The following is a 55236-nucleotide window of genomic DNA, read 5'->3' as shown; positions in this document are numbered from 1 at the left end:
TGCTGGACGGGCAGCAGAATCTGGTCCTGCAGATGCCGGTGTAGCGCGCGTCACGTAGCACCCCTTTGCGTCTTGTAAGATAGACGAGCCGCTCGAAGCTTCGGCGCCACGAGAGATTCCGATCACATTCGGTTGCCCAACAGGCATTTCCCCGAATTTTGTGAGCGGAATCATTCGTGTCCCGGATGCGGCCAACCCCCAACCCACAAGGAACCGTTGTGCCTCAAAGTACCCCCACAGACCTCCAGAACCCCACGGCACCATCCACCGCCGTCGACCCCACCCTCAGCGCCGAGGGCTACAGCAAAACGCTGGGCAGGCGCCATGTGACCATGATCGCCATGGGCGGCGCCATCGGCGTCGGCCTGTTCATGGGTGCCGGCGGGCGCCTCGCCTCCACCGGGCCGGCCCTGATTTTCTCCTACGCCATCGCCGGCGTCATCGCGTACCTGCTGATGCGGGCGCTGGGCGAGCTCATCATGTACCGCCAGACCTCCGGCTCGTTCGTCAGCTACGCAGGCGAAATGTTCGGCAAAAAGGGCGCCTACCTCTCCGGCTGGATGTACTTCATCAACTGGGGCATGACCGGCATCGCCGAACTGATTGCGATAGGCCTGTACTTCCAGTTCTTCTTCCCCAATGTCCCGGTGGAAGCCTCCGCCATCGCCGCTCTGGCGCTCCTGGTGGCAGTGAACCTGCTCAGCGTCAAGGCGTTCGGCGAGTTCGAATTCTGGGCCTCCTGCCTCAAGGTGGGCGCCATCCTGATCTTCCTGGCCGTGGGCACCTATATGGTGGTCACCAACGCCCAGGTGGGCGACGGCCATGCCTCGGTGGCGAACCTCTTCGCCGCTGAAGGCGGCATGTTCCCCAAGGGCGCGCTGGTGATGGTCCTGGTCCTCAACGCCGTGATCTTCGCCTACAACGGCATCGAACTGGTGGGCATCACCGCCGGCGAGATGCAGAACCCGGAACGCGAAGTGCCCAAGGCGATCCGCGCCGTCGTACTCCGCATTGTGGTGTTCTACGTCGGTTCCGTCACCCTGCTCGCCATGCTGCTGCCTTCGGACCAGTACGTGGCCGGCACCTCGCCGTTCGTCACCGTGTTCGGCCAGATGGGCCTGGGCTGGGTGGGCGACGTGATGAACATGATCGTCATCACCGCCGCTCTCTCTTCCTGCAACTCCGGCCTGTACTCTATCGGCCGCGTGTTCCGCACCATGGCCAACAACGGCCACGCCCCGCAGTGGCTCACCAAGATGTCCAGGCGCCACGTCCCGTACGCGGCCATCCTTGCCATTGCAGCCTTCTACCTGGTGGGCATCCTGCTGAACATCTGGCTCGGCGGCTCCTACGCGTTCGACCTGGCCCTCAACTCGGCCTCCATCGGCGTGATCTTCTGCTGGGGCTCCATCTTCGCCAGCCAGATTGTGCTGCGCCACCGCAAGGGTGTTACGTCCAGCCTGCCGATGCCCGGTTCGCCGTGGACCAGCTGGGCCGGCCTGGTGGGACTGCTCGCCATCACGGTGCTGATCGGCTTCGACACCATGACCAGCAAGAGCGGCGAGGTGTTCTACCTGGGCCTCTGGACCCTGGCCACCATCCCGTTCTTCGCGGTGGTCCTGTGGCTGGGCTGGCAGAAGGTCAAGAACAACCAGCCCAAGAGCGAGCTGTACAGCTAACTCTTCGTGCAGGCCGTTTAGCCTGTAGAAACCGCGACGACGGCGGGCCACCCTTTCGGGGCGGCCCGCCGTTGCCGTTTCTCCAGCCCACTCCAGCCCAGTTTTTACCGGCGGGCAGCGTAACGGCTGCCGTCCCGCCCGGTTTTGCCGCTAAAAACCGGGCTGGACTGTTCGCTGCGCCTCAGTTCTTCAGGTAGCGGGAGAAGTGCTCCTCGATCCGCTGCCAGGCTTCGGGGGCGGACTCGGGGTCCGGGCCGATTCCCATGACCCGCATCAGTGGCCGGAGTACGGCAGGGCCAAGGTCGGCGTCGTTGAGGAAGGAGTGGCCGGCAGTGGGAAATTCCTTGACGTTGTGCTCGATCCCGAGGCTGGTGAGGGCTTCCTCGAGCTTGCGGGCGGCACCTTTGAGCGTAGTGTCCCTGCCGCCGTAGTTGGCCACGATGGGGCAGGCGCCGCGGAGTGCGTCCTCCAGGTCTCCGGGCAGCCGGCCATAGTTGACCGAGGCGGCGTCAAAGCCGTCGCGGGCTACGAGCAGTGCGAAGCCGCCACCCATGCAGAAGCCGATGACGCCGGTCTTTCCGTTGGACTGCGGCGCTTTGGCCAGCCATGTCCGGGCTGTGGCGAGGTCCGTAAAGGGGCGCCCGTTGCCCTTGAGCATGCTCCGCATAGTGCTGACCAGGCAGCAACGCGCGCCGCCCTCGCTGAACAGGTCCAGCGCGAGGGTCAGGTAACCCGCACTGGCCAGCCGGTCCGCATGCCGCCGGGTCATGTCGTTCAGCCCGAACGCTTCGTGGATCATTACGACGCCGGGAAACGGGCCGGGGCCGGGCGGTGTGGCAAGGTAGCCGCCCAGGGAGGGGGAGCCGCCGGCCGCGGTGCTCTCGGCGCTCAGGTCTGCGTAGGTCATGGCTAAGGCTAACCGCGTCTGGGAGGGGAGTCCCGCCGTCGGCGTTTCCACCTGGCGGGCGGCGTGGCAGTGGTGCCGCGTGCGCGGCCGGGGCAGACTGGGGCTTGTGAGTGAACCATGGGTGCTGCATGTGGACCTTGACCAGTTCATCGCGGCCGTCGAGGTGCTGCGCCGGCCCGAGCTCGCGGGCAAACCGTTGATTGTTGGCGGCCGCGGCGATCCCACCGAACGAGCGGTAGTATCCACGGCCTCGTACGAGGCCAGGGCGTATGGGGTGGGCTCGGGGATGCCGCTGCGCATCGCCGCCCGGAAAGTGCCCGACGCCATGATCCTGCCCGTGGACCATGAGGCCTACCTGGAAGCATCGGACAAGGTTATGGCGGTGCTTCGCGCGCAACCCGGCGCCACAGTCCAGGTGCTGGGCTGGGATGAAGCGTTTGTGGGGGTGCAGGCCGAGGATCCCGAGGCCTATGCCCGGCAGATGCAGCGTGCCGTCCTAGAAGAGACCCGGCTGCACTGCAGCGTGGGCATCGGTGACACGCTGGTCCGGGCCAAGGTGGCGACGACGTTCGGCAAGCCTGCAGGCGTGTTCCGGCTTACCGGCGAGAACTGGCTCGAGGTTATGGGGAGCCGGCCCACCATCGACCTGTGGGGCGTGGGAACGAAGGTGTCGCGCCGCCTTGCCACGCTCGGCATCAAGACCGTCGCCCAGCTTGCGGCGTCCAACCCCGATGACCTGGTCCCCGAGTTCGGACCGAGGATGGGACCCTGGTACGCCCAGCTTGGGCGGGGCGACGGTTCGCGGACGGTGGATGACACGCCCTGGGTGGCGCGCGGGCACAGCCGGGAAACCACGTTCCAGCGGGACCTCACGGAACCCGGGCAGATCGAGGAGGCAGTCAGGGAACTGGCGGCGCATGTGCTGGAGGACGTCGCAGCCGAGGGGCGCCCGGTAGTCGGATTGACGCTCAAGGTCCGCTACGCCCCGTTCATCACCAAGACGTACGCCCGCAAGATTCCCGAGACCTCAGTTCCGGAGGAAGTGCTCGCCCGGGCCCTCGACCTTATGGCGAAAATCGAGCCGGACCGCCCCATCCGGCTCCTGGGGTTGCGGGCCGAAATGACGATGCCTGAGGACTCCCGGCAAGGGCATACCCCTACCCGCAGCGGATGGTGATGGTTCCGCCGGTTGGCTTCCCCCGTACCTGGACATGGACAAACAGAACGGCGGCGGATCCCTGGGGATCCGCCGCCGTTTCGCTCTGTTACAGCCGGCCCGGTAGAGCCGGACTGCCGCAGGAAGAGGCTAGTCGCGCTTGAACTCGTCCTTGACGCTTTCGCCGACCTTCTTGGCGTCAGCCTTGACCTGGTCGGTCTGGCCTTCAGCCTTCAGACGGTCATTGTCGGTGGCATTGCCCGTTGCTTCCTTGGCCTTGCCGCCGAGGTCTTCTGCTGCGTTACTGATCTTGTCTCCGAGGCCCATGGTGGTGGCCTCCTTTCGTTTCCGTTGATCAAACAGTGCCTTTTCACACTAACACGAAGCTTGCTTACTATTTCAAGCCTTCCGTTTTCCGGGCGGTGGGGGCGCCTGTTGATTGTCTGGGCCCGCGGCTAGGCTCGAAGCATGGACCACAGCATGAGCCTCACCCAGCACATCCAGGCGCCACCGGAAAAAGTCTGGTCCGTTATTACGGACATCCCGGGCTCGGCGGCCACCCTTTCCGGGGTTGATTCCGTCCAGCTCCTCACCGATGGCCCATATAGCGAGGGGACGCGCTGGAAGGAGACCCGGAAGATGTTCGGCAAGGCTGAAACGGTGGAGATGTGGGTGGCCGAAGCCGAGCCGGGCCGAAGCACCACCGTCAAAGCCGAGCAGGGCGGTGCGGACTACACCACCCGGTTCAGCCTGTCCCCGCGTGACGGCGGCACCGACCTCACCCTCACGTTCGGCGCCGAGGTCATCAAGCCCACCGCCGCCAGCAAAATCATGATGCTGCTGTTCGGCAGGATGGGCATGGCCGCCACCAGGAAGGCCCTCACCAAGGACCTGACGGAGATCGCGGCTAAAGCGGAATCGCTTTCCTAGTGGCGGCCCCAGCCGGTCGAGGCGGCGCTGCTAAAGCGGGGTTAAAAGTTACTGCGCCCAGGCTTTCGCCTGTTGTGTTGGCGGACCTCACCGAGGATCCCGGGGAGGGGTTCCGGCGCGGTGCAAGGCACGACGGCGGCCGGTACAGCCGTGTGGAGGCCGACGGCCTGGAACTGGGCGGCACGGATTTTGCGGAGTGCGAGTTCCAGGGCGTCTCCTTTAACGACACCCAGCTGCGCGGTTCCTCCTTTCGCGACTGCATCCTGGGTGAGTTGTACGCGCCCGTCTTTAGGGCAGCCCGGACCACCTGGCGGGACGTTGAGCTGCGGAACCCACGCCTGGGATCCGCGGAACTGTACGAGAGCGGCTGGCAGTCGGTCCGGATCGACGGCGGCAAGCTGGACTTCCTCAACCTGCGGGGCGCCAAGCTGACGGACGTGCTGATCACCGACTGCATCATCAACGAGTTGGACCTCGGTTCTGCGGCAGGCACCCGGGTGGCGTTGAAGAACTGCACCATCGGTTCCCTGGACCTCAGCGGGGCAAGGCTCAAGGACTTCGATCTCCGCGGCACCGAATTCCGGAGCATCAGCGGGCTCGGCAGCCTGGCCGGCGTGGTGGTCGATGAATACCAGCTGGGCCTGTTGGCGCCCCTGCTCGCGGCGCATCTGGGCGTCACGGTCATCTAGGACCGCTGGTATCCACTTCAGACACCTGCCGTGTACTATTTACAGAACGAACGGTCGGTAAGTGAACCCAACTGGGTAGCGCCAACTGTCGTTTTGGACCCTCAAAACGACACTTCGCGCTACTTGGTTGGGGGCTGCCGGCCGCAGATGACAGTGCTGTTTATCGCGTGAAGGGTGTTTCCATGGCTGCAACCGCAGGTCCACAGGCTTTCCTTGTTGGCGGGGTCCGAACGCCGGTGGGCAAATACGGCGGCGCGCTGTCGTCCATCCGCCCCGATGACCTGGCGGCCCTGGTGATCCGGGAAGCGGTGAACCGGGCGGGCCTGGATCCGGACAGCATCGACGAAGTGATCCTGGGCAACGCCAACGGGGCCGGCGAGGAAAACCGGAACGTGGCGCGGATGGCCACCCTGCTCGCAGGGCTGCCCCTCCATATCCCGGGCATCACCGTCAACCGGCTCTGCGCGTCCGGCCTCAGCGCCATCATCCAGGCAAGCCACATGATCAAGGCCGGCGCCGCGGACATTGTGATCGCCGGAGGTGTTGAGTCCATGAGCCGGGCACCGTGGGTCCAGGAGAAGCCCACCGCAGCTTTCGCCAAGCCGGGCCAGATCTTCGACACCTCCATCGGCTGGCGCTTCACCAACCCCCGGTTCCACAAGGGTGAGCTGTCCCGTGACGGCAAAATGACCTACGCCATGCCGGAAACCGCTGAGGAAGTAGCGCGGGTGGACAACATCTCGCGTGAGGACGCCGACGCCTTCGCCGTCCGCTCGCACCAGCGCGCCCTCGACGCCATCGCTGCCGGCCGGTTCAAGGACGAGATTGTCCCGGTCACGGTGAAGACCCGGAAGTCCGAGCATGTTGTGGACACGGATGAGGGCCCCCGCGAGGGCACCACCCTGGACGTGCTTGCCGGACTGAAGCCGGTCATTCACGGCGGTAGCGTGGTCACGGCCGGCAACTCCTCATCGCTCAACGACGGCGCCTCCGCGATCATCGTCGCCTCCGAGGCTGCCATCGAACGGCTGGGCCTGACACCGCGCGCCCGGATCATCGACGGCGCCTCGGCCGGCTGCGAGCCGGAGATCATGGGCATTGGCCCCGTGCCCGCCACGCAGAAGATCCTGAAGCGGAGCGGCCTCAGCGTAGGTGACCTTGACGCCGTCGAACTTAACGAAGCCTTTGCCACGCAGTCCCTGGCGTGCATCCGCCGGCTCGGCCTGGACCCGGACATCGTGAACCTCGACGGCGGCGCCATCGCGTTGGGGCATCCGCTGGGTTCCAGCGGGGCCAGGATTGCCATCACGCTGCTGGGGCGGATGGAGCGGGAGGATGCCAAGGTGGGACTGGCCACGATGTGCATTGGTGTGGGCCAGGGTACGGCGATGCTGCTGGAGAAGGTCTGATGGCGGCCGCTGTGGACCTGGCGGCGGAGAAGTTCCATGCGCTGCTGGTGGAGGAGCGCACCGACCGTGTGGTGGTGCTCCTCAACCGGCCCGAGGTGCGCAATGCGATCGACCAGCAAATGGTGGATGAACTCCACGTGGTGTGCACGGCCCTGGAGCAGAATCCGAAGGTGCTGATCATCGCGGGGGTGGACGGAGTGTTTGCCTCAGGGGCGGACATCGCCCAGCTGCGCGAGCGGCGCCGGGACGATGCGCTGCAGGGGATCAACTCGACCACATTCGTCCGGATCGCCAAGCTGCCCATGCCTGTTATTGCGGCCCTCGACGGGTACTGCCTGGGCGGGGGGGCCGAGCTCGCCTACGCTGCCGACTTCCGGATCGGCACTCCCGCCGTCCGGATCGGCAACCCCGAAACCGGGCTGGGCATCCTCGCCGCTGCGGGTGCTAGCTGGCGGCTCAAGGAACTGGTGGGGGAGCCCGTTGCCAAGCAGATCCTCCTCGCGGGGCGGGTCCTTGGCGCGGACGAAGCCCTCGCGGTGAACCTCATTACCGGGATCCACGAGCCCGAAGTACTGCTGGACGCGGCCCATGACCTGGCGGACCGGATCGGCCGTCAGGACCCGCTGGCGGTGCGGATCACCAAGTCTGTGTTCCATGCACCCGCCGAGGCGCATCCGCTCATAGACCAGCTGGCCCAGGGCATCCTCTTTGAGTCCGAGGCCAAGTTTGACCGGATGCAGAAGTTCCTCGATAGAAACGCTGAGAAGAAGGCCGCCAAGAGTGCCGATACCGAGACCCGGGAGAAGAATTCATGAGCACACCACAGCTTTCCCCTGGCCTGCCGTCGCAGGTTGGTGTCCTGGGCGGGGGCCGCATGGGTGCCGGCATCGCCCACGCCTTCCTCGTCAAGGGCGCCGACGTGCTGGTCGTTGAGCGCGACGAGCCATCTGCAGAGGCCGCCCGGGAACGGGTTGAGTCTGCCGCGGCCAAGAGCATTGAGCGCGGCGCTGTTGATGTGAACCTGGACGAACTAGTGTCCCGGCTGGCCGTGGGCGTGGACTACGACGCCTTCAAGGACCGGCAGCTGGTGGTCGAAGCGGTGCCGGAAGACTGGGACCTGAAAGTCACGGCGCTGCGCGGGATCGAGGAGCGGCTCGCCGCCGACGCGTACCTGGCGTCAAACACCTCGTCCCTCTCGGTGGACGGCCTGGCCGGCGAACTGAAGCGGCCCGAAAATTTCCTGGGCCTGCATTTCTTCAACCCGGTTCCGGCGTCCACGCTTATCGAGGTGGTGCTCGGCAAGCGCACGTCTCCCGGACTCGCTGCCGCGGCGAAAGGGTGGGTGGAGGCACTCGGCAAGACCGCCGTCGTCGTCAATGACGCTCCCGGCTTCGCCTCTTCACGGCTGGGCGTGGCCATAGCCTTGGAGGCAATGCGCATGGTGGAGGAGGGTGTTGCGTCGGCGGAGGATATCGACGCCGCCATGGTCCTGGGCTACAAGCACCCCACAGGGCCCTTGAAAACAACGGACATTGTGGGGCTGGACGTCCGGCTGGGCATCGCGGAATACCTCCACTCCACATTGGGGGAGCGCTTCGCCCCGCCGCAGATCCTCAAGGACAAAGTCGCGCGGGGCGAGTTGGGGCGCAAAACCGGGAAAGGCTTTTTTGACTGGCCCAGCTAGTGCCGCGGGCTAGTCAAAAAACCCGACGATATAGCCCACGAAGTAGAGCAGCGCCAGCAGGACCACCACCGCGATAGCAGCGATCACGGCGACCTGTGTGCCCTTCTTCGTGCCGTGCTCGTCATGGCCCTGAGTGGTGCTGGTGGAGGCTTCCCCGGGCGGCGTCTCGCCCGGCGGTACGCCGCCTCCCGGCTCCAGGCCAGTCAGCTTGTCCTCTTCCGGATCCGGATTGTGTCCTGACACGTCTTCTCCCTCGTTCGGTTGCCGGGGTCCGTTCCCCGCGTAATGCGCTGCGGAGGTTGGACCTTAGGCTGGTGCAGTGACTTTCCTAGAACCCCTTACCCTGACCGGGCGGTATGTAACCCTCGAGCCGCTGGCCGCGGAACATCACGACGGACTGGTGGAGGCTGCTGCGGACGGTGAGCTGTGGCGGCTCTGGTATACCTCGGTGCCGGCTCCTGACGAGATGGCGGCGGAAATTGACCGGCGGCTCGCCCTCCAGGAGCAGGGCTCCATGGTGCCGTTCACCACCAGGCTGATCGATCCGGCAACGGGCGGTCCGGGCAGGATCGTCGGCATGACCACGTACATGAATATCGACGCCGGGACTCCCCGCGTGGAGATCGGCTCCACGTGGAATGCCGCTTCCGTGCAGGGGACCGGGACGAATCCGGACTCGAAGCTGCTGCTCCTGCGCCACGCGTTTGAGGTGCTGGGCTGCCCCGCCGTGGAGTTCCGGACGCACTGGCTTAACCATCAGTCGCGGGAGGCCATCGCGCGGCTCGGCGCGAAGCAGGACGGCGTACTCCGCAACCACTCAAGGACCCGGGACGGCATCCTCCGCGACACCGTGGTGTTCTCCATCCTGGAACACGAATGGCCCATGGTCCGCGCCGGGCTCGAATACCGGCTGGCCCGGCGCGGGTAGGGATCACACTCTCGAATGTCAGGCTTCCTCGCTACGCAAGGAGCGGTTGAGGATGGTGCGGGTTACCTGCGGGCCAGAGCGGTTAGGTTGACTGCCTCGGTCAGAGCCGATGCGTAAGCAAGATGTCCGGCAGCATTCGGGTGGAAGTTTCGCGGATCAGGGATCGGGTCCCCACCCGGAACGGGGTTGGGAACGGTTGGAATGCATGGAGCCAGCGGCTCGAAACAAAGCCAGGACTGATTGACGTTATTGACGGCGTGACCGCTGAAGCGGGATGTCACGTCAATGTACTGTGCATCGGCATGATACAGAGCTCTGGCTGTTGCCACGGAGGCAGCAAGGGTGGCGTTGAGCAGTGCTGTTCCTTGGTTGACCAGCGTCTGGTTCGTCGGCGAGATCACCGGGTACCCTCCAACGGGATCGAAAAGTCGCGGGTAGCCAAGTACGGCGATCTTGGCCTTCGGAGCGGCCTGACGGATTGCCCCAAACGACCGAACGAGATCCGCGGCGACCAACGGCAGCGACTGAACGGACGCAGTGACTGCCTCCTTGCAGGCCTCTGAGGTCGACGTGCCGCAGATGAAAAGCGTGGAATTAACCCCCGTGTCGTTGGCGCCGGCCGTCAGGCTGACCAACTCCGTGCTGTATGAGAGGGACCCCGCCGCCTTAAGAGCCACAATCTGGTCCTTCACGCTTGGCACATGGCCAGGCTCGGCAAAGGCTTTGAGCAGCGCCCCATGACATGCCGCGTTTTTTTCCAGCTTAACCAGTGGTTGGCTGTCCACAATATCGACATACCCACCCGTCGTTTGGATGCAGGGGAACGTCCACGTGAAAGGTCCCGCCCCCGTTCCGGCCGTATATGAATCACCCAGCGCCACATAGTCCACCTGCTCTTGCGGCGCCGCGTCAGCGGGGACCGCTGTGAAGCCAAGTGCCATGACGAGGGTGGCGAGGAAGGCGGCGAAAGCCGAGTGCCGCCGTCGTACTGCTCTATTTTCCATGGTGTTCTCCTTTGGACGGCGGGAGGCGGGCAGATATGTGCCACCGTACGCTTGCCCGTGCCGCCCGTCACCGGCCACGAGTACCCATATTTGCCCAACACTCCCCGCAACGTGACGTGCACCCTACCTAACCCCTGTGATTAGCTGTCCGGATGAAGAGAGCGGACGGGTCCATGGGCTGGGATGGTGCTGTCAATGCGTGGCATGTCGCGGGCGGTGTTTACCGCATGGGGCGGCGCGAATGGCTGACGGCGGCGGGCTGGCGGCAGGCGTACGACGGCGGCATCCGCACCGTGATCGACCTCCGTAACGCTGCGGAGGCGCGGCGCCGCGAAACTGATCCCCCGGTGCCCGAGTCCGCCTGGTCCGGTATCACAGTGGTTTCGGCACCCACCGAAGAACCCGGCGATCCCCGCTTTACGCAACTCGCCGGCCCATACCTCAACGACCCCGCCTACTATGCGGACAACGCCCGGATCTTCCCCGAAAAGCTGGCGGGCGTCTTCAAAGCCCTCGCTGCTGCATCCGCCCGTGGCGACGTGGTGCTGCACTGCGCCGCCGGCCGGGACCGCAGCGGAATGGTGCAGGATCTGGCGGGGGACTCCGACCAGGACATCGCCGAAGGCTACCGGCGGGCAGCCCGTGGCATCAACGAGCGCTACCGCACGCACGGTCCGCCGCACGACCGCGAGCGCTATGTTGAGGAACACGAGCTGGTCCCCTTGCTGGAGCAGCGAGGCGACGCCGTTGTTGAGTTTGTGCGGGGCCTCGACACCCGCAACTTCCTGCTGCGCAACGGACTCACCTCCGCCGATCTTGACGCCGTTCTATCCCTCTGCGGAGCGGGGGTGTCGCGGTGAACCGGGACGACCTGAACGTGAACAAACTGCGCCGTGCCCTCTCCCTAAGCGCCGTTATTGGCCTGCTCGCTGCCTCCGCTTACGTGGCTGCTCCGGCATGGGCGGCGGGTGATGACAAGGCAAGTGGGGCCACCAGCCCCGTTGCAAGCTCAGCAGCAAGCCCGGCCACGGAGTCCCCGACGCCCGCCGCTTCCGGCGGCATTTCCGCAGCCGGTCTCGCGGATGCAGTCCAGCGCGACCTCGGCGTCACCCCGGAGCAGTTCGACGCGGCGGGGGAGCTGAACGTCCGGGCAGAGGCAGCCGCTGCGAAGCTCCGCGCCGTCCCTGGCTACACGGGGATCCGGGTGAAAGACTCCAGGATCATCGTGACGGGCTTCGGAGTCGAACTGCAGGCAGCCTTACACGGGCTCATGGCCGCCGCTCCTGACCTTCCGTTGGAACTGGAGGCGGCAGCTGCGCCTGAATCAGTAGCACCCGCATCCTTGGCGCCCGGGTCCGAACTTGCCGCCAGCACTGAGCAGCTTTTCCAGGCCTATGTGCGCGACGTCGGTATCATGGGCCTGCAGGCGGTAGCCAGCACTGGCTCCAAGTTTGTGATCAGGACCGGGGGCGTGAACACGCCGGAATCGGCAGGCACCGCGGCGCCGGCCGCTACGGCTTCTGCGGCGACGGAAACGGGCACCGGGAAGATGTCGCCGTCGGAATTCGTGTCCAGGTACGCAAACGTGGAACTGGCGCCGGGAGCCCCCTTGAAGCCGGAAGCCGAAGTCTTGGGTGGGGTGGGCTATGCAGCGGACAGCGGATGGATTTGTTCAACAGGTTTCTCCGCATTCACTCCGGCTGGCCGGCCTGCCGTCCTGACCGCTGGGCACTGTGGCGAGGACGGCGCGTCCAAAACCGCTGACTTGTTGTTCCAGGGAACGCGGGCAGGGTTGCTGGGCAACTTCGAGTTCAGCCAATTCGGCGGACCGGGCAACACCCCCGTATTGCAGCCCAATAACGCCACAGACCCAGGGAACGTGGGAACGGACGTCTCGGTCATAGGTGCCCTACGCGCAGACCTGGACCCGCTGCCGGCAGTTACCACGTGGGACGACCAGGCTGCCCCTGGACCGGACGTCAAAATCATCGGCGCGGCTGCCCCAGTGATCGGCATGGACGTGTGCCGTTCCGGCTGGCGGACCGGATGGTCGTGCGGCACCATCAGCGAGGTTGGGATTTACCTCATTGAGGGGAACAACTATGCAGCCGACCAAAAGGATCTCAGGGCTGTCAGGGGCTTCCTGTCCTTGGACGTGCAGTCGGCTGGCGGCGACTCGGGCGGCCCATGGATCAGCGGAAACTTCGCAGTGGGGATCCATTCCGCCGGGGAAAGCGGAGGCGCACAGAACTTCGCCCTGGCAGCCACCCTGCAGGACGCCCTCGAGGTGCTGCCCGGGTACCAGCTGGAAGTCTTCCTGAACAAGCCTGTGCTGACCTCGCCCGCGCCTGGGGAAACCGTGCAGGCGGGGCAGGCAATTTCGGGACGGATTCCCGCGGAGCCGGCCTCTGCGGCAGGTACCGCCGTCCGCATTGCCCTGCCCGGCCACGACCCTTTTGACGTGCCGGTGGACAATGCCGGCAACTGGAGCTTCAACGTTCCATGGCCTGCTGGTTCGTTGACCTTCCAGGCTGAAACGATTAATGGCCACAGCCGTTCCAAGGCCGCATCGCTGACGGCAGAGGTTGCGCCGGCTCCCCTGGCCGCCCCCACCATCGCGGCTCCCGCAGGCCAGCCCCTGACGGAGTTGACCTCGTTTTCCGGAACGGGCGCTCCGGGTACAACGGTCACCGTGTCAGGCGATGTGGCTGGTTCCGGAACAGTAGGCCTGGACGGGCACTGGACGGCCAGCGTGGCAGGCACGCCAGCTTTCGGCAGTGTAACGGCCAAGGCCGTGCTGTCCTCGCCGGGAACGGCCGACAGCGCTGCTGCCACGGCAACAGTCCAGGTAACGCCCCCGCGTCCTGTCATCGCAAGCATCAATGACGGGCAGCATTTCCGCCAGGACAACCTGCCGCGAACCATTTCCGGCGCCGGTGCGGAGGGGGCAGAGGTGACAGTGTCGATCGATGGCAAGCCCCTTGGCAGCCCCACATCGGGCGGCCCGGCGGGGTCCCGGTCGCCGGCAACGGCCCTGGTTCCGCTGGAGCTGGTTGCGGGCGGAACCTGGCAAGTTCCCTTTCCTGACGGACTGGCCCCCGGAACCCACACGGTTTCCGTAACCCAGGCCCTCGATGGACTGTCCTCGGCACCGGCTACCGCATCCTTCGTCCTGGACCCGCCCCCGGCTGACCCGGCCCCGCCGGTACCGCCGGCTCCGGCGCAAGGCCCGCCCGCCGCCGTCGTACTCCCGACCGCCAGCAACCCGGCGGACTTAGCCAATACCTCCGGCGGAATTGGAAACAACAGCGATCTCGCCTTCACCGGAGCCAATGCGCTGGTCCCGGCCGCAGGGGCAGCAGCGGCGGCGATCGCGGTTGGGGGCGTGCTGATGGTGCTGGTCCGTCGCAGGAAGCAACGCACCCGGGGATGAGTCATCAGATATCGTCGCCAAAGCGGCCGAATGGCGACGATACCTGATAGGTCAGTGGGTTTTGTGGCGCCTCATCAGCAGGTTCGTGATGCGCAGGGTACAGAGCCGCTGGCCGGCCTCGTTGGTGATGATCACCTCGTGCGTGGTCAGGGTGCCGCCCAGGTGAATGGGCGTGGCGGTGATGGTCACCTGCCCCTCCCGAGCGGAACGGTGGTGGGTGGCGGAAACGTCCACGCCCACCGCCGTCTTGCCCATGGTGCTCGCGTGGATCACCGCCGCCCAGGACCCCACGGCCTCACCCACGGCAAGGGACGCGCCCCCGTGCAGCAGCCCGAAGGATTGCCTGTTTCCCTCCACAGGCATGGTGGCCACCACCCGCTCCACCGACTCCTCGAGGATCTTCACACCCATCTTCTCGTCGAGTTCGCCGAGGGTAATCTTCCACAGCTCGTGCGCGTCCGGCTGGGTCTCTGCGGCATCCTTCGATGATGGGGCGCTCATACGTTCTCCTTAAGGGTGGCCATTTCAGTCCCGGCCTTCTAGTCTGCAGCACGGGACGTCATGTATGGTGAATATATTACCGAACGGACGGTCAGTAATCATTGCCCGCCGCAGTAAGCCCCCTTGTTGGAAGGACCCGTCAACGATGACCACCACCGCCACAGCTCCCCAGGCCACGGTCGACACCGTGGAGACAGTGCCCAGCTTCATCATGGACGGGTGGTGGACGCCCGATGACAGCTCCGTCGGTTCCGCTGTCCCCGTCCGTGACGCGAGCACCGGGGAAATCCTGGCGAAGGTGAGCACCGAAGGGCTGGACCTGGGCGCCGTGGTTGAGTACGGCCGCAGCACCGGCCAGGCAGAACTCGGCCGGCTGACCTTCCACCAGCGTGCCCTTAAGCTCAAGGAGCTGGCGCAGTACCTGAACGCCCGGCGCGACCATTTCTACACCTTTTCGGCCCAGACCGGCGCCACCAAGGTCGACTCCATGATCGACATCGACGGCGGCATCGGCGTCCTCTTCACCTTCGGCTCCAAGGGCCGGCGCGAGCTGCCCAACTCGCAGGTGGTAGTGGACGGGCCCATGGAGGTGCTGTCCAAGGACGGCTCCTTCGCCGGCGAACACATCTACACCCGCATCCCGGGCGTGGCCGTCCAGATCAACGCCTTCAACTTCCCCGTCTGGGGCATGCTCGAGAAGTTCGCGCCCGCCTTCATCGCCGGCGTCCCCACCATCGTCAAGCCCGCCACCCCCACGGGATACGTGGCAGCAGCCGTTGTCAAGGCGATCGTGGAATCCAACATCCTGCCCAAGGGGTCGCTGCAGCTGATCTCCGGCTCCGTCCGCGGGCTGCTGGACGTCCTGGACTACCGCGACCTGGTCGCCTTCACCGGCTCCGCGTCCACCGCCCTGTCCCTGAAGTCCCACCCGAATGTGGTTCAGGGCGGCGTCCGCTTCACCTCCGAAACCGACTCGCTGAACGCCGCCATCCTCGGCCCCGACGCGGTGGAGGGCACCCCGGAATTCGACGCCTTCGTCAAGTCCGTGGTCACCGAAATGACGGCCAAGGCCGGGCAGAAGTGCACCGCCATCCGCCGCGCCATTGTGCCCCAGGAGCTGGTACCCGCTGTGTCAGCGGCGATCGGAAAGCGCATCACCGAACGGGTTGTCCTCGGCGACCCCCGCGCTGACGGCGTCACCATGGGTGCGCTCGCCTCCGTGGAGCAGCTCAAGGACGTGCGTGCGGCCGTGCAGTCCATGCTCGACGCCGGCGGTGAGCTCGCGTACGGAACCCTCGATTCGCCGTCGGTCACCGCTGCCGACGGGTCCATCGGGGTAGGTGACGGCGGCGCGTTTATGGCGCCCGTCCTGCTGAACTGGAACAACCCCGAGGCGGAGGAAGTGCACTCGCTGGAGGCATTCGGCCCGGTTTCGTCGGTGATCGGCTACAAGGACATTCCCGACGCCGTCCGCCTCGCCGCCCGCGGCAGCGGCTCCCTGGTGGCCTCGGTCTGCACCAACGATCCTGCTGTGGCCCGCGAACTCGTTACCGGAATCGCCGCCCACCACGGCCGCGTCCTGATGCTCAACCGCGAGGACGCCCGTTCGTCAACGGGCCACGGTTCGCCTGTGCCGCACCTGGTCCACGGCGGCCCCGGCCGCGCCGGCGGCGGCGAGGAATTGGGCGGCATCCGCTCGGTGATGCACCACATGCAGCGCACCGCCATCCAGGGCTCGCCCAACATGCTCACGGCCGTTACGGGCGTGTGGCACACAGGTGCGGACCGCAACTTCACCGTTGAAACCGAGGGGACGCACCCGTTCCGGAAGTCACTGGCGACGCTGCAGATTGGCGACGCCGTCCGCTCCGACCTGCGCCAGGTCACCCTGGAGGACATCACCGCCTTCGCCAACTCCACCGGCGACACGTTCTACGCCCACACCAACCACGAAGCCGCCGAAGCCAACCCGTTCTTCCCGGGCATTGTGGCCCACGGCTACCTCCTGCTGGCCTGGGGCGCCGGACTGTTCGTGGAGCCCGCGCCGGGCCCGGTCCTGGCCAACTATGGCCTGGAAAACCTGCGTTTCATCACGCCGGTGGCAGCGGGCGACTCCATCCGCGTGACCCTCACTGCCAAGAAGATCACCCCGCGCGAAACGGACGAGTACGGCGAGGTGGCCTGGGATGCAGTCCTCACCAACCAGAACGACGAAATCGTAGCCACCTACGACGTCCTCACCCTGGTCGAAAAGTAGCCCAACCCACCCGACGCCCCATCACCTTCCGCAGGCTTTTTCGAAACGCCCCATCACCTTCCGCCGGGAGGTGATGGGGCGTTTGGGGTCTTGTTGCGGGAGGTGATGGGGCGTTTGGGGTTTTCGAGCAGGAGGTGATGGGGCGTTTAGGACGGCGCTTTTCGGGCGCCTCGGGCGTAAAATTCTCCCCGTAGGAGGTGGCTAGATGAGCCTTAGATTGAACACAGTCACAACCGTCCTGCCAGTCGATGATCCACAGCGCGCCCGCCGGTTTTACACGGAAAAACTCGGACTCCCGCACCGTGGCATGACAGACGACGGAAGCGAACTCCTCGGCACCAACGGCGGCCCGATGCTGCAGCTGATGCCCGTCTCGGATGGCAAACATTCCGATCACACTGCGCTGAGCTTTGAGGTCACGGACATCGAACGCACGGTCCGTGACATGGAAGCCAGAGGAGTGCAGTTCCAGGATTACGACCTGCCGGACCTTCGAACCGAAAACCACATCTGCACCACGAACTCGGAGAAGTGCGCATGGTTTATGGACACCGAGCGCAACATCCTCTGTGTTCACGAGTCGCTCGGAGTACAGGCCGAATACGAACTTTAAAGATCCACTGAAAGCGGCAGGCGCGTCCCCTTAACCGGGACGCGCCTGCCGTCGTTATGCAGGGGTCAGGCTTCGGCGCCGCTGTGCAGGCCGTCGTCGCTGCTGTCGTCCGACGGCGCTGCCCCGGTCTGGTCTGACAGGTCCATGTTGCCGCGGGCCTCGTCCATGGTGGGGCCGCCGGAGGGAACGCTGTAGGTATCCGGGCGGATGCCGTTGGCCTGTTCCTCGATCAGTGCTTGCTCCTCACTGAATCGGATGGCGTTGGCCTCGTCCGCGGCGTCGCCGGGAACGTCCTCGCGGACTTTTGACGGGTCCGGGACGATGAATCCTGCATCCGGTTCTTCCTTGGGGTGGCTCATGGTGCTACCTTCCTCTCGGTTGTACTACTGGGTGGGCCGGTCGATCAGGTCTGCTTTGAGGTCCAGGCTCTGGTCTCCACGCTTGACCTTGAAACTTACGGTGTCGCCGGGGTTGCGGTTGCGCAGTTCCGCCAGGAGCTTCTCCGGGGCATTCAGCTCCACTCCCTCCATGGATTCCAGGACGTCACCGGGGCGGATTCCTGCCCGTCCCGCCGGGCCGTCCTCGTCAACGGCCAGAACCACGACGCCGCCGCTCGCCTCGATGCCCAGCTGATCGGCGATCTGCGGCGTCAGTTCGCCTGGGGTCAGGCCGAGGTAGGCGTGTTCGGCTGTGCCGTCGGCCAGCAGTTCTTCGGCCACCTGCACGGCGGTGGCTGCCGGGATGGCGAAGCCCAGGGAGACGGCTCCGGCGGACGGCGGGATATATGCCTCGCTGATGCCAATGATTTCGCCGCGCATGTTTATTACAGCACCGCCGGAGTTGCCGGGGCTGATAGGGGCGTCCGTCTGGATCAGGTCCACCAGGGACAGGCTGTTGGAGGCTGAACCAGGAATGGATCGGTGCAGGCCTGAGATGATCCCTGCCGTCGCCGTGTTCTCGAAGCCCAGCGGGGAACCGAGTACCAGGGCGCCTTCGCCTACCTTGGGCAGCGTGCTCTGGTAGGTGGGCTTGGGCAAGCCCTTGCGGTCCGCCTGCACCAGCGCAAGGTCGGTGACGGCGTCGGTGGCCCTCACTGTCCCCTCTACCCGCTGGCCATCCGCGAACCCGACTTCCACCTTGGTGTTACCCCTGACCACGTGCTCATTGGTGAGGATGAGTCCGTCCTCCGAGTACACCACGCCGCTGCCAAGGCCGCCTTCGGTGAAGATGGTCACCACCGAGGGGGCCAGGTTCTCAACCAGTTCGGGGAGGCCGCCGGAAGCATCAGGAGCCGGCGCCGGGCCGCCGGGGGAGGCGCTGGCTGAACCGCTGGTACCAGGGGAGGTCCCGGCCGACGGCGAGGTGCTGGCACCCGACGTACTGGCTCCGGACGTTTCGGTCGGGGCAGGGGGAGCCTGGGATGTGCAGCCCGTCAGGGTCAGGGAGGCTGCCAGCACCACACCTCCGGCAACCGCGCCAAAGCGCGCGGAACGGCATAATCCCTGGCTGGTGCTGATGCTCATGGACTTACCTCCTGCGGATGCTCGCTGTCCTACCACCGTAGCCGGGCAACTGCAGAAATACCAAGCACACTTAGTATCCGGATGGGCAGGGAGTTCCAGAGCGGATCTGCGGGGCGGTCGCAACGGGAGCGGCCAGCCCAACTGAGTAGCGCTAAGTGTCGTTATGAACCGTCAAAACGACACTTAGCGCTACTCAGTTGGGGGAGGCTAGGGCTGGGAGTGGAGGCCGTCGAAGGCCATGGTGATGACGTCGTCGGCAAGCCGTTTCGGGGAGAGGGAGCCGCCCGGCTTGTACCATTCCACGATTGAGTTGATCATGCCGAAAAGGAGCCGGGTGACGGTCCGGGGGTCGATGTCCTGGCGCAGCGACCCTTCATCCCGGGCAGCGGAGATCAGTCCGGCCACCTTGTGGTCGAAGGTGCGGCGCCGTTCCAGGGCGTCGCGTTCAATCTCGGTGTTTCCGCGCAGGCGCAGGAGCAGGGTGACGAACGGCAGCCGCTCCACCAGCACGGCCACGGTCTGCCTCAGCACAAACTCGAGCCGGGCATCTGCTGCGCCGGACGTGGCCTGCGGCTCCTCCAGGATGGCCTCGAGTCCGCCCAGCGCATGGTCCAGGGCGAGCTTGAGCAGGTCGCCCTTGGACGGCACGTGGTGGTAGATCGCCGACTTCGAGATGCCCAGGTTGTCGGCCAGGATGCCCATGGACGTCGCGTCATATCCATGGCGGTTGAAGACATCCACGGCGATGCGCAGCACCGATTGCTGGTCGTATCCGGGGCGGCCGCGCTTGGTGCCGGCGGTGCTGGCTGTGTCAGTGGTGCTGGGCATAGTGGCTAGTTTCTCATGAACGGTCGGTCGGTCAGTGCAGATGCGTAGGACGCGGCCTGACTATCCCTTCGGCCGCAGGTCATAGATCCGGCGCAGCTTGCCGTTGGACCGCTCAAGCGAGCCCGGCTCCACAACATCCACCGTGCACGAAGAACCCACGTGGATCTTGATCTGCTCCTTCAAGGTGCGTGCCGCCGTCGTGCTCTGCTCGGCGGTGACGGCATCCCGCCGTTCGATCCGGACCGTCAGCTGGTCCATCCGCTGGCCCTCGGGGCGGGTGAGTTCGAGCTGGAAGTGCGGGCTGAGCTCGGGGATCCGGAGCGCGATTTCCTCGATCTGGGACGGGAAGAGGTTCACGCCGCGCAGGATGATCATGTCGTCGCTGCGGCCGGTGATGCGGCCCATCCGCCGGTGAGCAGGGCGGGCGGTGCCGGGCAGGAGCCGGGTGAGGTCCTTGGTGCGGTAGCGGATGATCGGCAGGGCTTCCTTGGTAAGCGAGGTGAACACGAGTTCGCCGTGTTCGCCGTCGCGCAGGACGTTTTCCTTGCCCACCACGGGGTTGAAGGCGTCGATGATTTCGGGGCGGAAGTGGTCCTCCCAGATGTGGCTGCCGTCCTGGGTTTCCACGGCTTCGCCGGCGACCCCGGGGCCCATCACCTCGGAAAGGCCGTAGATGTCGCAGGCCTTGATGTTCATGGTGACTTCAAGCTCGTGCCGCATCTCCTGGGTCCACGGCTCGGCGCCCAGGACCGCGAACTTCAGGGAGGTGGAGGTGGGGTCGATTCCCATGTGGGCCATGGCGTCTGCGATGGTCAGCAGGTAGGTGGGGGTGGCCAGGATGGCGTCCGGCTTGAAGTCCTGGATCAGCTGGATCTGGCGTTCGGTCTGGCCGCCGGACATCGGGATGACGGTGCAGCCCAGCGCTTCGGCGCCGGCGTGGGCGCCAAGGCCCCCCGTGAACAGGCCGTAGCCGTAGGCGTTGTGGACCTTCATGCCGGGGCGGATGCCGGAGGCGCGGAAGCTGCGCGCCACCAGTTTGGCCCAGTCCGCCAGGTCCTGCTTGGTGTAGCCGACGACGGTGGGCCGGCCGGTGGTGCCCGAGCTGGCGTGGATGCGGGCTACTTCGCTCTGTGGAACCGCGAACATGCCGAAGGGGTATTCGGCGCGGAGATCGTCCTTGGTGGTGAACGGAAAGTTGCCCAGGTCGCTGAGTTCGCGCAGGTCGCTGGGGTGGACGCCGGCGTCGTCGAACTTGCGCTTGTACAGGGGAACGCGGTCGTAGGCGTAGGCCACTGTGTGCTGCAGGCGGCTGAGCTGGAGGGCTTCAAGCTCGTCGCGGGACATGGTTTCCTCACGGTCCAGTGTTGCATCTGTTGCGGTGGCGGCCGGAGTTTCGGGGGCGTGGAGGGTCATTGGGTTTCCTACTTCTTGGGGATGGTCCGGCTGCGGCCGCGGAACTCTGCGATGAGCTCACCCGGCTTTTCGGGATCGGGTTCGGCGCCGGGGTCGGCAGCAAAGATCTGGATGTCGTACAGCCCGCTGCGGCCGGCGCTGGAGCGGCGGTCGGCGACGGCGGTGACCACCTGGCCGCGGTAGGCGGACTTGAGGAAGTTGATGTCCACGCCGGAGGCCACGGTGATGTTGTTTTCCTCCCCGGGCGCCGGGACGGCCGGGTTGCACGCGAGCGCAAACGCCGTATCCCCGAAGGCGAAGATCATTCCGCCGTGGGCCATGCCGAAACCGTTGAGCATTTCCTGCCGGAGGGTCATCCGGATAGTGGCGTGCCCGTCGCTCAGCGAGAGGACCTCGATGCCCATCCACTCGGAGGCGTAATCGTTCTCCAGGATCTGGTGATGGGGCCCGGAAAGGGTTGTTTCAGCCATGCGTCATTGCCTCCAGCTTTATTTACCGAATGTTCATTAGGTAATCCCATGAGGGGGTCCGGTGTCAAGGGCAGGCGTGCGCTCCAGCCCGGTTACTCCCGCGTGAGCGGCCTCCCAGGCCGGGACACGCCGTCGTCTGCGGCGCGCCGGGGAAGCGCCCGAAAAGCAACCGGGCGGGAAGGCACGACGGCGGCGGACTGCAGTGCCCCTCACCACACCTCCCGGCGGGGCAAACGCTGCCGCGAGTCCCGGTGCAGATGCAAGGATGGAGTACCGGCAGCACCACACCAGCAAAGGGCAGACCATGGCCACAAGCATCTACGTCAGCGCAACCACCCCCGGATCAGGCAAGTCCCTCGTGGCACTGGGCCTGGCGGACACCCTGCACCGCCACGCCGACAGGATCGGCTTCTTCAAACCGGTGGTCCACGGCCCTGATCCGGCGGACGATCCCATGGTGGCCCTGATGAAGTCGCGGTTCGAGCTGGAGGATGAGCGGTGCCGCGGCGGCCTCACGCACGAGGAGGTCCGGTCCTTGCTGGCCGAAGGCAAGCGCGAGGAGATCGACTCCCGGTGCGTGGAAATCTTCGCCGAGATGTCCCGCCATTGCGACGTGGTGATCATTGAGGGGACCGACCTCACAGGCCAGGATGCCGCCGTCGAATTCGACCTGAACGCCCGCCTGGCCAACAACCTCGCCGCCCCCGTGGTAGCGGTGGTGGGCGCGAAGGGCCGCACCGTGGCGGAGGCCGCGGCCGCCGTCGAGGTTGCCCGCAAGGAGCTCGCCGCGGAGAAGTGTGCCCTGCTGGCCATCATGGTGAACCGCGCCGACCCGGACGACGTCGAGGCTATCGCTGCCGCCGTGAAACCCGGTGCTTCCAAGCGGCCCGTCTATGTCCTGCCGGAGCTGGAGGAGATCGCCCAGCCCACCACCGGTGAGGTGGCGGCTGCCCTGGGGGTGCGGCAGATCGCCGGCCGGGCAGACATGGAACGTGACGTGCGGGACATCAAGGTGGCCGCCATGAACGTGGGCAACTTCCTGAATGTCCTGGACGAGGGCGCCCTGGTGATTGTGCCGGGGGACCGGGCTGACGTGATGGTGGCGTGCCTGGCGTCGTCCTTCTCGCCGGAGTTCCCGGTGGCGTCGGCACTGATCCTGACCGGTGGCCTGGCACCGGACGCCAACATCTATCCGTTGCTGGCGCAGGCCCCGTTCCCGGTGTTCGCCGCCACCGATGACACGTACACCACCGCCCGCCGTGTCTCCGAGGTCCGGAGCGAGATCTGGTCCGGGCACCGCCGCAAGGTCGCTTCTGCCCTCGGACTGTGGTCCCGCACTGTGGATGAGGCGGAGCTGGTGGAACGGCTGCACCTCCCGCGGGCCGAACGCATGACCCCGCTGCGCTTCCTGCACGACCTCATCGAGCGGGCCCGGGCCCAGCGCCGCCATGTGGTCCTGCCCGAGGGGACGGATGTGCGGATCCTGCGCGCAGCCGAAATCCTGCACCGGCGCGACGTCTGCGACCTCACAGTGCTCGGCCCCGAATCGGACGTCCGGGAGCTCGCGGCAGCGCGCGGCATCGACCTGTCCGGGATCAACATCGTGGACCCGGCCACCTCGGACCTCCGGCAGAAGTTCGCCGAAAAGTACTCCGAGCTGCGGGCACACAAGGGCGTGGACCTGCCCAAAGCCCTGGAAATCATGCAGGACGTCAGCTACTTCGGCACCATGATGGTCCAGCTCGGCGTGGTGGACGGCATGGTGTCCGGGGCAGCCCACACCACCGCGCACACCATCCGGCCGGCGCTGGAGTTCGTGAAAACCCGGGAGGGCGTGAAGATCGTGTCCTCGGTGTTCCTGATGCTGATGCCGGACCGCGTGCTGGTATACGGCGACTGCGCGGTGAACCCGGACCCCAACGTGGAGCAGTTGGCCGACATCGCGCTCGCCTCCGCCGAGACCGCCGCCCAATTCGGGGTGGAGCCGCGGGTGGCCATGCTGTCCTACTCGACGGGCGGTTCGGGTTCCGGCGAGGCCGTGGACGAGGTGCGGCAGGCCACCGAACTGGTGCGCATGCGCCGCCCGGACCTCGCCGTCGAAGGCCCCATCCAGTACGACGCCGCCGTGGACGCCTCCATCGCCGAGTCCAAAATGCCCGGCTCCACAGTTGCCGGGCAGGCCAGCGTGTTCATCTTCCCGGACCTGAACACGGGCAACAACACGTACAAGGCGGTGCAGCAGAGCTCGGGGGCGGTGGCCGTCGGGCCGGTCCTGCAGGGGCTGCGGAAGCCGGTCAACGACCTCTCGCGCGGCTGCACAGTGGAGGACATCGTCAACACGGTGGCCATCACGGCCATCCAGGCGCAGGCGCCCGCTTCCTAGCAACGTGGGCCCACGCCCGCGGGGTTCCCGGGCCGGGCTTGCGAGGTCAAGGTGCGTGTGGGGAGGTTCCCTGGTCTGCCCCCAATTTCCGCACTCACGGGCCAATTCCTGGCAGGCAGGCGCACAATAAGAGGACGGCAGGGGGCTCCCTGCGGTGGTTTCCGGCAGCGAGGACGGTGCGGGATGAAAAGGCTTGGACGCAGGGCCGCGGTACTAGTGATGGCTGCGCTGCTGGTGGGCGGCTGCGCCCCAAGCGGCGGAAGCGGAAACACCACGGCGCCGCCGGGAGGAACCAGCACCGCTGCCGCCTCGGCAGCGGCCACGATCACCATCAAGGACTTTAACTTTGGCGGGCCGATTACGGTGGCGCCCGGCGCGGTCGTGGCGGTCATCAACATGGATTCCGCCCCGCATACCGTCACCGCTGAAAAGGACAAGGCCTTCGACGTCGACGTCCGCGGAAGCGGTGCGACGGGCACCTTCACGGCCCCCTCGACGCCCGGAACTTATTCATACTTCTGCGTCTACCACCCCAACATGAAAGGAACGCTGACGGTCAAATGAACATGGCCATGAGGGTGCTGACAGCCTTGGCGCTGTTCGTCGACGCCGGGGTGCATATCCTGCTGGCCCCCGGCTACCAGGCTGCCAACCCCGGCGGCATCGGGCAGGGCAACCTGTTCCTGCTTGAATCAGCCGCGGCGGTGCTGGTGGCTGTCTACGTCCTGATCCGGGGCAGCAAGGTTGCCTACGCCATGGCGCTGGCTGTCTTGCTGAGCGCCTTCGCGGCCGTGATGCTCTACCGGTACTTCGACATCCCGGCCTTTGGTCCGTTCCCTGCCATGTACGAACCCGTGTGGTTCTTCGAAAAGACGCTCAGCGCCGTGGCCGAAGGACTGGGAGCCGTGTTGGCCGCCATTGGCCTTGTCCGCGCTCCCTCCAGGCGGCGGGTGCATGGAGCGCCGGGGCCTGCGCGCGGACGTCCCGCCTGAGGTCCGGGAAGCACCTGAGGTCCGCTTAGGGCAAGCAACGGGCGACGCCGGCACCCACCCCGGTGCCGGCGTCGCCCTTTGCTTGCCTAGCTGTTGTCCGGCTTGGCCAGGCTCTCGCTGTCCTCTTCCTTCGCGGGTTCATCGGAGAGCCCCTGTGGCGTGAGGTCGAGGCCCTCGGTGTTCTCCGGCGCTTCCGGAGCATCGCCCGTCTCAGCTGCTTTGAGGCCGCCGGTATCGTCCAGGGCCGGGTTCGCGCCCTCCACGCCGGTGGGATCCTTGGTTCCGGAGCCCCCTTGTGCGTTCAGCGGCGCGGTGCTGCTGGATCCCGTGTTGGTGGGGTCGTTCCCGTCGATCTGGGTGGGCTCGTTCGTCATAAAAATGTCCTCTCGCCGTGGTCCAGCCTGTCCGCCGACTCTAGGCACAGGCCGCGCCCATCCGCAAGGAAACCGCGCGGTCAGGGGCCCCGCATATAGTGGGGTTGAACTGCAGAAGCCAGGCTCAGGAGGCCCCGCATGCTCGTGCTCGTCATCAACTCCGGCTCGTCCTCCCTCAAGTACCAGGTGCGTGACGTCGCCGCCGGGAGCGTCCTCACCGAGGGGCTGATCGAAAAGATCGGCATGGGCAACGGCGGCGACGGTGACGGCGAAATCGAGGGCCCGCGGGATCACGCCGAGGCGCTGGAACAGGTGGACGCCGCCATCCACCAGGAGTTGGGCGACCTGGAACTGGCCGCCGTCGGGCACCGGGTGGTGCACGGCGGTGAGCGGTTCGCCGAGCCGGTCCTGATCGACAACGAGATCACCCGCGCCATCGAGCGCCTCAACCCGCTGGCGCCGCTGCACAACCCTGCCAACGTGCTGGGCATCCGTGCCATCAGCAAGAAGTGGCCCAAGATGCCGCAGGTGGCCGTGTTTGATACCGCCTTCCACCGCACCCTCCCGGAACATGCGTGGCGCTATGCGGTCCCGGACGAGCTGTACACCAACCACGGCATCCGCCGCTACGGCTTCCACGGGACATCCCATGAGTACGTCACCCGCCGCGCCGCTGCGCTGCTGAACCTCCCGGTCAACGAGTTCGACGGCGTCATCGCCCACCTGGGCAACGGCGCCTCCGTCACCGCCATCCGCGGCGGCCGCTCCGTGGACACCTCCATGGGCTTCACCCCGCTGGAGGGCCTGGTCATGGGAACCCGCTCGGGCGATCTGGACCCGTCCATCCTGGTGTTCCTCGGCCGGGCAGGCTGGAGCCCCGAGGACATCGACACCATGCTCAACCGGGAATCGGGGCTGAAGGGCCTGGCCGGCAACAACGACATGCGCTCGGTGGTGGAGGCTGCTGAAGCCGGCGACGGGAAGGCGGCCACCGCGCTCGCCGTCACGTCCTACCGGCTCGCCAAGTACATCGGCGGCTACCACGTGGCTGTCGGCGGGGCCAAGGCCCTGGTGTTCACCGCGGGAATCGGCGAGAACTCGCACCAGTTCCGGGCGCTCGTGGCGGAGAAGCTGGGGGCCCTGGGTGTGGAGCTCGACGCCGGCCTGAACGCCGAGCGGTCCAAGGAACCACGCGTGATTTCCACGCCGCAGTCCGGCCTCCCCGTCCTGGTGGTGCCCACTGACGAGGAACGGGCCATCGCGGAGGCGACGGCCGCCGTCGTCAGAAGCGGTCAGTAAGTGTCGTAGTCGCAGGGCTCGACGGCGGGGTCGGGCGGAGTCCTCGCGGCGAGTTCGCGGAGCTTAGCGATCAGGTTCCGGGTGCCGGTATCCTGCTCGAGGGTGCTGTACAGCGCGGCTGCGGCGTCGTGGAAGGCGGCCAGTTGCTCTTCGGTTGCCAGCACCACCTTGCCGCCGTCCTGGCAGTACCGCCGCGCTTCCATCGAGAGCGGTGAGGCCAGCGAGGATGCCCATTCCCGGGTGTAGTCCGCTGCGTCCTGGAGAATCTGCTGCTCCTCGGCGCTGAGCGCACCCCGGGCTTGGTTATTGATCACCATCGTGTTGATCTTCGAATGGACCACCAGGTTTCCGGTGGCGATGGCGTGGCCGGTCTTGTTCAATGCAATAGGCAGATTGGAGGCATAAGCCAAAGAGGACTCGGCGCCGGCCACGGTTCCGGCGTCTACACCTCCACCGAATTCCTGCTCGGCCAGGTCCTCGGGTACTGCTCCCAAGGCCGCCAAGACAGCGAAATTGGTATCGGACAGTGGTGCCCTGATCACTTTCCCCTTGATGTCTTCCGGCGTGAGGATGGGCGTGGTGAAGGAGAACAGCACCCGCGGGCCGTCCGGGAACATCGCCAGGCCGGTGAGGCCCACGTCCTTCAAGCCGGCCAGCATGCCCTGCGCGAACTCGGGTTTGACCACTTCCTTGATAACGGCGCTGGAGGTCACCAGGAAGGGCGCTGAGAGTGCCCGGAAGGACAGCACTCCCTCGGTGTCCCAGGTGCGGGCCGGGATGACAGCCATTTCCAGGTCTCCGCTCATTACCCTGTGTGCCACTAGTTGGTCCCAGGCCCTCACCTCACCGCCGCCTGCCCTAAAGACCGGCTCAATCAAGAGGCTCCCGCCGGAACGTTCCCTGACCTGCCGGGCAAACTCCTCGATCTGGCCGCGGGTTGGGACATTTCCGTCATCCTGCGTGCCGATGCGCAGGACCTTGACATCGGCGGGAGCTGTTGTCGCCGGTTGGGTCGGGCCCTCCGAGTTGTCCTCGTAGGTGCACGCCGCCAGGGGCAGCACCATGGCGAACGCGAGGAAGGCTGCCCGGGGAATCGCTGGCTTCAACATGGCACAGCCTTCGGAGAGAAGGGACAGCGGAAAACGCCGAAAAGCGCAGGCGCCAGCAGCCCGTACGCGAACCATACGCCGGGAAGGTGACTGGAGCAACGGCAAGCGAACCACTGCGAGCCGACGGCCGCCGTCGGCTCCTCATTGCTCCCGCCGGCACCCTCGCATCGCTAGCTCGGCCAGGGAACCCGCCCGGCGTGGGCCTAGCCTTTTAGACCTCCACAACGACGTTTTTGGAGCAATCGCCGGGCCATGGGTTAGCCTCGGTCCATGCAGCAGATCACCCTGCCGATCCGTACGGAGCGGCTCATCCTGCGCCGCTTTGAGGGCCGGGACCTGGACGACTTCCACGCCTACCATTCGCTGCCGGAAACCGCCCGGTTCCTGCCCGGCCCGGCCAAGACGTACACGGAGTCCATGGAGCGGGTGGGCCGGTACGCCAACTTCGTCTTCGAGAAGGAGGGGGACTGGGTGGCGCTGGCCATCGAGGCCTGCGGTGAATCCGGGCTTCAGGGCGAGGTGGTGCTCAAGTGGCTGCCCGGGAATGGCCAGGGTGAAGTGGGCTGGAGTCTGGCGCCGGGCGCCAGGGGCAAGGGCTACGCCACGGAAGCTGCGGAGGCGGTGCTTCGGCTGGGTTTCGAGGAGCTGGGCATGCACCGGATCGAGGCGCGGCTGGACGAACTCAACACGGCATCCGCAGAGCTCTGCCGGCGGATAGGCATGCGGCAGGAGGCGCGGCACGTGGACAAGTGGCACTACAAAGGCGGGTGGGCCACCGAACTGGTCTACGCGGTCCTGGCGGACGAGTGGCGCGTGGCCCGGTCCCTCCCCAACCGCGCCCTGAAAGAGCCTAGGCCCGCCCTTTGAGGATCATCTTCCAGTACACCTGCGGGAAAATGTCCCGGTCCACCACCCAGGACAGCCTGCTCTCGTTCCAGGTGGGCACCCGGGGCACGGTGGGCATGGGCCGGTAGCGGTCGTCGAACTCGGCGAACACCACGGTGTTCCGGGAGACCGTGAAGGGGCACACCGAGTAGCCGTTGTACTTGGCCGGCAGCGCCTTCCCTTTCCGGGCGGCCACCAGGTTCTTGGCCAGCACCTTGGTTTGTTTCCGCAGGGCGCCGCCGGACTTGGAGTTGGTGGTCCCGGCAGCATCGCCCAGGGACCAGACGTTCGGAAACCGGATGTGCCGCAGGGTTTGCCGGTCCACCTCCACAAAACCGCCGGCGTCTCCGGCAGAGGGCAGGTCCGTTGCCTTGAGCCAGTCCGGCGCTGACTGCGGCGGGACACCGTTGATGACGTCGTAGTGCAGGTTCTCCTCCGCGCCGGACCCGGTGTTGCGGATGGTGGCCACCTGGCCCGCCGCGTCCACGGACACCAGTTCGCTGTTGGTCCACAGCTCGATGCCGTATTCGGCGATCTTGCGGTCCAGCTCCCGGTCCACCTCCGGCACCCCGAACACCGTGGGATAGGGCTGGACCATCACCACCCGGATCCGGTCCAGCACGCCCCGCGCCTTCCAGTAGTCGCAGGCCAGGTACATGGGCTTCTGCGCCGCGCCGCCGCACTTGATGGGGCCGGCAGGCATGGTGAAAAGGGCGGTGCCGGATTCCAGCCCGCTCAGCAGGGTCCAGGCCTTGGGAGCCAGCTCGAACTCGTAGTGCGAGGCGCCGTGTGGTGAATGGACGGCTTCGGCGAGGCCGGGCACTGCTTCCCAGTCATACTGCAGGCCCGGGCACACCACCAGCTGCCCGTAGGCCACGGTGGCACCGGACTGAAGGGTCACGGTGTTGGAGTCCGTGTCCACCCCGGCAGCGGCGTCCCGGATCCAGGTGACGCCCTCCGGAATCAGCTGTTCCTGGGGCCGGACGGCTTCCTTGGCCGAGGCCCTGCCCCCGGCGATGTGCGAGAACAGTGGCTGGTACAGATGGTGGTCCCGGGGTTCGACGACGGCCACATCCTTGACGCCGTACCGCTCCAGCCGGGCGGCGAGCGAGATGCCCGCGTTGCCGCCGCCGATGATGACCACTTCGTGCTGCGCGGCCACCGGCTACTTCTTTTCCGTCAGCGCCGAGGCTTTGTGGGCCGCGTGTGCTCCGGTTTCCGCGGACTCGACGACGTACTGGGGCTCGTCCTCGCTGGCACGGTGGGTATGGCCGTCCAGCTCGAAGTCGTTGGTCTTCTTCTCGACGATCCTGCCGTGTGTCTTGCCCTGCGGCGTATTCCATTCCACGGACGTTCCCTTGCTCAAAGACATCTGCTCTCCTAGCTGGGGTTTGCGGTCGGCTGGGGTTCCACGGCGGGGGCCGTGCCCCCAGTATCCGCCGTTGGGACCGGCGTCTCAACGGGAATGTACGACGGCGGTGCGCCGCCCGGGGCCGGCTCCGTCACCGGTGCGGCGGGAGCGGCCGTCCCTGCCGGCGCGGGTGCCTGGGTCCCCGTGCCTGGGCCGGGTGCGGACTGCCCGGGTGCGGGACGTCCGGGTTCGGTTGGCGTGGTGGCCCTCGGCGTCCCGCCCGGCGCACCCGTGGACGGGGATATTCCGGACGATGGGCTTTTCGTGGCGCCGGGATCGGCCTTGATAATGGCCGTGATCTGCTCCTTGTAGGCGGCGAGCCGGCCCTGGATCTCCGAGAGCGGCACGTTCCGGATGTTCCGGCCGTACTCCGCGATCTCGGTCCACAGGGCTTGCAGTGAAGCCATCCCTTGATCCGTCAGCGGGCCGTCCAGGGTGAGGACCAGCTGGCTGGCGAGGGCGTACGTGAGGCATTCGAAGCAGTTGTAGTTTGCTGCCGCGGACAGGTTCTCGGGCACGATGACGTCCGTCTGCCCCACCACGAGGACCACCTGGAATCCCACTGCCACGGCCGCGCAGCCGGTGCAGCTGGCAAAGGCGTAGGCTTCATTCCGGGTGTCTACGGGTTCGCCGTCCTCTGCCCATACCAGCGCGAAAGCAACACTGTAGGTGACGGAACCATCGCTGGTGTTCACCGCCAGCGCCTGGTTGCCGCCCTCCCGGGGAGCCGCGGGCCGGTCGAACGGGAACACCCACGACAATGCGGCTGAGCCATGGGATCCGGCCGGGGAAACAGCCGGCGACCCAGCAGGTGAACCAGCAGCGGAATTCTCAACGGGAACCAGCACCATGGCCAGCTGCGGGTTCTCCCGGGTTGGCGTCGCGGCTCCTTCAGGCCAGAGCGCAACCGTCGTGCCGCTGGCGCCCTCATGAAGGGCCGTGACCGCTGTGGGCAGGACGGAGGCGGTGGCATCAGCCAGCGTGCCGCGTTCGTAGGGCTGGACCGGACGGTACGTCCCGCCGTCGGGCCACCATGCCCAAGCCAGCCCGGCCAGCAGTGCCGCCACAGCACACATCGCAGCGGTGCGCTGCACAAACCTGCCGCGCGTCTTCTGCCAGAGCCCGGTGACCAGCTGCCGCAGGAGCCGGAACAGGATGTAGAGCATGCCTACCGTAGGCAGGGCAACGGCGGCGATCGCCAAGGTGCGCACGGCAGCGCCGGCAATGTCGCCGTCGGAAAGGCTCTGGCTGAGCATTGCCTGCTGTTTGGCGGCGCTGGCCCAGGCGGTGGCGAGCAGCCGCGGGAGCGAGACCACCATCATGGCCAGGCTAAAGATCAGCAGTGGCACGGTAACCAGGACCCACAGCGTCACCACGGCGCGCGCCCAGGGCTTGAGGACCTTGTTTTCCGGGCGGCCCCACCGCCAGGGGAGCAGGCCGAGCAGGACCGGCTTGATGCGCTGGAAGAGGTCCGGGACCCCGGTGGCGTCCGCCAGGATGTGGTAGCCGTCAAACCGGACCAGCGGCAGCAGCTGCCGGACCATCTGCAGGATCTGCGTGACCACCACCAGCAGCAGCGCGTCGAAGCCGGTGGCCCACCACAGCGCCATGATGGCCACCGCAACGATGGCATTGAAGTACAGTCCGCCCAGGTCCGTGCGGAGCCTGCCGCCGCGGCCCAGCCGGTAGGAATCGGTGACGTCCGTGAAGAACGCCGGCCAGATGAGGTAAAGACCCGTCCCCATGGCGCCGGGCGTGGCGCCGCCCTTGCGCGCGGCGGCTGCGTGGCCGAACTCGTGGAAGCCGGCGGACAGGATGGTGACGGCAAGGATCAGCAGGAGCAGGACAGGGTTGTCGAACGCCTCATGGGTCGCCGAGCCCAGCCCCTTCACCATCAGCACCCACCAGCACGAGGCCAGGAACGCCGCCGTCACCGCCACCACGATCAGCGGGTGGAAGAGGACGGCGAAGGGTGCGGTGATCCTGCGGGTGCGTTCCGGGTCCGTCACTATGTAGCGGAAGCGCATGCCGAGCAGGGGGTCGGCCTTGCGCACCTCGGGTTGTGACCCGTCTGCCAGCCGGAGCAGGCCCAGCGGCAGCAGCTGGGAGTCCATCAACGCGCGCACGTTATCGGCGCTGATGAGCCTCGCCGATGCTGCACTGGCGTGCTCCGCGATGTCCTCCACGGTCCGGCTGCCGTCCACTGCCTCCAGCACCGCGAACAGCAGCGGCGTCAGCTGGAGGGTCTGGCCATCCCCGCGGCGGACCAGCGAAGGGGGTTCCCGGTAGCCGGATCCCTGGGACTGTCCGATCAGCTGGACGCCATCGGCCCGGGCAGGGACCGGCAGCTGGTGCCCGGCCAGGGGCGCAGCAGACGACGGCGGGCCGGCCTGGGGGCGCGGCCCACCGCTGGTGTGGGTCATCTGTGTTTACTGTTCGAGGTTGGACTGCTGGTCAGCAGAGGCGTTCGCTGCGCCCTCGATGTGCTGGGTGATCAGTGCATCCTGGTCCGCCACGGCGTAGGCCTGGCTGCCGATCGATCCAATGTTGGCAGCGACGGCTGCGTCGATCGGTGCGGCCACGTTGGCGTTGGCTGCCACGGCTCCGTTGATCGGCGCGGCAATGTCCGCGTCGGCCGCAAGGTCCACGTTGACGTTGAGCAGGTCCCCGTCGAGCGCCGCCGCGGGATCCACCGGCACAGCGCCAACATCGGGCAGGGCGTCGCCCACGCCGCCGGGGACGAGTCCGTCCGTACCCGTTCCATCGGGGAGGAGGCTCCCGCCGTCGGCCGCTGTACCGGTGCCATCCGTGCCGGTGGCGGTGCCTGCGGTACCTGTCGTGCCGTCGTCGACGGTGTCGTTGCCCTGGTCGATGACGCTGTCCTGCGTGGACTCGGCGTTGGCGTCGGCCACGATGCCCTGATCGATCATGACGCCCTGGTCGGCCAGCGCCTGCGCCTCCGAGCCGAAGGAGAGGATGTTGGCCGAGGCGGCCGCGTCGATGGGGGCCGCCACGTTGGCGTTGGCCGCAACGGCAAGGTCGATGGGCGCTGCCGCGTCGATACCCAGATCCAGGTCCGCGTTCAGGTCAAGGACAGAGGCAACTTCCTTGTCCGGCAAAGCCGTGGCCTGCTCTGCGATCAGTTCATCGTCGGTCAAGGGACGCATTTCCTGTTCCATGCTCACTCAAAACCTCCACATCGGCGCCGGTTAACCTGCCCCCAGCGGGCAGCCGGCGCCAGACAATAGTAAGCATGATTACCTTCTTTTGGTACCGGGCAGCGGGCGGCCAGGGTTATGTTGCTGCTGGTCGCAGGGGTTTACAGGCGCCGGGCAGGCCTTCGGGCTGGTGACGGCCGGCCCATGCGGCAGGCATTGACAGGGCCAGGCGGCGGGTCCAATCTGGCGCTGTGCCTGCCATTGTGCCGGCAGAGCCGTGCCGGCATCAGGTGCCTTTCAAAGGAGACTGCAGTGCCTGTTGTAGAAGAAAGTGTTGTCATCGCCCGCCCGCCGCAGGAGGTTTTTGACTTCCTGTCCAGGTTCGAAAACATCGCCGTCTATGATTCCTCGGTCACCTCGTCCGGGCAGGTGGGGGAGGGCCCTGTTGGGCTCGGTTCCCGCGGACGCGGAACCAGCAAAGTGATGGGGCAGCAGTTCGACTGGGTTGTGGAGGTTACCGAGTTCGATCCGCCCCGGCGCATGGTGTCCCGTTCGGTCGAGGGCAAGCTGGACTTCACCGTGACGTTCGAACTCGAACCGGCCGACGGCGGTACGCGCGTGACCCAGAGGATCGACGCCGCGTCCGGCCTGGGCGGGGTCTTTGGCAAACTGGCAGACGCGCTGGTGGCCCGGGCGCAGGGGAGGACGGTCCGCGCCAACCTCGAAACACTGGCGGAGTGGCTGGCCGAGCACCCGCAGGGCTAAGGCCGCTGCCGTGGGTGGGGCTAAAGGCGGGCCTACGGCGGCGGGACGCGCCCGCCGTCGTACGCTTGCGCCTACTTCAGCCCGGCACCGGGGAGCAGCTCCGTGGCCCCCAGGGAATCGGCAATAAAGGCGTAGTCCCAGGCCCGTTCGCGCCACTGGACGTAGCGGCCGGACGCGCCGCCATGGCCGCCGTCCATCTCGATCTTCATCACGATCGGCTGGCTCCCGGTGGTCTTGTTCCGCAGCTCCTGCACCCACTTGGCGGGCTCCACATAGAGGACCCGGGTGTCATTGAAAGATGTCACGGCGGCGATCTTCGGGTATGCCGTCCGGTGCACGTTCTCGTAGGGGGCGTAGGACTTCATGTAGCCGTAGACCTCGGGGTCCGTGATGGGGTTGCCCCATTCCTCCCATTCAAGGGCGGAGAGCGGCAGGTCCGGGTCCAGGATGCTGGTCAGCGGGTCAACGAACGGCACCTGCGCCACAATCGCCGCGTACTTTTCCGGAGCCATGTTGGCCACCGCTCCCATGAGCAGGCCGCCGGCGGAGCCGCCCAACGCCGCAATGCGGGACGGGTCCACCCAGCCGGAAGCGGCCAGCCAGTCGGTGGCGTCAATGAAGTCGGTGAAGGTGTTCTTTTTGGTGAACTTCTTGCCGTCCTCGTACCAGTGCCGGCCCAGTTCACCGCCGCCGCGGATATGCGCGATCACGAACACCACACCGCGGTCAAGCAGGGACAGGCGCGCAATGCCGAAGCCGGGATCCATGCTCAGCTCATAGGAGCCGTAGCCGTACACCAGCCCGGCCGCCGTCGAATCCTGTTTGACGGCCTTGTGCCGCAACACCGAGAGCGGGATGCGGGTGCCGTCCGCCGCCGTCGCCCATTCGCGCGTGGCCACGTAGTCGCGGCCGTCGTAGCCGCCCAGCACGGGGCTTTCCTTCCGCAGCAGCAGCTCGCCGGCGGGCTTTTCCGGGGTGGGCAGCACGAAGTCGTAAACGCGCGACGGCGTGAAGTAGGACGTGTAGCCCAGCCGGATCACCGGGGCTTCATAGTCCGATCCGCCCACTCCCGCCGTGTACAGCTCTTCGTCGAACGCAGGCTCCACCGGCGGCTCCTGTGCGGCGGTGCCCAGGCCGGCCAGGCCGATCACCTGGACGCGCTCGATGGTGTCCTTGCGGATGGACACCACGAGGTGGGTGGAGGTGACGCCCGCGCCGTTGACGCGGACGTCGTCGGAATGTTCGACGACTGTGGCCCACTGCTGTTCGGCCAGCGGCTTCCCCAGCTCGGCCGGGTCCGCGAGGGAGACCATGGAGTTAACGGCACTGCGGTTGTGGGTGAGCAGGATCTTTTCCGTCTTTGCACCGTCCGGCCCGGGCAGCAGGAACGGTTCGGCTTCATACAGCACCCGCTCGTTGCGGGAAATCACGGTGGTGAGTTCCTGGGCCGGGTCGTCGAAGCGGAGCAGGCGGGTTTCGCTGTATTCGGAGCAGCCGATGCCCAGCACCAGGTAGCGACGGTCCGCGGAGAGCTCGAAGCCCAGCCACATGGCGGCGTCGTCCTCCTGGTAGACCACTGCGTCTTCCTCAACCGGCGTGCCCAGGGTGTGCGCCTTGACCTGGTAGGGGCGCCAGGACGCGTCCACCACGGTGTAGAAGATGCGGGTGCCGTCAGGGGAGAAGGAGACGCCGTAGAAGATGTTTTCAATGACGTCCGGGAGGAGCTCGCCGGTGCGGAGGTCCTTGATGCGCAGGGTGAAGCGTTCGTCGCCGCTGTTGTCCACGGCGTACGCGTAAAGGGTCCCGTCCACCGTCACGGCCGTGCCGCCCACGGAGAAGAAGGGCTTGCCCTCCGCTTCGACGTTGCCGTCCAGCAGGACTTCCTCGCCAGGGATGTCCACGCCGGGCTCCACCCGGGGCGGCGTCCAGTCCTGTACGGGATTGCCGGTGTCTTCCGCCTTGACCCGGCATTGGATGCCGTACTCCTTGCCTTCCACCGACCGGCTGAAGTACCACCAGTCATCCTTGCGGTGCGGGACCGACAGGTCCGTCTCCTGCGTGCGGCCCTTGATCTCCTGGAAGATGGCCTCGCGCAGCGGCTCCTGGTGTGCGGTGACCGCTTCCTGGTAGGCGTTCTCCGCCTTCAGGTGCTCCACGACCTCGGCGGATTCCTTGTCCCGCAGCCACTCGTAGTTGTCCACAAAGGTGTCCCCGTGGTGCTTGCGTTCGGTGGGAACCTGCTTGGCAACCGGGGGAGAGGGCGTGGCGGTGGTGCTGGCGGAATCCTGCAGCGGAGTCTGGGTCATGGTTTCAATATATAGACCCGCTCCGACAATGAACCGGCCGTTCGCTACCGGACGATAACGCCCCATCACATCCCGCAGAAATTCTCGCGATGCCCCATCACTTTTGGTCCCCAATCAGCCGTCTTGGGGACCAAAAGTGATAGGGCATCGGGGAAATGGTGGCCTAGTGGGGTTCCGGCCGCAGGCGTATTCTGTTCACGCTAAGGCACATCCGCCCAGCGTGAGAGGGGAAGCATATGACCATCCCGCCAGTGCACGAGCCCGAACCGTTCCCGCCGGAACCAGGACCGGACCAGCCTGATCCCACCCAGCCCGGCCATCCCGGTCCGCAGCCGCCCAATCCCTTCCCGACGCCGGAACCTCCCGGGCCGCTGCCCGTACCGGATCCCGGGCCCACGCCGTTGCGCCCGGATCCCACCCGCAGCTGACCAGCCAAAACACCGGAGAGAAGGGGCCTTCTGCACAGCGCTGGAGGCCCCTTCGCCGTGCCTGGACGAACCTCGCAAAAACGAGAAAATTCTTCCCAGAACCGCTTGCAGACCTACTGGCGCAGTGGTAAAAAATCTATATCAGCCACTACAGATCGGCTGATACACAAAACCAATTGTTGGACCGTCTCTTACGAGGAGGGAAGCCATGTTGATGCGAACCGATCCGTTCCGCGAGCTGGACAGGCTGGCCCAGCAGGTCCTCGGCACGGCAGCGCGTCCGGCAGCGATGCCGATGGACGCTTGGCGTGAGGGCCAGGAATTCGTCGTCGCCTTTGATCTGCCCGGTGTCGCAGTGGATTCGGTGAACCTGGATGTGGAACGGAATGTCCTGACGGTGCGGGCCGAGCGTCCGGACTCGGCGGGCAAGGACACCGAGTTGATCGCCTCCGAGCGGCCGCGCGGCGTGTTCAGCCGCCAGCTGATCCTCGGCGACACCCTGGATACAGATAACGTCAAGGCAAGCTACGACGCCGGTGTCCTGACGCTGCGGATTCCTGTCGCCGAGAAGGCCAAGCCGCGCAAGATCGAAATTGAGACGAAGGGGGCAAAGCAGGAAATTGCCGCCTAGTTTCAACAGGATCGGGACGTCGGGTATTCGATAATTGCTGACTGCCTCTTGGGCGGATCGCTAGTATGCACGCCACAGCGCTTAAAGCGCATCGGCAGCCTACGCCTGAACCTCCCGATACGGTGGCCCCCGGCTTCGGTCGGGGGTCATCCCATGCCCGGGCATCATTTTCCTGCAACGCGGGGTCATATCCGGCCCAATAAAACGGAAACATTGGGCCGGAAGTGACTCCGCGTTGCTTTAGTGGCTTAGGTGTTCAGCTCCAGCATCAGGGCGGGCAGTTCGTCGGCCAGTTCGCGGGCGAGGAATCCGAGGGGCCCCATCCTGCTGGCGAGCCGGTCCGCTGCGGCAGCATGGAGATGCGTCCCCCAGCAGGCAGCCTGTGCGCTGGTTGTTCCGCGTGCGCGCAGTCCCGCAATCGCCCCGGCCAGAACATCGCCGCTTCCGGATGTTCCCAGTCCGCCATAGCCCGTGGTCATCTGCCACAGCTCAGCTTCCCCGCTCGCGCCACCCCCCGACGGCCGGGCTATGAAGCCCTGGCAGCTCACCACCGCCTGGAATTTGTCCGCTATCGCCGCCACGTCAGCCGCGAGGTCGTCCACCTCCCGCTCCAGCAGGACCGCCGCCTCCTTGGGATTCGGTGTGAGGATCAGCCGCCCCTTCCACGGTTCCAGCTGGTCGGCCAGCTTCAGCAGCCCGCCCAAGGCAAAGGCGTCAAGAACGACGGCGGGACCCCCGTCCGCGGTCTTTCCGCCAGAGCCTGAATCACCTGAGCCGGAGCCGCCCCGGTCGGAGCCGCCGGTCCCGGTCTCCCGCTCCAGCAGGCCCCGCAAAAGCTCCTCGGCAAGATCCGGATCGTCGAGGCCCGGGCCCACCAGGATGGCATCGGCACGGTCGAGGTAGGTGGAGATCCGGTCCAGCCCTTCGCCTGTCAGCGACCCCTCAGCAGTTTCGGGAAGGCCTATCGCTCCGCATTCGGGCAGCGCCACGGCCACCTGCACGGCCACCGACTCTGCAACGGCGAGGCTCAGCTTCCCCGCGCCGGCCCGCAGCGCAGCAGTACCGGCCAGCAGTGCCGCACCCGGCGTGGCCCGCGCTCCGCCGATCACCAGGACGGAACCGCGTGAATACTTGTCCTCGCCCGGTGCCGGCAGCGGCCACTCGCGCAGCAGCGACGGCGTCACCAGGGTAGGGGAGTTGGCCTCACTTCGGGTGGACACTGACATCTCCGGCGTGCTCGGTGACCGTGACACCCTGCTCCGTCAGGTGGTCCGCCACGTTGAAGCTCTCCAACGTCCAGGGCCCTTCGCCGGACGGCCGCACATACCGGGTGAGGGAGGCATTGAGGACCGAGGTGCTGGCCGCCAGATCCAGGATTTCCTCCTCGTTCATTCCCTCCAGGACGTACCGGAAGAGCAGTATCACGGCGTCGTGGCAGACCAGCATGACCCGATGCCCCGTGCTGAGGTTGTTCAGCTCATCCAGAACGGAGCGCAGCCGCAGGGCAACGTCGGCCCAGGACTCCCCGCCCGGCGGCCGGTAGTACAACTTGCCCAGCCACTCCCGGCGTTCGGCCTCCTCCGGGAAACGCTTCTCCACCCCCAGCCGCGTCAGCCGGTCCAGGATGCCCAGTTCCCGGTCCCGCAACCGCTCATCGGTGCGGACCTTCACCGGCCAGCCGGCGGCTTCCACCGCGATCTCGGCGGTCTGCCGCGCCCGGGCGTACGGGGAGGAGACCACGGCATCGGGCCGGAGGTCCTCGGCGATCCGGGCCAGCGCCGCGCCGAGGGCTTTGGCCTGCTCCTGGCCGGTCCCGGACAGGTTCACGTCCGCGTCCCGGGCCGGCACCTCGATAGCCTCGGCCCCGGCCAGCCGCGCGTCCGTGGCAGCCACGTTTCCTTCGCTCTCACCGTGGCGCACCAGGAGCAGCTCCACCGCCCCGGCCTCCTGCACGGCCTCCGTCAGTCCGTCCTCTTTCACAAGAAATCACTCCGTCCGCCTGGCTTGCCGAATGCAGGAACACTACCAGCGGCGTACCCACGGGCCACCGAACCTAAACCCGGCTGCTGAACGGCAGGAGTGTGTGCCATCACAACGCGGGGTCAGATAACGCCCGATATTCGCGGATTATTGGGCCGGAAGTGACCCCGAGTTGCTTGTCGCGAGGGGCAGTCGGTGCGCACTGGACCTGGCGATCAGCTCGCCCGCAAAAGTCGGCCAGCTCCTATTCCACGGCGAACTCGGCGATCCTGCCCTCCCGCAGCGCCGCGCCCACCGCGTTGATGCCGCCGTAATCGGGAAACAGCACTGACTGGGCCCCCACGAATCCGGCCCCGGCCGTGGGCAGGGTCATGGTGCGGATCGCAGTGGCGTCAAGGTTGCGCAGGCTGTAGGCAAGGATTGCAGCCTGCACCGGGTCAAAGCCTTTGTTCACCGTCAGGCAGCAGGATGCGAAGTCCACCAGCCCCCGTACCGCCGTCACATCGTTCAGGGCGCCATTGGCAGTGAGGCGGGCGAGGATGGCGCGGAGCAGGGTCCGTTGGTTGCGCACCCGCTGGAAATCGCCGTCGGCAAACGCATAGCGCTCGCGGGAAAACTCCAGAGCTGCCTGACCGTCCAGATGGTTCACACCTGGGGTGAAGACGTGCCCGGTGTCATGGGTGGACTGGAACGGGACTGGTACGTCCACGTCGATTCCGCCCAGCCCGTCAACGAGGATCTTGAAGCCGCCGAAGTCCACCATGAGGGTCTGGTCGATGGTGATACCCAGCAACGACTGGACCGCGGCCGTCTGCATGTCGATGCCGCCGTACTGCAGGCCGGCATTGACCTTGGAACCGCCCAGGCCTGGGATGTCCACCCACAAGTCGCGGTTGATGGAGATCATGTACATGCTTCGCCGGTCGGACGGGACGTGGACCACCATCAGGACGTCCGCGCGCTGGTCCATGGGTTCACCGGTGGCCGCCGTTTGTGCCGCTGCCTCGCGGGCATTGCCGCGCATGTCACTGCCAATCACCAGCACGTTCATGGGCGCAGCCGGAAGCTCCGGAATTGGGGGTGGCGGCGGCGGGGCGGCCGGGGCAGGCGGGAGTGTCTCGGAGGGAGTCTCAGACGGAGTATCCACGGGGCTTGCGGCTGGGGAAGCGGTTTGAGCTGCTGCGGGCTGCGTCTCTTTGCCCGCGTTATTCAGGTTGACGATCGCGACGACGGCAACCGCCACCAGTGCCAGCGCCAGCAGGGCGGCGATCCAGCGCCGACGTCCATGCGCCACCCAGCCCAGGCCGTGCGGATGGGACCCGGAAGGGGTGGTGCCGGAGGGCTCAGAACCGCCTGGCATGCTCATTGTGCCTCACCTCATTGTGCGTTTGGTGGGATCAGTGTCCGCCCGCGAGGGCTCCGCTGGCTACATACGTGTCCAAACTGTCATCTGCCAGGGCCTGCGCGATGCTCTCCACCGCCCAGGGGTCCGGCAGGACGATCGACTGGCCGTCCGCCGAGGTGCCGATTCCCAGTGTGGGCAGGGTGAACATCACCATGTCGCCGGCACGCACGTCGCGCAGTTCCAGGGCGAGCCGGGCCAGGGTTGCCGCGTCCAGTCCGCTGTCCACGCTGATGAACGGGGCCATAGCGCTGAGGACGTTGTGGAGCTTCACCGGGTTGAGGAGGGTCTCCGGGCTGAGGTTCTTCGCGAACAGTGCCCGCACAAACGCCTGCTGGTTGCGGACCCGCTGGTAGTCGCCGTCGGCAAAGGCATAGCGCTCGCGGACAAACTCAAGGGCATGTTCGCCGTCCAGCGTCTGGGTTCCGGCGCTGAAGGCAAAGTTGTCGTGGCGCGAGACGAACGGCTCGGGGACGTTCACGGGCACCCCGCCCAAGGCATCGGTCATGCCCTTGAACCCTTCGAAGTCGATCATGGCCACATGGTCGATCCGCTGCTGGAACAGAGCCTCCACGGTCTGGACCATCAGCGGTACGCCGCCGAAGGCAAGGGCTGCGTTGATCTTTGCCCGGCCGTGGTCCGGGATGCCGATCCACAGGTCCCGCATTAGCGATATGGAGTAGATCCTGGACCGGTCTGCGGGGATGTGGACCAGCATCAGGGTGTCGGCGCGCTGGTTGGAGTTGGCGCCGGACAGGGCTTCGTCCGCGGTGGCGCCGCGGCTGTCGCTGCCCATCACCAGGATGTTCAGCGACGCGTCTGCATAGGGGTCCGCTTCCTGTGCATCTGTCCCCGCCGCCGTTCCGGGGGCCGCACCGGCCGCTGCGCCGGCACCCGGAGCGCCTCCTGGTCCTCCGGATCCGGCCGCTTCTGGTCCCTGTGCGTGCGGCTGTGGCCGGGTGGACTCGGCGGGGAAGGGGCTTGCGATGATGTTGGTCTTGGACTGGTAGATCTGGCCCAGGTTGTAGAGGTAGGCGCCGGCGGCAACCGGAACCAGGATGGCTGCCGCGAGGAGCCCCAGGAAGATGGTCCGCAAGGGGTGCCGGCGGCGTGCGGCCCGGGGTTTGGGACCGGGATATTGCGTGCCGGGATGCTTTCGCTGGCTGCCCATTGCCGAAAATTAGCAGCGGCAGAAAGGCGATACATCGGGGGAATCCACAGATTACCCGCACACTTGCCTACAGCGGGAATGACGACGGCGGCAGTGGAGTCAGGCGGTCAGGTATCCCGGCAGGCGGCAGCAATTTCTCGGGCGCGCGAGTGCGCGGGTTCGCTGGAACGGTGCGGGGTCGCCGGAACGCTACAGCGTCGGCGCACCGTTCCAGCGAACGGGGGCATTAAGGCGAGCGTGGCGCAGGATGGATACGATGGCCGGCGCGAGCTCGTCCTCCATCTGCCGGTACACCTCGGGCGCCCGGCGGTACGGGTCGATGATGTCGTTCTCAGCCGAGTCCGCGGGCAGTGACAAGTGACGCACAGCTGCCGCCCGCGCAGGCAACCCGCGCCAGAAGGCGTGGTTGGCAGCGAGCGGATCGCCGTCGTCGTCCGTTCCTTCTGATGCGTTGCCGGCCGCCTCGGCGCGCTGGTCCAGGACATCGAGCATGCGGGCGAACTCGCGGATGGTGAAGGTGCGCTTGAGGAGGGACGCGTCCAGCTGCAGGACTTCGCCGCGGTGCCCGGAGGTCATGGTCAGCACCAGGTCCACCCCGCGGAGGATCTTGGGCGTCAGCTGGCGGGCGGCGAACTGCTCCGGGTCCCCGCCGAAGGTGCGGATGATGTCGGCCGAAATGGGCTGGATGGGGTCGCCCACCATGGCCCGGGTCCCTGCACTGCGCACCTCGAAACCGCCCGGCAGCACCTGGTTCAGCCCCGCCTGCAGCAACCGCTCGGCCACCGGAGAACGGCAGATGTTGCCCGTGCAGACGGTCAGGATTCTTACTGGTGCGGGTGAGTCCAAGGGAGATTCTCTTTCCAGCCGGTGCCTCCGTGCTTTTCAACTTAACACGCATCAGCCCGGCGCCGGCCGCCCCACCCCGCACGCCCGCTCACTTTTGGCCGCTTCCCAACCGACGCGCCATCACTTTTGGCCGCTTTTCCGGCAACGCTCTATCACCCGAGGGACGGAAGCACCATGATATGACTGTGGACAGCCAGATCAAACGGGATTGCGTCATTGCCGGCGGCGGCCCAGGGGGCATAGTGCTGGGGTACCTGCTTGCCAGGCAAGGGCTGCGGGTGACGGTCCTGGAAAAACACGGCGACTTCCTGCGCGACTTCCGGGGCGACACCGTGCATCCCTCCACCGTGACCCTGCTGGGCGAACTCGGGCTCCGCGGCAAATTCCTGGAACTGCCGCTGAGCAAGTTGTCCACCCTGGATATCGTCATCGACGGCCATCGGATCACCACGGCCGATTTCAGCACCCTCCCCGCGCCGGACAACTTCCTTGTCCTTGCGCCCCAGTGGGACTTCCTGAACTTCCTCGCCCGCGAGGCGCACACGTTCCCCAACTTCGAGCTGCGGATGCTCACCGAGGCCACCGGCCTCATCATCGAACAGGGCCAGGTGCGCGGGGTCCGGGCCCTCGCGTCCGACGGCGGCCTGGAGATCCGTGCCACCCTCACCGTCGCTGCCGATGGACGCGCGTCGGACTTGCGTCACGCTGCCGGGTTGATTCCCGACGACTTCGGCGTGCCCATCGACGTGCTTTGGTTCAACCTGCCAAAGCCGCCGGACCCTCCGCCCCCGACCCTCGGATACATCTCCGCGCAGGGGCTGGTCCTAACGATCGACCGGGGCGACCGGTACCAGTCCGGGATGGTGATCCGCAAAGGAGGTTTTGACGAGCTCCGCGGAGGAAAGATCGGCGCACTCCAGGCGCGGATCACCGGCGCGGCGCCGATCCTGCGCCCCGTCGTCGGCAACCTCACGGACTGGGACCAGGTGAAACTCCTCTCCGTCCAGATCAACCGGCTGCGGCGCTGGTACCGTCCCGGATTCATGGCTATTGGCGACGCTGCCCACGCGATGTCGCCGATGTTCGGCGTTGGCGTGAACTTCGCCATCCAGGACGCCGTAGCACTGGCCAACGCCATCGGGGAGGATCTTGCGGGTGGAACTGCTCCCGTTGGGAAACTCGCAGCCGTGCAGCGGCGGCGGGAGATGCCGGTGAAGATCATGCAACAGCTCCAGCGCAACGGACACCGGGTGCTGCTCAGGGCGACCAACGGAAACCGCATCGCACCCCGCTGGTTCGTGGTGCTCCTGCGGGCCGCCTCGCCGCTGCTGCGCCGGCTCACCGCCAGGTTCGTTGGGATAGGAATCCGCCCCGAGCACGTAAAACACCGCAGCACCTGACCCGGTCGTGGCGGTGCCCACCCATGGGACGCTCGCTCACTTAATGCGGTTTTCCGGCCAACGCTCGCTCACTTTCCTAAAGAAAGTGAGCGAGCGTTGGCCAATTAGCTGCGTTAAGTGAGAGAGGGTCAGAGGGCGGCCAGGAGCTTCGTCATCTCGGCGATCTCCGCTTCCTGGGCAGTGATAATGTCGCGGGCCAGCTGGATGGCCGCGGGATACTTGCCCCCGGCGATTTCGTCCTTGGCCATCTCAATGGCTCCTTCGTGGTGTCCGGTCATCTGCTCCATAAAGAGCCTGGCGGCCTCGGTTCCCTGGGCGGCCTTGAGTTTAGTCAGGCCGTCCGCGTCCACCATTCCGGACATGCCGTGCCCGGAATGTTCGGAGGCCGTCGTGGGGACATTCCAGCCGTTGAGCCACCCGGTCATGGTCTCGATCTCCAGTGCCTGGGCGTCCTTGATCCTGGTGGCCAGCGCGGTGACGTCAGCAGGCACGTCCGGCTTGGCCAGGACGATCCCGCTCATCTCCACCGCCTGGGCATGATGCGGAATCATCATCTGGGCGAACATGAAGTCGGCCTGGTTATGGTCGGCATTGGCGTCCGGCATGGTGTTGGACATCGGACTCGAACCGGCGTGGGTGGAGTGCATGCCCCCGGAGGTTCCGGAATCGGCGGCGCAGCCGGCGAGGCCCAGCGAAGCTGCCAGGGCGGCCGCGGCGGAGAGCGTTTTGATCATCGTTTTCATGCAAAAAGTCCTTCAGGGATGTAGTTGAACGTGGCCAGGATGGTGCGCGGAAGTGCGCTGCACCGTCCTGTTTTACGTTCGGCTGATGGACAGTTCGCAGGGCGTTGGACTTGCCGGAATGTAGGAGTAGAGAGCTGCCGGACTGGCACCTGCGGTGTGGCTCGGTTCCACGTGGGCAGTCCCGTCGGGCGGAAAGACAGTCAGTGATGCGGTCTTGGCCAGGAGGACACACATCGGTCCCGCATCCTGCATCTCAGGGCAGGAACCAAAGCAGGACTCCGTCGCCAGGCTTTGCGGTGTGGCGTGGCCCCTGTGGGCGGACCCGTGCATGTCGGCGGCCGGGGAGGAATCCGTGGCCTGGAGCACCGCGTGGGATGTGTGCTCCGAGTGGGCGGCCGTCATCACGTGCATCGCGAGGATCCCGGCCATGACGGCCAGCACAACGGCCATCAGCGCCGCGACGCCGAGGAGGGACGCCAGGCGACGAATGGTTGCAGTCATGGACAATTCCTCCTTTCCGGGACGGGCGGGTCGGCCAACAAAGAGCGGGCGTCAGGGCAACGGCGGCCACAAGTGAGCGCGCGTGGGGGGAACGGCGGCCACAAGTGAGCGGGCGTCGGTCTAACGTACCTCGGATGGGTTGAGCCGGACCCGCCGCAGCAGTTGGGCGTTCAACGCCACCACAATAGTGGAAACGGACATCAGCACGGCACCGGCGGCAGGGGAGAGGACCACCCCGCCGAAGGCCAGGACGCCGGCGGCCAGCGGCACGGACAGGATGTTGTAGCCCGTGGCCCACACCAGGTTCTGCCACATCTTGCGGTAGCTCGCCCGGGACAGATCCACCATGCACAGCACGGCGCGGGGGTCGTTCCCGGCCAGCACCACGCCGGCCGATTCCATGGCTACGTCAGTCCCCGCTCCGATCGCGATGCCCACCTCGGCGCGGGCCAGTGCGGGTGAATCGTTGACGCCGTCGCCCACCATGGCCACCTTCAGGCCCCGGGACTGGAGCTCGGCCACTTTCTTGTCCTTGTCCGCGGGCAGGACCTCGGCAAATACCTCGTCGATCTTCAACTCTGCGGCGACGGCCTGCGCCACCTGTCGTGCGTCGCCGGTGACCATGGCCACCTTGATGCCGCGCTGCTGCAGGGCGCGCACGGCCTGCCGCGACTCGGCCCGCACCGCGTCCTCCAGGCTGACCGCGCCCAGGACGCGGGCGCCGTCGTCAATCACGTGCAGGACGGCGGCACCGCGGTCCATCCAGCCGCGCGTCGTGGCCGCCAGGGCAGGAGGTACGACGGCGCCAAGCTCGCGCAGGAGCGCGGGCCCGCCGACGTGCACCGTGCGGCCGTCCACGGATGCCCGTACTCCGCGGCCAGTAAGTGACGCGAATCCGTCCACGGCAGGCAGGGTCAGGTTGCGCCCGCGGGCTGCGCGGACGATGGCCCGCGCCACGGGATGCTCGCTGTCCGACTCGACGGCGGCGGCCAGGGCCAGCAGCTCACCGGCGTCCACCCCCGGCGCGGCGGCAACGTCCTTCAGCTCCGGCTCGCCGGTGGTGAGGGTGCCGGTCTTGTCGAAGAGGACAACATCGATGGTGCGCATCCGCTCCAGTGCCATCCGGTTCTTGATCAGGACTCCGGCGCGGGCGGCCTGTTCCGTGGAGATGGCGATGACCAGCGGAATGGCAAGTCCCAAGGCGTGCGGGCAGGCGATGACCAGCACCGTGACAGTCCGGGTGACGGCCTCGGGGATGCTGCCCAGCAGCGTCCACACAATGAACGTGATGACGCCGGCGCCGGCAGCGAAGTAGAACAGGAAGGCCGCGGCGCGGTCGGCCAGAGCCTGGGCCCGCGACGAGGAAGCCTGTGCTTCGGCCACCAGCCGCTGGATGCCGGCCAGGGCGGTGTCCTCGCCCACAGCGTCCACGCGGACGCGGACACTCGAGTCCGTGGCGACCGTCCCGGCCACCACCGCATCTCCAGGGCCGCGCGGCACGGTCTTGGATTCACCCGTAATCATGGATTCGTCGAACTCAGCCTGGCCTTGAACCACGGTGCCGTCGGCCGGCATCCGGGCGCCGGAGCGGACCAGCACAAGGTCTGCGGGGCGAAGCTTGGAGACGGGCACGGTTTCGGTGCCGCTGTCCGTGATGCGCTCGGCCTCATCGGGCAGCAGGGCAGCGAGTGCATCCAGCGCGCCCTGCGCCGAGCCGAGGGCCCGCATTTCGATCCAGTGGCCCAGCAGCATGATGGCCACCAGCAAAGCGAGTTCCCACCAGAAGTCCAAGTCGAAGCCGCCGATTCCCAGGCTGGTGATCCAGGACGCGGCGAATGCCACGGTGATGGCCATGCCGATCAGGAGCATCATGCCGGGCCGGCGGTCCTTCAGCTCCTGCAGCCCGCCCTTGAGGAACGGCTGGCCGCCGTAGAGGAAAATGACCGTTCCCAGGACTGGCGGGATCCAGGCGGAGCCGGGGAACATCGGGGCCATGTAACCCAGGATGTGGCCCACCATGGGGCTGACATAGACCACGGGAATGGAGAGTGGCAGTGTCAGCCAGAACCTGTTCTTGAACATGGCTGTGCTGTGCCCGGCATGCTGCCCGTGAGTGTGGACCGTGTGGTCGTCGTCATGGCCGGCGTGTTGGGTCTGGTGGTGGTGCCCGTGGCCGTGCTCGGGCCCGTGCCCCGCGGCAGCCTCGGCAGGGGCTGACGCGCGCCCCGCCTCGGTGAGGGTGGCGCTGACCGGGGTTTCGTCGTCGTGATGGTGCCTGTGGTCCTGCATCTGTTCCTCCTTGGAGGACGTTTCAGCCGCTGCTCCGGGAGGTAAATGCTGGAGCGTTGCGGCTATTCGTGCGGAAGGTGGTGGGGCGTCGCCGGGATCAGCACTAAAGGTGATGGGGCGTCGCTGGGTTGAACGGCTGTGAAAGCGGGTGCGGTGCACCAGCCGGGACATACCACTTCACTGACAACACTCGGAAATATACCCCCTGGGGGTATTGGAGTCAATGGCTGGAGCTGAACCTGCGCACCGTCCCGTCGAAATCGTAAACGCATCCCGGCCTATCCCCGCGGCGCGTTCACGGCCATACTTGTGTCAACGGCAATGGTGCCTGCCCATGCTGGGCGGCTGGGTGATGAACCGGAGGTTGGCTCCATGGGTGAGTTGAGCGGCCCCTACACGTACTCGAGCGCTCTGGGAGAAAACCCGTGTGTGGCGGGGACGTTCCATGTGGACCTGGACACCTGGAAGCTCCGGTGGTCGGACGGCATGTTCCTGCTGCACGGTTACGAGCGCGGCGAAGTGGTGCCCACGGTGGAGCTGCTGTTCTCGCACAAGCACCCCGAGGACAGGGCCCGCTGCGAAGAGATCGTGGCCCAGGTTGTTGGCACCGGAGGGTACTTCTGCATGTACCACCGGATCATCGACTCCCGCGGCCGGACACGTCGGGTACTTACATCCGGTGAGGCCATAGTGGACGACGCCGGGACGGTCACCGCCCTGGAAGGCGTCATGATCGACCTCACCTCCACACTCCAGCGCGAAACCGAGGAGACTGCCCGGGAAGCGGTGGCCGGGGCCACATCCACCCGGAGCGTGATCGACCAGGCCCGGGGCATCCTGATGGGCCAGCTGAAAATGGGTTCGGAGGAGGCCTTCAAGGTGCTCGTCAGCACCAGCAGCCACCGTAACGTCAAGCTGGTGGTGGTGGCCGCCGAACTGGTGCGGCTGGCCAATTCCCAGGCGGCGGGCGGGTACCTCGACGCCGCCGTTAGAGCGATCGCCTACGACAGCAAAGCGGGCTCCCGCCGTAAGGCAGGGTAGGACCTGCGTCCTAGTGGTGCTCCACCCAGCACGCAAGGATGGTGGTGGAGAGCTGGTAGGCCAGGGCGTTGCGGGTGATGGCGTCCGGGCCGAGCGTTGCCGGAAGGCCTGACGCGTCCACCTGCAGCACAAAATTGTCCTTTTGGAATACTGCCGTTCCGTCCGCTGTTTCGTACGCCGGAAAGCCCAGGTTGGCGATCCCTTGGATGGGCCGCGCGTCTTTGGCCAGTGCCTGCATGGCATCAAAGTACTTCATCGCCGCGGCCTGCCCCGCCGCTTCCTTGACGGAGATCTCCAGTGCACCCGCCGCCAGGTGGTAGGTGCAGGTGAAGGTACTGTCCGCCCAGGTGTTCACAGTGTGCGGGTCCTCTTCCAGGCGCAGGATGGCGGTGAGCCGGTCCATGGGCTGGTCCCCGCACACCATTTTCGCGGCGTCGCTGGGGCCGTCGGCGGTGGCGCGGGGGGAGGAGGTGCCGCCGTCGTGATGGCCACTGTGCGCGGCTGGCTGTGACGTGGCGTCCGACGCCGGTGCGGGAGCCACTCCCACGGACGCTGCGGTCCCAGCGCAGCTAGTAAGCAGCAGGGAGGACAGTGCCAGGGCTGCCAGCATTGGTGTGCGGTTGTGCATGACTCGTCCGTCCTGGCCGCTCCTCAGGGGTGCGGCCGCTTGTTCGGCTTTTCGCGGATCATCGGTTCGCGGTCCAGTGTCAGGTTTTGAGCTTTGCGTAGATGACGTAGTTGTCGTTGAAGCGTCCGGTGGAGGGGTCGTACCCGTCGCACGTGACGAGCCGGAGTTCGGAACCGGGGGTGTTTCCATAGACCTCCAGCGTGGGGAACCCGTCCTTGCTGTACTGCGCCGCGTGATCCATGCTGAAAACGGCGGAGCTGCCGTCGGCCCGCAGGACAATGATGTCGCTTCCAGGCCTGAGCTGCCGAAGATCGGCGAAGACACCTTTATGGCCGCCCAGGGCGTTAACGTGGCCCAGCACCACGGACGGGCCACGCTCGCCTGGGGTGGGGGAGCCGTTGTACCAGCTGGCGGGCGCGCCGTTGCCTTTGTCTTCAGGGACTTCGAGCGAGCCGTTGTCCCGCAGGCCCAGCTTGATAAGGCCGGTGGTGAGGCCGATGGCGGGTATTTCCAGGGTCACCGGCTCCGAGCGGGAAAGGACATCCGGCTCTGCTGCGGCGGGTGCGGCGGGTGCCGCATCAGCCGGGCTTGGGGCCGGAGCCGCGGGTGGGGAGGAACTTGCGGTGGAACCAGGCATGGCAGGGGCGGCCGGCGCGGAAGGTGCGGCGGACACCGAAGGTGCAGGGCCGGCGTCGGGCGTTCCCGTACTGCCCCCAGCGCAGCCGCTCGCGGCCAGCAGGAGCAGAAGCCCGGCCGCCGTTGAGGCCCCAAGACCCCAACGGTGGCCGGAATTCATGATCGTCACAGCGGTGATCCAGTCAGCCTGTTGCTACGCGGCTGACCGGGCGCTGCGGCGACGGACCACGTAGGCGCCGCCGACTGCTGCGGCGAGCACCAGGCCCCCTCCGAGGGCGAGGGCACCGGCGTCGGGCCCGGCCGTCCCTGCGGTGATGCCGGTTTCAGCACCGCCAACGGGCATGGTCATCTGGCCTGCCTTCAAGGTTCCGCACAGGGCGGGGGAGGTTGCTGCCAGCGGGAGGCTGGGAACGAGGTCGCTCTTGGCGGCCTGTCCCGCCGCGCTGAGGGTGGCGGGATCAAGGCCGTGGACAACCACCACGGCGGTGCCGGCTTCGAGTGCGGCCTTGGTTTCGGCGTTCACTTCGAACGTGCGGTCAACGGTGTAGCTTGCACCCTGGCCGGCTACCTTGAGGTCCAGCCCGGCGGCGGGACTGGTGTCGCCGCTGGTGGACAGGGTGGTGACGATGCCGCCGTACCCCGGTGCGCCTTCGGTGGTGGAAATGACGCCGTCGCCGTCCTTGTCCGCGGAGGGTGCGGGGCAAGCGCCCTGAGCGCCGCCGTGAATGTGCTGGACGTGCGGGTACGGGGCGTCCATAAACGTGGCGGCCAGGCCGGACACCTTCAGGACAGCGTGGGCCTGGTTGCCGGTGACATCCACCGTGACGGTGCCGGAGGCGGAGCTGCCGTTGATCTGGCCCAGCGTGGACTGGTAGGAGTGATCGGCGGCCAGGGCGGGGGAGCCGGAGAGGGCAAGAGCGCCCAGTGCGAGCGTGGGAACAGCCAAAAAGCGGAGTGTCTTGTTCATCGGAAAGCAATCTCCTCATACAAATGACGTTGTTGTCCCAGATGAGGGACAACAGTGGTTCGGTGCTGCTTCCGCTGCGGATGGGCCGGAATGTGAACCGGACCACAATGCGCCCGCGGCGCCGGAGACATGGAAGGCCGCGGCCCATCCTGCCCCTGTAGGATTGATCGAAGGTGCGCCGGGAAGTCTGGTCGGCATAATTCTGTCGAGCCCAGTTTGAGGACGCTTAATGAGCCAAACGCCCCCTTCCGGCCCCACCCGCTCCACCATCTTCGGGCGCGGCAGCTATGCCGAAGCCCTCCGGATCGGGGAGATCCTTCGCAAGGAAACCGTGGGCGGAGCACTGCTTGTTGCCGCCGCGGTGATCGCCCTGGTGTGGGCCAACTCGCCGGCGTCGGACAGCTACTTCGCACTGCGGGATTTCAAAGTCGGGTACGAGCCCTGGCATCTTGAGCTCAGCCTGGGTGCGTGGGCGGCGGACGGGCTGCTCGCCATCTTCTTTTTCCTGGTGGGCCTTGAGCTCAAGCGGGAGTTTGTGGCGGGGGACCTGCGTCAGCTCAACAAGTCGATTGTCCCCGTGGCTGCCGCTTTCGGCGGCGTGGTGGCCCCGGCAGCCATCTACGCCCTCATCAACCTAGCCAGCCCGGAGACGTTACGCGGCTGGGCCATCCCCACGGCCACGGACATCGCCTTCGCGGTGGCGGTCCTGGCCATCATCGGCTCGCACCTGCCCAGCGCCCTGCGGATCTTCCTGCTCACCCTGGCCGTGGTGGACGACCTGATCGCCATCAGCATCATCGCCTTCTTCTACTCCAGCGACCTGCAGGTCATGCCACTGCTCCTGGCCCTCATTCCACTGGCGATCTACGCGTTCCTGGCGCAGAAATTCCGCTATTTCTTCGGCCGGCACACGGCGGCGGCGTGGCTGATCCTACTGCCGCTCGGGGTGGTGACGTGGGCGCTGGTCCACGCATCGGGCATCCATGCCACGGTGGCCGGCGTCCTGCTGGGCTTCGCCATCCCCGTGATCCGGTCCCAGGCTGCGGGCGGACCGGACGCCGGGCCGGGACTGGCGGAGATCTTCGAGCACCGGTTCCGGCCTATTTCCGCGGGGATCGCGGTGCCCATCTTCGCGTTCTTCTCAGCCGGGGTGGCAGTGGGCGGCTGGGAAGGGCTTGGCTCCGCCCTCGCCGATCCGGTGGCCCTGGGCATCATCGTGGCCCTCGTGCTGGGCAAGCCGGTGGGCATCATGGGCACCACCTGGCTCCTGACCAAAACCAGCAGGGCCCGCCTGGATGAGTCGTTTACCTGGATCGACGTGTTCGGGGTGGCGGTCCTGGCCGGCATCGGGTTCACGGTCTCCCTGCTGGTGGCCGAGCTCAGCTTCGGGCACGGGAGCCTGCACGATGACCACGCCAAGGTGGGAATCCTCGCCGCGTCCCTGGTGGCGGCGCTGCTGGCCACCGCCGTGCTCCGGACCCGGAACCGCCAATACCGCGCCGCCGAAGAAGCCGAAAAGCTGGACGCAGACCAGGACGGCATCCCGGACGTGTACCAGGAGCGGCCCTAAGTGCAACGCGGGGTCACTAACGGCCCATCGCCGAGGCCTGGGAGGGCTTTAAGTGACCCCGCGTTGCCTCTGCCGTGAAACGTCAGCGGCGCACTGAGCGGCGGCCGGCGATAGCCTCGGCCGTGCCCACCAGGAGCACCGAGGCGATGACGGCCACGATGAAGCCCAGGAAGTTCAGCTCAAAAATGTCGCCGGTGCCCAGCAGGGAAGCCACCACCCCGCCGATGACCGAGCCCACGAGGCCAAGCAGCAAGGTGGCGAGCAGGCCCAGGTTCTGCTTGCCCGGCTTGATGAGGCGGGCCAGCGCGCCGATGACCAGGCCGGCAACAATAAATCCAATCACGGTGTTCTCCTTCGGTTTTGCGGGCATGTGAAGCCCGTACTGCCGCGGTGGTTCCGCGTGGGCTTCATTCTAAACAGCGCCAACACGGCGTTCCCTACTCCTCCAGCAAAGACCGGATGCTGTCCCGGGCCGCGTCCGAACCCCTGCCGCTGACCGCACCCACCACCACTGCTGCCGTCTCCCGGAGCCTGGTCTTCTTTGCTCCGGAGGTGCGCGTGAGCTCATAGATCGCCTCGTCATGGCTGCAGCTGTTCTGGGCCATGATCACGCCCAACGCCATATCAATGGTCGCCCGGGACTTCATGGCAGCGGCCAGATCATCGCTGGTGTCCCGCAACCTGCCCAGCTTCAGCGCCAGCCGCAGCGACTTGGCCGCGTTGCCCACAAAATTCCGGGCGGTGTCGATGTCCAGGCTTGAGAGGTTGGCCGGCTTTTCGGCGTAAAGGTTCACCACGGCCTCGGCCTCGCCGGCAAGTTCCAGCGGGATGGCCAGGATTAAGCCGATGCCCTGCTCCTTTGCCGTGCCAAGGTAGTCGGGCCACCGGCCCTCCCGGCTGACGTCCGGGACCAGGACAATCTCGTGGCGCCGTAAGGCGGTAAGGCACGGCCCGTCGTCGAACGCGTTCTGTAACTCATCCAACGCCCGGGCACGCTCATCGCTGCTCGCCACCACGCCTGGTTTCCGGTGCCTTACCACCGTCACGCCGCAGTGGAGCCGAACCGCCGGCGTGGACAGGGTGGACGCAGTGAGGACTGCGAGTTCTTCCAAAAACGCGCTGACGTCCACACTGTTGAGGACCAGTTCCTGCAGCTGGCGGTCCTCCCCGTTGTTCCACGGCTCTCCGCTGTCCCCCCAATTGCCCTGCGACTCTCCCTCGCTCAACCCCGGCCTCCTTCACCAAAATTTCTTCTGGTTCCAGAGGTTACTGTCCCGGGGCCGCCGCAGGAAAGTAGCTCAGGCAGTGGCCAGCGGCTCCGCCGGTGCCTCCACATGCCGGATCTCCAGCGCCTCGGGATCCAGCAACTTGCGTGCGCCGGTCCTGGCATCGAGGATCCAGAACAGTTCCAGGGCCGGGACGACGTCGGTGACGCGCCCCCGGTGGAAAAGCTTGCCGTTGTGCCACGCCTCGATCTGGTCGCCGATGCGAAGCTGGGCCGTGCGTACTCCTTGTGCCTCCATAATGCGGTGCCTCCTGCTGTTGTATCCCCGTAGTCACAGCTTGCCCGGCCGAGATTGCTGAAATGTTTCAACACGGTGTTTTTTCTGTGACCAGTAGGAGGAACACGACGGCGGGCTGCCGCGGCGGGGTCAGGACGCCGCCTCGCGCCGGGCTGCAGCCACCGCCTCCCCGATCCCGCCGGTCCAGGGCTCACCGTGGCCAGGCAGGACCAAGGAAGCGCCCGTCTCCGCCAGCTGGCTGAGGGTGGCCAGGTTCTGGCGGCTGTCCATGGTGGCGGCGCCGGCCACAATGCGCGGACCGGTCCGGCCGGAATAGGGGTCCAGCGTCACGAGGGCATCCCCGCTGAACAGCACGTCCCGGTCCCGCAGGTAGAGCCCGCAGTGCCCCGCGGTGTGGCCGGGGGAGAACACCACCTCGGGCTGGCCGGGCACGGGCAGGCTGCCGGACTGGGCGGGGAAGAGGGTCAAATCGTCCACGCCCTTTACCCGCAGCGCACCCGCCTTGGTCATGCTGGCGAGAACCGGAAAGCCTCCCGGATGGGCCAGCGCAAACACAAAACGGGACTTCTCATGCTGGTACCGGTACGGGTGGCGGGCGATGAACGAGTCGCCGCCGTGGACCCAGACCGGCACCTTGAACTCCGTGTGCAGCCGGTGCGCCAGGCCCAGATGGTCGAAGTGCGCGTGGGTGAGGACCACGGCCCTGATGTCGCCGATCGCGCGCCCGAGCCCCCGAACAGATTCCTCCAAGGACTTCCACATGGCCGGCAGACCGGAATCCACCAGCGTCAAGCCGTCCGGGCTTTCCACCAGGTAGAAGTTCACGAACGCCTCGGAGACGCGGTGCACGCCCTCCGCCACGGTGGTGAACGACGCCCGGCCGGCGGCAGCCTGCGTCATCGCCGCCCTCCCGCAGCCCGCCGAAGCCCTCTGACAGCGGGGTGTTCGATCCTGGGAATGTCTTTTTCTTCGATGCGGACTTTGTATGGGCCGCGGTAAACCATTGCTCGCATGAGCGCCACCTTGGATGTCGTGGCTGGCAGTGCGGTTCCCTCGCCTGCAGGAACCACCCCGCTGCTGGAGGCGCACCGCGTGCCCTACGTTTCCACCTGCTGCCGGACTTGGTCAAGGGTTCTGCGAACTCCCTGCGTCAGGGTGGTTAGGGCGGCCGACGGCGGGTAGGGGACAGCGTGAAAGGCTCGCCGGAAGAGGGGGTGGAGGAGTGTCAGCCAGGCCGTCCGCGAAAGCGCCTGCGTTCCTTTTCGGGATGGGGATGGGCGGCTTTGTGGACGGCATCGTCCTGCACGAGCGCCTGGAACTGAATACTTTGGCTGACGGCCTGTTCCACGGCGCCCTGTGGGTCCTGGTGGCGGC

At 66.5% G+C, this 55236-nt stretch carries 56 protein-coding genes (1 of these 56 running past the window's edge); 24 read left to right on the top strand and 32 right to left on the bottom strand.

What is annotated here, in order from left to right; translation table 11 throughout:
* Together BMX78_RS04585 and BMX78_RS04580 are read left to right on the top strand one after the other, a co-directional pair.
* Positions 1 to 44, top strand: the final stretch of a protein-coding gene (locus tag BMX78_RS04585) for a Rieske (2Fe-2S) protein (RefSeq protein WP_091416911.1). It extends 292 nt beyond the left edge of the window; only the last 44 of its 336 coding nucleotides appear in the window; its start codon lies off the left edge, out of view; its stop codon occupies positions 42 to 44.
* Positions 45 to 218: 174 nt separating this feature from the next.
* A complete protein-coding gene (locus BMX78_RS04580) occupies positions 219 to 1679 on the top strand; it encodes an amino acid permease (protein WP_091416909.1) in 1461 nt (486 codons plus the stop codon).
* A gap of 181 nt (positions 1680 to 1860) precedes the next feature.
* Here the strand turns inward: BMX78_RS04580 and BMX78_RS04575 are convergent, their stop codons facing one another.
* On the bottom strand, positions 1861 to 2586 hold the full coding sequence (locus BMX78_RS04575; RefSeq protein ID WP_091416906.1) for a dienelactone hydrolase family protein: 726 nt from the start codon (positions 2584 to 2586) through the stop codon (positions 1861 to 1863).
* A 106-nt stretch (positions 2587 to 2692) separates the two neighbouring features.
* Here BMX78_RS04575 and BMX78_RS04570 point away from each other — a divergent pair, with 106 nt between their 5' ends.
* A complete protein-coding gene (locus BMX78_RS04570) occupies positions 2693 to 3763 on the top strand; it encodes a DNA polymerase IV (RefSeq protein ID WP_502686268.1) in 1071 nt (356 codons plus the stop codon).
* Between the two features lie 129 nt (positions 3764 to 3892).
* Here the strand turns inward: BMX78_RS04570 and BMX78_RS04565 are convergent, their stop codons facing one another.
* Entirely contained in the window at positions 3893 to 4069 is a 177-nt protein-coding gene (locus BMX78_RS04565; protein ID WP_050053911.1) for a CsbD family protein, read from the bottom strand.
* Positions 4070 to 4210: 141 nt separating this feature from the next.
* On the opposite strand from BMX78_RS04565, the gene BMX78_RS04560 reads away from it, so the two are divergent.
* The 5 genes from BMX78_RS04560 to BMX78_RS04540 all read left to right on the top strand — a co-directional run bounded on the left by BMX78_RS04560 (position 4211) and on the right by BMX78_RS04540 (position 8454).
* A complete protein-coding gene (locus BMX78_RS04560; protein WP_091416902.1) occupies positions 4211 to 4672 on the top strand; it encodes an SRPBCC family protein in 462 nt (153 codons plus the stop codon).
* A 77-nt stretch (positions 4673 to 4749) separates the two neighbouring features.
* Complete coding sequence (locus tag BMX78_RS04555) at positions 4750 to 5361, top strand: pentapeptide repeat-containing protein (protein WP_255470823.1); 612 nt, start codon at positions 4750 to 4752, stop codon at positions 5359 to 5361.
* Positions 5362 to 5543: 182 nt separating this feature from the next.
* Positions 5544 to 6770 carry a thiolase family protein gene (locus tag BMX78_RS04550; RefSeq protein ID WP_091416897.1) on the top strand — a complete coding sequence of 409 codons (1227 nt, stop codon included), beginning with the start codon at positions 5544 to 5546 and terminating at the stop codon, positions 6768 to 6770.
* Complete coding sequence (locus tag BMX78_RS04545) at positions 6770 to 7585, top strand: enoyl-CoA hydratase/isomerase family protein (RefSeq protein WP_091416893.1); 816 nt, start codon at positions 6770 to 6772, stop codon at positions 7583 to 7585. Before BMX78_RS04550 ends, BMX78_RS04545 begins: the two co-directional genes overlap by 1 nt.
* Positions 7582 to 8454 (top strand): 3-hydroxyacyl-CoA dehydrogenase family protein, encoded by an 873-nt coding sequence (locus tag BMX78_RS04540; protein WP_091416891.1) that lies wholly within the window; start codon positions 7582 to 7584, stop codon positions 8452 to 8454. The genes BMX78_RS04545 and BMX78_RS04540 overlap by 4 nt, the downstream gene beginning before the upstream one ends.
* 9 nt (positions 8455 to 8463) lie before the next feature.
* On the opposite strand, the gene BMX78_RS04535 is transcribed toward BMX78_RS04540, so the two are convergent.
* Entirely contained in the window at positions 8464 to 8697 is a 234-nt protein-coding gene (locus tag BMX78_RS04535) for a DUF6480 family protein (protein WP_091416890.1), read from the bottom strand.
* A gap of 76 nt (positions 8698 to 8773) precedes the next feature.
* Between BMX78_RS04535 and BMX78_RS04530 the strand changes: the two genes are divergently transcribed.
* Complete coding sequence (locus BMX78_RS04530; protein WP_091416887.1) at positions 8774 to 9382, top strand: GNAT family N-acetyltransferase; 609 nt, start codon at positions 8774 to 8776, stop codon at positions 9380 to 9382.
* Positions 9383 to 9444: 62 nt separating this feature from the next.
* Here the strand turns inward: BMX78_RS04530 and BMX78_RS04525 are convergent, their stop codons facing one another.
* Complete coding sequence (locus BMX78_RS04525; RefSeq protein WP_091416884.1) at positions 9445 to 10386, bottom strand: SGNH/GDSL hydrolase family protein; 942 nt, start codon at positions 10384 to 10386, stop codon at positions 9445 to 9447.
* Between the two features lie 152 nt (positions 10387 to 10538).
* On the opposite strand from BMX78_RS04525, the gene BMX78_RS04520 reads away from it, so the two are divergent.
* A complete protein-coding gene (locus BMX78_RS04520) occupies positions 10539 to 11246 on the top strand; it encodes a tyrosine-protein phosphatase (RefSeq protein ID WP_502686267.1) in 708 nt (235 codons plus the stop codon).
* A complete protein-coding gene (locus tag BMX78_RS04515; RefSeq protein ID WP_286138782.1) occupies positions 11243 to 13819 on the top strand; it encodes a S1 family peptidase in 2577 nt (858 codons plus the stop codon). Before BMX78_RS04520 ends, BMX78_RS04515 begins: the two co-directional genes overlap by 4 nt.
* Positions 13820 to 13870: 51 nt before the next feature.
* Here the strand turns inward: BMX78_RS04515 and BMX78_RS04510 are convergent, their stop codons facing one another.
* Positions 13871 to 14320: a PaaI family thioesterase gene (locus BMX78_RS04510; protein ID WP_091416875.1), complete on the bottom strand. Its 450-nt coding sequence runs from the start codon at positions 14318 to 14320 to the stop codon at positions 13871 to 13873.
* 145 nt (positions 14321 to 14465) lie between these two features.
* On the opposite strand from BMX78_RS04510, the gene paaZ reads away from it, so the two are divergent.
* Together paaZ and BMX78_RS04500 are read left to right on the top strand one after the other, a co-directional pair.
* Entirely contained in the window at positions 14466 to 16577 is a 2112-nt protein-coding gene (paaZ, locus tag BMX78_RS04505; protein WP_091416872.1) for a phenylacetic acid degradation bifunctional protein PaaZ, read from the top strand.
* 205 nt (positions 16578 to 16782) lie between these two features.
* Positions 16783 to 17190: a VOC family protein gene (locus tag BMX78_RS04500; RefSeq protein ID WP_091416870.1), complete on the top strand. Its 408-nt coding sequence runs from the start codon at positions 16783 to 16785 to the stop codon at positions 17188 to 17190.
* Between the two features lie 65 nt (positions 17191 to 17255).
* On the opposite strand, the gene BMX78_RS04495 is transcribed toward BMX78_RS04500, so the two are convergent.
* The 5 genes from BMX78_RS04495 to BMX78_RS04475 all read right to left on the bottom strand — a co-directional run bounded on the left by BMX78_RS04495 (position 17256) and on the right by BMX78_RS04475 (position 21424).
* On the bottom strand, positions 17256 to 17549 hold the full coding sequence (locus tag BMX78_RS04495) for a hypothetical protein (RefSeq protein ID WP_091416867.1): 294 nt from the start codon (positions 17547 to 17549) through the stop codon (positions 17256 to 17258).
* Positions 17550 to 17573: 24 nt separating this feature from the next.
* Positions 17574 to 18713 carry a S1C family serine protease gene (locus BMX78_RS04490; protein ID WP_091416864.1) on the bottom strand — a complete coding sequence of 380 codons (1140 nt, stop codon included), beginning with the start codon at positions 18711 to 18713 and terminating at the stop codon, positions 17574 to 17576.
* Positions 18714 to 18920: 207 nt separating this feature from the next.
* Positions 18921 to 19541, bottom strand: a complete 621-nt coding sequence (locus tag BMX78_RS04485; protein ID WP_091416861.1) for a TetR/AcrR family transcriptional regulator — start codon at positions 19539 to 19541, stop codon at positions 18921 to 18923.
* 60 nt (positions 19542 to 19601) lie between these two features.
* Positions 19602 to 20954, bottom strand: a complete 1353-nt coding sequence (paaK, locus tag BMX78_RS04480; protein ID WP_091416858.1) for a phenylacetate--CoA ligase PaaK — start codon at positions 20952 to 20954, stop codon at positions 19602 to 19604.
* 8 nt (positions 20955 to 20962) lie between these two features.
* Positions 20963 to 21424: a hotdog fold thioesterase gene (locus BMX78_RS04475; RefSeq protein ID WP_091416855.1), complete on the bottom strand. Its 462-nt coding sequence runs from the start codon at positions 21422 to 21424 to the stop codon at positions 20963 to 20965.
* A 304-nt stretch (positions 21425 to 21728) separates the two neighbouring features.
* On the opposite strand from BMX78_RS04475, the gene pta reads away from it, so the two are divergent.
* From pta to BMX78_RS04460, 3 genes are all read left to right on the top strand, one after another.
* A complete protein-coding gene (gene pta / locus BMX78_RS04470; protein ID WP_091417141.1) occupies positions 21729 to 23807 on the top strand; it encodes a phosphate acetyltransferase in 2079 nt (692 codons plus the stop codon).
* Positions 23808 to 23990: 183 nt separating this feature from the next.
* Positions 23991 to 24371 (top strand): cupredoxin domain-containing protein, encoded by a 381-nt coding sequence (locus BMX78_RS04465; RefSeq protein WP_091416852.1) that lies wholly within the window; start codon positions 23991 to 23993, stop codon positions 24369 to 24371.
* A complete protein-coding gene (locus BMX78_RS04460) occupies positions 24368 to 24799 on the top strand; it encodes a hypothetical protein (RefSeq protein ID WP_286138781.1) in 432 nt (143 codons plus the stop codon). The genes BMX78_RS04465 and BMX78_RS04460 overlap by 4 nt, the downstream gene beginning before the upstream one ends.
* An 86-nt stretch (positions 24800 to 24885) precedes the next feature.
* Here the strand turns inward: BMX78_RS04460 and BMX78_RS04455 are convergent, their stop codons facing one another.
* A complete protein-coding gene (locus BMX78_RS04455; RefSeq protein WP_091416851.1) occupies positions 24886 to 25173 on the bottom strand; it encodes a hypothetical protein in 288 nt (95 codons plus the stop codon).
* A gap of 138 nt (positions 25174 to 25311) precedes the next feature.
* Between BMX78_RS04455 and BMX78_RS04450 the strand changes: the two genes are divergently transcribed.
* On the top strand, positions 25312 to 26472 hold the full coding sequence (locus tag BMX78_RS04450; protein WP_091416850.1) for an acetate kinase: 1161 nt from the start codon (positions 25312 to 25314) through the stop codon (positions 26470 to 26472).
* Here the strand turns inward: BMX78_RS04450 and BMX78_RS04445 are convergent.
* On the bottom strand, positions 26466 to 27581 hold the full coding sequence (locus BMX78_RS04445; RefSeq protein WP_170850685.1) for a TRAP transporter substrate-binding protein: 1116 nt from the start codon (positions 27579 to 27581) through the stop codon (positions 26466 to 26468). The two genes, BMX78_RS04450 and BMX78_RS04445, sit on opposite strands and share 7 nt — an antisense overlap.
* 270 nt (positions 27582 to 27851) lie before the next feature.
* Here BMX78_RS04445 and BMX78_RS04440 point away from each other — a divergent pair, with 270 nt between their 5' ends.
* Entirely contained in the window at positions 27852 to 28448 is a 597-nt protein-coding gene (locus BMX78_RS04440) for a GNAT family N-acetyltransferase (RefSeq protein WP_091416848.1), read from the top strand.
* Here BMX78_RS04440 and BMX78_RS04435 read toward each other — a convergent pair.
* The 4 genes from BMX78_RS04435 to BMX78_RS04420 are packed head-to-tail and all read right to left on the bottom strand — an operon-like array spanning position 28432 to position 33056.
* Positions 28432 to 29628, bottom strand: coding sequence for an NAD(P)/FAD-dependent oxidoreductase (locus BMX78_RS04435; protein ID WP_091416846.1), 1197 nt, complete (start codon positions 29626 to 29628; stop codon positions 28432 to 28434). The genes BMX78_RS04440 and BMX78_RS04435 overlap by 17 nt on opposite strands.
* Positions 29629 to 29631: 3 nt before the next feature.
* The gene (locus BMX78_RS04430) at positions 29632 to 29838 is read right to left on the bottom strand and encodes a hypervirulence associated TUDOR domain-containing protein (RefSeq protein WP_091416843.1); all 207 of its coding nucleotides are present in this window, start codon (positions 29836 to 29838) and stop codon (positions 29632 to 29634) included.
* Positions 29839 to 29846: 8 nt separating this feature from the next.
* Positions 29847 to 32300, bottom strand: a complete 2454-nt coding sequence (locus BMX78_RS04425) for a hypothetical protein (RefSeq protein WP_091416840.1) — start codon at positions 32298 to 32300, stop codon at positions 29847 to 29849.
* A gap of 6 nt (positions 32301 to 32306) precedes the next feature.
* Entirely contained in the window at positions 32307 to 33056 is a 750-nt protein-coding gene (locus BMX78_RS04420; protein ID WP_091417135.1) for a peptidoglycan-binding protein, read from the bottom strand.
* Positions 33057 to 33347: 291 nt separating this feature from the next.
* On the opposite strand from BMX78_RS04420, the gene BMX78_RS04415 reads away from it, so the two are divergent.
* Positions 33348 to 33800 (top strand): SRPBCC family protein, encoded by a 453-nt coding sequence (locus BMX78_RS04415; RefSeq protein WP_170850684.1) that lies wholly within the window; start codon positions 33348 to 33350, stop codon positions 33798 to 33800.
* A gap of 71 nt (positions 33801 to 33871) precedes the next feature.
* Here BMX78_RS04415 and BMX78_RS04410 read toward each other — a convergent pair whose 3' ends face one another.
* Positions 33872 to 36106 carry a S9 family peptidase gene (locus BMX78_RS04410; RefSeq protein ID WP_091416835.1) on the bottom strand — a complete coding sequence of 745 codons (2235 nt, stop codon included), beginning with the start codon at positions 36104 to 36106 and terminating at the stop codon, positions 33872 to 33874.
* 236 nt (positions 36107 to 36342) lie between these two features.
* On the opposite strand from BMX78_RS04410, the gene BMX78_RS04405 reads away from it, so the two are divergent.
* Positions 36343 to 36534, top strand: a complete 192-nt coding sequence (locus BMX78_RS04405; protein ID WP_050053959.1) for a hypothetical protein — start codon at positions 36343 to 36345, stop codon at positions 36532 to 36534.
* A 208-nt stretch (positions 36535 to 36742) separates the two neighbouring features.
* The gene (locus tag BMX78_RS04400; RefSeq protein WP_091416834.1) at positions 36743 to 37165 is read left to right on the top strand and encodes an Hsp20/alpha crystallin family protein; all 423 of its coding nucleotides are present in this window, start codon (positions 36743 to 36745) and stop codon (positions 37163 to 37165) included.
* 248 nt (positions 37166 to 37413) lie between these two features.
* On the opposite strand, the gene BMX78_RS04395 is transcribed toward BMX78_RS04400, so the two are convergent.
* The 5 genes from BMX78_RS04395 to BMX78_RS04375 form a co-directional block, all read right to left on the bottom strand.
* A complete protein-coding gene (locus tag BMX78_RS04395) occupies positions 37414 to 38391 on the bottom strand; it encodes an NAD(P)H-hydrate dehydratase (protein WP_170850683.1) in 978 nt (325 codons plus the stop codon).
* Positions 38369 to 39145: a histidine phosphatase family protein gene (locus tag BMX78_RS04390; protein ID WP_091416831.1), complete on the bottom strand. Its 777-nt coding sequence runs from the start codon at positions 39143 to 39145 to the stop codon at positions 38369 to 38371. Before BMX78_RS04390 ends, BMX78_RS04395 begins: the two co-directional genes overlap by 23 nt.
* A 244-nt stretch (positions 39146 to 39389) precedes the next feature.
* Positions 39390 to 40511 carry an LCP family protein gene (locus tag BMX78_RS04385; RefSeq protein ID WP_091416829.1) on the bottom strand — a complete coding sequence of 374 codons (1122 nt, stop codon included), beginning with the start codon at positions 40509 to 40511 and terminating at the stop codon, positions 39390 to 39392.
* Positions 40512 to 40542: 31 nt separating this feature from the next.
* Positions 40543 to 41718 (bottom strand): LCP family protein, encoded by a 1176-nt coding sequence (locus BMX78_RS04380; protein WP_091416827.1) that lies wholly within the window; start codon positions 41716 to 41718, stop codon positions 40543 to 40545.
* Between the two features lie 189 nt (positions 41719 to 41907).
* Positions 41908 to 42564, bottom strand: coding sequence for an arsenate reductase/protein-tyrosine-phosphatase family protein (locus BMX78_RS04375; protein WP_091416826.1), 657 nt, complete (start codon positions 42562 to 42564; stop codon positions 41908 to 41910).
* Positions 42565 to 42743: 179 nt separating this feature from the next.
* Between BMX78_RS04375 and BMX78_RS04370 the strand changes: the two genes are divergently transcribed.
* A complete protein-coding gene (locus BMX78_RS04370; RefSeq protein ID WP_091416823.1) occupies positions 42744 to 43964 on the top strand; it encodes an FAD-dependent oxidoreductase in 1221 nt (406 codons plus the stop codon).
* A gap of 128 nt (positions 43965 to 44092) precedes the next feature.
* Here the strand turns inward: BMX78_RS04370 and BMX78_RS04365 are convergent, their stop codons facing one another.
* The 3 genes from BMX78_RS04365 to BMX78_RS04355 form a co-directional block, all read right to left on the bottom strand.
* Positions 44093 to 44707, bottom strand: coding sequence for a DUF305 domain-containing protein (locus tag BMX78_RS04365; protein ID WP_091416820.1), 615 nt, complete (start codon positions 44705 to 44707; stop codon positions 44093 to 44095).
* 72 nt (positions 44708 to 44779) lie between these two features.
* The gene (locus BMX78_RS04360) at positions 44780 to 45208 is read right to left on the bottom strand and encodes a DUF6153 family protein (protein WP_091416817.1); all 429 of its coding nucleotides are present in this window, start codon (positions 45206 to 45208) and stop codon (positions 44780 to 44782) included.
* Between the two features lie 120 nt (positions 45209 to 45328).
* Entirely contained in the window at positions 45329 to 47497 is a 2169-nt protein-coding gene (locus BMX78_RS04355; protein WP_091416815.1) for a copper-translocating P-type ATPase, read from the bottom strand.
* Between the two features lie 372 nt (positions 47498 to 47869).
* Here BMX78_RS04355 and BMX78_RS04350 point away from each other — a divergent pair, with 372 nt between their 5' ends.
* Positions 47870 to 48538, top strand: coding sequence for a PAS and ANTAR domain-containing protein (locus tag BMX78_RS04350; RefSeq protein ID WP_091417129.1), 669 nt, complete (start codon positions 47870 to 47872; stop codon positions 48536 to 48538).
* A 10-nt stretch (positions 48539 to 48548) separates the two neighbouring features.
* On the opposite strand, the gene BMX78_RS04345 is transcribed toward BMX78_RS04350, so the two are convergent.
* The 3 genes from BMX78_RS04345 to BMX78_RS04335 form a co-directional block, all read right to left on the bottom strand.
* Positions 48549 to 49166, bottom strand: coding sequence for a hypothetical protein (locus BMX78_RS04345; protein WP_091416813.1), 618 nt, complete (start codon positions 49164 to 49166; stop codon positions 48549 to 48551).
* A 79-nt stretch (positions 49167 to 49245) separates the two neighbouring features.
* A complete protein-coding gene (locus BMX78_RS04340; protein WP_286138792.1) occupies positions 49246 to 49962 on the bottom strand; it encodes a sortase domain-containing protein in 717 nt (238 codons plus the stop codon).
* Between the two features lie 33 nt (positions 49963 to 49995).
* Complete coding sequence (locus BMX78_RS04335; RefSeq protein WP_091416809.1) at positions 49996 to 50769, bottom strand: CHRD domain-containing protein; 774 nt, start codon at positions 50767 to 50769, stop codon at positions 49996 to 49998.
* 229 nt (positions 50770 to 50998) lie between these two features.
* Between BMX78_RS04335 and nhaA the strand changes: the two genes are divergently transcribed.
* Positions 50999 to 52339 carry a Na+/H+ antiporter NhaA gene (gene nhaA, locus BMX78_RS04330; protein ID WP_091416807.1) on the top strand — a complete coding sequence of 447 codons (1341 nt, stop codon included), beginning with the start codon at positions 50999 to 51001 and terminating at the stop codon, positions 52337 to 52339.
* A gap of 82 nt (positions 52340 to 52421) precedes the next feature.
* On the opposite strand, the gene BMX78_RS04325 is transcribed toward nhaA, so the two are convergent.
* From BMX78_RS04325 to BMX78_RS04310, 4 genes are all read right to left on the bottom strand, one after another.
* On the bottom strand, positions 52422 to 52682 hold the full coding sequence (locus BMX78_RS04325) for a GlsB/YeaQ/YmgE family stress response membrane protein (protein ID WP_091417128.1): 261 nt from the start codon (positions 52680 to 52682) through the stop codon (positions 52422 to 52424).
* Between the two features lie 94 nt (positions 52683 to 52776).
* Positions 52777 to 53565 carry a GAF and ANTAR domain-containing protein gene (locus BMX78_RS04320; RefSeq protein WP_091416805.1) on the bottom strand — a complete coding sequence of 263 codons (789 nt, stop codon included), beginning with the start codon at positions 53563 to 53565 and terminating at the stop codon, positions 52777 to 52779.
* A 72-nt stretch (positions 53566 to 53637) separates the two neighbouring features.
* Positions 53638 to 53862, bottom strand: coding sequence for a hypothetical protein (locus BMX78_RS04315; protein ID WP_091416804.1), 225 nt, complete (start codon positions 53860 to 53862; stop codon positions 53638 to 53640).
* Between the two features lie 129 nt (positions 53863 to 53991).
* Positions 53992 to 54762 (bottom strand): MBL fold metallo-hydrolase, encoded by a 771-nt coding sequence (locus tag BMX78_RS04310; RefSeq protein WP_091416801.1) that lies wholly within the window; start codon positions 54760 to 54762, stop codon positions 53992 to 53994.
* Between the last annotated feature and the right edge of the window lie 474 nt (positions 54763 to 55236).

Origin of the sequence: Arthrobacter sp. OV608 (assembly GCA_900110595.1) — a bacterium.
Taxonomy (GTDB): domain Bacteria; phylum Actinomycetota; class Actinomycetes; order Actinomycetales; family Micrococcaceae; genus Arthrobacter.
The sequence above is the reverse complement of the archived record's forward strand: the minus strand, read 5'-3'. Positions and strand labels throughout refer to the sequence as shown.

Coding starts and splice junctions, on each gene's coding strand:
- BMX78_RS04575 (WP_091416906.1), bottom strand. CDS start 2,586: ATGACCTACGCAGACCTGAGCGCCGAGAGCACCGCGGCCGGCGGCTCC.
- BMX78_RS04565 (WP_050053911.1), bottom strand. CDS start 4,069: ATGGGCCTCGGAGACAAGATCAGTAACGCAGCAGAAGACCTCGGCGGC.
- BMX78_RS04560 (WP_091416902.1), top strand. CDS start 4,211: ATGGACCACAGCATGAGCCTCACCCAGCACATCCAGGCGCCACCGGAA.
- BMX78_RS04550 (WP_091416897.1), top strand. CDS start 5,544: ATGGCTGCAACCGCAGGTCCACAGGCTTTCCTTGTTGGCGGGGTCCGA.
- BMX78_RS04545 (WP_091416893.1), top strand. CDS start 6,770: ATGGCGGCCGCTGTGGACCTGGCGGCGGAGAAGTTCCATGCGCTGCTG.
- BMX78_RS04540 (WP_091416891.1), top strand. CDS start 7,582: ATGAGCACACCACAGCTTTCCCCTGGCCTGCCGTCGCAGGTTGGTGTC.
- BMX78_RS04525 (WP_091416884.1), bottom strand. CDS start 10,386: ATGGAAAATAGAGCAGTACGACGGCGGCACTCGGCTTTCGCCGCCTTC.
- BMX78_RS04520 (WP_502686267.1), top strand. CDS start 10,539: ATGAAGAGAGCGGACGGGTCCATGGGCTGGGATGGTGCTGTCAATGCG.
- BMX78_RS04510 (WP_091416875.1), bottom strand. CDS start 14,320: ATGAGCGCCCCATCATCGAAGGATGCCGCAGAGACCCAGCCGGACGCG.
- paaZ (WP_091416872.1), top strand. CDS start 14,466: ATGACCACCACCGCCACAGCTCCCCAGGCCACGGTCGACACCGTGGAG.
- BMX78_RS04500 (WP_091416870.1), top strand. CDS start 16,783: ATGAGCCTTAGATTGAACACAGTCACAACCGTCCTGCCAGTCGATGAT.
- BMX78_RS04495 (WP_091416867.1), bottom strand. CDS start 17,549: ATGAGCCACCCCAAGGAAGAACCGGATGCAGGATTCATCGTCCCGGAC.
- BMX78_RS04490 (WP_091416864.1), bottom strand. CDS start 18,713: ATGAGCATCAGCACCAGCCAGGGATTATGCCGTTCCGCGCGCTTTGGC.
- BMX78_RS04485 (WP_091416861.1), bottom strand. CDS start 19,541: ATGCCCAGCACCACTGACACAGCCAGCACCGCCGGCACCAAGCGCGGC.
- paaK (WP_091416858.1), bottom strand. CDS start 20,954: ATGACCCTCCACGCCCCCGAAACTCCGGCCGCCACCGCAACAGATGCA.
- BMX78_RS04475 (WP_091416855.1), bottom strand. CDS start 21,424: ATGGCTGAAACAACCCTTTCCGGGCCCCATCACCAGATCCTGGAGAAC.
- pta (WP_091417141.1), top strand. CDS start 21,729: ATGGCCACAAGCATCTACGTCAGCGCAACCACCCCCGGATCAGGCAAG.
- BMX78_RS04465 (WP_091416852.1), top strand. CDS start 23,991: ATGAAAAGGCTTGGACGCAGGGCCGCGGTACTAGTGATGGCTGCGCTG.
- BMX78_RS04460 (WP_286138781.1), top strand. CDS start 24,368: ATGAACATGGCCATGAGGGTGCTGACAGCCTTGGCGCTGTTCGTCGAC.
- BMX78_RS04455 (WP_091416851.1), bottom strand. CDS start 25,173: ATGACGAACGAGCCCACCCAGATCGACGGGAACGACCCCACCAACACG.
- BMX78_RS04450 (WP_091416850.1), top strand. CDS start 25,312: ATGCTCGTGCTCGTCATCAACTCCGGCTCGTCCTCCCTCAAGTACCAG.
- BMX78_RS04445 (WP_170850685.1), bottom strand. CDS start 27,581: ATGTTGAAGCCAGCGATTCCCCGGGCAGCCTTCCTCGCGTTCGCCATG.
- BMX78_RS04440 (WP_091416848.1), top strand. CDS start 27,852: ATGCAGCAGATCACCCTGCCGATCCGTACGGAGCGGCTCATCCTGCGC.
- BMX78_RS04430 (WP_091416843.1), bottom strand. CDS start 29,838: ATGTCTTTGAGCAAGGGAACGTCCGTGGAATGGAATACGCCGCAGGGC.
- BMX78_RS04425 (WP_091416840.1), bottom strand. CDS start 32,300: ATGACCCACACCAGCGGTGGGCCGCGCCCCCAGGCCGGCCCGCCGTCG.
- BMX78_RS04420 (WP_091417135.1), bottom strand. CDS start 33,056: ATGGAACAGGAAATGCGTCCCTTGACCGACGATGAACTGATCGCAGAG.
- BMX78_RS04410 (WP_091416835.1), bottom strand. CDS start 36,106: ATGACCCAGACTCCGCTGCAGGATTCCGCCAGCACCACCGCCACGCCC.
- BMX78_RS04405 (WP_050053959.1), top strand. CDS start 36,343: ATGACCATCCCGCCAGTGCACGAGCCCGAACCGTTCCCGCCGGAACCA.
- BMX78_RS04400 (WP_091416834.1), top strand. CDS start 36,743: ATGTTGATGCGAACCGATCCGTTCCGCGAGCTGGACAGGCTGGCCCAG.
- BMX78_RS04395 (WP_170850683.1), bottom strand. CDS start 38,391: ATGTCAGTGTCCACCCGAAGTGAGGCCAACTCCCCTACCCTGGTGACG.
- BMX78_RS04385 (WP_091416829.1), bottom strand. CDS start 40,511: ATGAGCATGCCAGGCGGTTCTGAGCCCTCCGGCACCACCCCTTCCGGG.
- BMX78_RS04380 (WP_091416827.1), bottom strand. CDS start 41,718: ATGGGCAGCCAGCGAAAGCATCCCGGCACGCAATATCCCGGTCCCAAA.
- BMX78_RS04370 (WP_091416823.1), top strand. CDS start 42,744: ATGACTGTGGACAGCCAGATCAAACGGGATTGCGTCATTGCCGGCGGC.
- BMX78_RS04365 (WP_091416820.1), bottom strand. CDS start 44,707: ATGAAAACGATGATCAAAACGCTCTCCGCCGCGGCCGCCCTGGCAGCT.
- BMX78_RS04360 (WP_091416817.1), bottom strand. CDS start 45,208: ATGACTGCAACCATTCGTCGCCTGGCGTCCCTCCTCGGCGTCGCGGCG.
- BMX78_RS04355 (WP_091416815.1), bottom strand. CDS start 47,497: ATGCAGGACCACAGGCACCATCACGACGACGAAACCCCGGTCAGCGCC.
- BMX78_RS04350 (WP_091417129.1), top strand. CDS start 47,870: ATGGGTGAGTTGAGCGGCCCCTACACGTACTCGAGCGCTCTGGGAGAA.
- BMX78_RS04345 (WP_091416813.1), bottom strand. CDS start 49,166: ATGCACAACCGCACACCAATGCTGGCAGCCCTGGCACTGTCCTCCCTG.
- BMX78_RS04340 (WP_286138792.1), bottom strand. CDS start 49,962: ATGAATTCCGGCCACCGTTGGGGTCTTGGGGCCTCAACGGCGGCCGGG.
- BMX78_RS04335 (WP_091416809.1), bottom strand. CDS start 50,769: ATGAACAAGACACTCCGCTTTTTGGCTGTTCCCACGCTCGCACTGGGC.
- nhaA (WP_091416807.1), top strand. CDS start 50,999: ATGAGCCAAACGCCCCCTTCCGGCCCCACCCGCTCCACCATCTTCGGG.
- BMX78_RS04315 (WP_091416804.1), bottom strand. CDS start 53,862: ATGGAGGCACAAGGAGTACGCACGGCCCAGCTTCGCATCGGCGACCAG.
- BMX78_RS04310 (WP_091416801.1), bottom strand. CDS start 54,762: ATGACGCAGGCTGCCGCCGGCCGGGCGTCGTTCACCACCGTGGCGGAG.